Below are 55,622 nucleotides of genomic sequence, written 5' to 3' on the forward strand. Positions count from 1 at the left end.
TGGTCGTGGCCCTGTCGCGGCTGATCTTCGACCTGCGCAAGCCCGCGATGGGCGAGGTGGACGATTTCGGGAGGCGGCTGTGAGACGCAACCCCCGCGAGGCCGAGGAAAGCAACCGCCAGCTGAACCGGCGGACCCTGATGCTGGGCGGGGCGATGGGGGCCATGGTCGCGGTCCTGGGCGTCCGGATGCGCTATCTGCAGGTCGAGCAGGCCGACGAGTTCAAGCTTCTGGCCGAGGAGAACCGGATCTCGATCCGCCTGATCCCTCCGGACCGCGGGCTGATCCGCGACCGCAGCGGCAAGCTGATCGCCAACAACGAGCAGAACTACCGCGTCGTCATCACGCGCGAGGCGGCGGGCGATGCGGAACTGGTGCTGCGCCGCCTGGTCAGGGTCATCCCGATGACGCCCGAGGAAGTCGAACGCGCCATCGAGGAGGTCAAGTCGCTGAGCGCCTTCGTGCCGGTCACCGTGGCCGAGCGGCTGAGCTGGACCGATTTCTCGAAGGTCGCGCTGAACGCCCCGGCCCTGCCCGGCGTCACGCCCGAAGTGGGCCTGTCGCGTAAATATCCGCTGGATACCGATTTCGCCCATGTCGTCGGCTATGTCGGCCCGGTCAGCGAAAAGGACCTGGAGGGATTGCAGAGCCCCGATCCGCTGTTGCGCATTCCCAAGTTCCAGATCGGCAAGATCGGGGTAGAGAAGTGGATGGAGGACACGCTGCGCGGCCATGCCGGGACCAAGCGGATCGAGGTGAACTCGGCCGGGCGGGTCATGCGCGAGTTGGAGCGGCAGGAAGGTGACGCCGGCGCCGACATCCGGCTGACCATCGACGCGGGCGTGCAGAACTTTGCCCAGGCGCGGCTGGGCACGGAAAGTGCGGCGGTGGTGGTGATGGATGTCTCCAACGGCGACATCATCTGCTGCGCCTCGGCCCCGTCCTTCGACCCGAACCTCTTCGTGCGCGGGATCAGCCATACCGACTACAAGGTGCTGATGGAGAACGACCATCGGCCGCTGGCGAACAAGACCGTCTCGGGGGCCTATCCCCCCGGCTCGACCTTCAAGATGGTCACGGCGCTGGCGGCGCTGGAGGCCGGGGTGATCACGCCGGAAACCAGGGTGCGCTGTCCGGGCTACATCGAATATGGCGGGCGGCGGTTCCACTGCTGGAAGCGCGGCGGGCATGGCTCGGTCGGGCTGGTGCGCTCCCTGTCGGAAAGCTGCGACGTCTATTACTACGACATCGCGCAGAAGGTGGGCATCGACAAGATCGCCGAGATGGGCCGCAGGCTGGGCCTCGGGCAACGCTTCGACATGCCGATGTCGGCGATCACCGAAGGCATCATGCCGGACAAGCAGTGGAAGCTGGAGAAGCACAAGCAGGACTGGCGGATCGGCGACACGATCAACGCCTCGATCGGCCAGGGCTATGTGCTGACCTCGCCGCTCCAGCTGGCGGTGATGACCGCCCGCATCGCCAGCGGCCGCGCGGTGGCCCCGCGCCTGGTGCGGATGGTCCGCGACCAGGAGCTGCCGGTCCCCGAAGCTCCGCCCCTGGAGATCCCGCCCGAATTCCTCGCCGCCGTGCGGGGCGGCATGAACGAGGTGGTGAACGGCGACCACGGCACCGGCAAGTCCAGCCGCGTCGTGGATCCGACCATGATCTTCGCCGGCAAGTCCGGCACCAGCCAGGTGCGCAACATCTCGAAGGCAGAGCGCGAGGCCGGGGTGATCTCGAACGACGACCTGCCGTGGAACCGCCGCGACCATGCCCTGTTCGTGGGCTTCGCCCCCTTTGACGCGCCGCGCTATGCCGTGGCCGTGGTGGTGGAACACGGCGGGGGGGGCGGGGCGGTGGCAGGCCCCATCGCCCGCGACGTGATCCTGCGCGCCATGTCCGACGGCCTGCCCTCGCTTGAAGCCTATCCCTCCAGCCAGCGCGGGCGGATCGAGAGCATGCTGAAGGAACTGCCGCTGCGCGACCCCGAGACCGGGATCGTGCCGACAAAGACCGAGACGTGACGGGGGCGCCATGAGTTTCCTGGAATACCGCGTCAAGCAGGCACCCACGGGGCTGCGCAAGGTCCTCTATCTGAACTGGCCGCTGGTGGTGCTGGTGACGGCCGTCGCGGCGGTCGGCTTCCTGATGCTTTATTCCATCGCGGGCGGCAGCCTGGAGCCCTGGGCGCTGCGCCAGATGCAGGTCTTCGGCCTGGGCATGGGGCTGATGTTCGGCATCGCGCTGGTGCCGATCTGGTTCTGGCGCAGCATGGCGGGGGTGGCCTATCTCATCGCCTTCCTGCTGCTTCTGGTGGTGGAGTTCTTCGGCACGGTCGGCATGGGGGCGCAGCGCTGGATCGACCTCGGGTTCATCCGGCTGCAACCGTCCGAGATGATGAAGTTCACCCTGGTGATGATGCTGGCGGCCTATTACGACTGGCTGGATCCCAAGCGCGTCTCGCGGCCGCTCTACGTGCTGATCCCGGTGCTGCTGACCGTTGCGCCGACGGTGCTGGTGCTGTTGCAGCCGAACCTCGGCACCTCGCTGATGCTGTTGCTGGCCGGGGGCGCGGTGATGTTCGCGGCCGGGGTCTCGCTGTGGTATTTCGGCGCGGTGATCGGCGTGGCGGTGGGGGCGGTCGTCGGCGTCTTCACCCTGCGCGGCACGCCCTGGCAGTTCCTGCACGACTACCAGTACAAGCGGATCGACACCTTCCTCGATCCGACGGCCGATCCGCTGGGGGCGGGCTACAACATCATCCAGGCGCAGATCGCGCTGGGGTCCGGCGGCTGGGGCGGCAAGGGCTACATGCAGGGCACGCAGTCGCGGCTGAACTTCCTGCCCGAGAAGCACACCGACTTCATCTTCACCACCCTGGCCGAGGAATTCGGCTTTGTCGGGGCCTTCTCGCTGCTGGTGCTTTACGCGCTGATCATCGGCTTCTGCCTCGTCGCGGCGCTGCGCAACCGGGACCGTTTCTCGGCGCTCTTGATCCTGGGGGTGGCGGCGAACTTCTTCTTCTACATCGCGGTCAACCTGTCGATGGTGATGGGGATGGCCCCGGTGGTCGGGGTGCCGCTGCCGCTGCTCAGCTATGGCGGCTCGGCGATGCTGGTGCTGCTGGTGGGCTTCGGCCTGGTGCAGAGCGCCCATGTCCACCGGCCGCGCTAGATGCTCCGCTTCCACCCCCGCCACGGCCGTTTCATCGCCGCCTTCGCGATCGGCGCGCTCTTGGCGCTGATCGCCTGGGTGCAGCAGATGTCGCCGGTGCTGGCGCTTCTGTCCGGGGTCAACGCGTTCTTCGTGCTTTACCTGGGCCTGATGGCCCTGCGCATCCCCGCCCTGACCCCGGCCGAGCTTCGGCGCCATTCGGCGGCAGCGGATGAGGGGGTGGCGCTGATCCTGGCGCTGGCGCTTCTGGCGGTGGTCACCAGTCTCACCGCGATCTTCCTGGTGCTGAACGCCCCCGACAGCGGCGAACGCGCCAGGGTTGCGGCGCTGGTCGGCGTGCCGCTGGGCTGGGCCGCGGTGCATGTGCTGGCCGGGCTGCATTACGCGCATCTGCATTACCGGGGCAGCCAGCCCGGCATGGTCTTTCCCGGCAAGGGAGAGCCCGACGGCTGGGATTTCCTTTACGCCAGCTTCACCATCGGCATGACGGCGCAGGTCTCGGACGTGCAGGTCGAGACGCGGGCGATGCGGATGGCGGTGCTGGTCCATTCCATCGCCTCGTTCTTCTACAACACCGGCATCCTGGCCCTGGCGGTCAATGCGGCGGTCCTGGCCGGAAGCCCTTAACAAGCGTGGCCGCCTGGGCGATAACCGCCGGGTTTGTCCCTTGCCCGAAGGCCCGCCCATGCTGACCGTCCTTTTCGCTGCCCCCTCGCTCTGGCCGGAATACCAGGAGCCCCTGCCCCGCGCGCTGGCCGAGGCCGGGATCGACGCCCGGCTGGTGACCAAGGCCGCGCCCGAGGCGGTGGACTACATCGTCTATGCCCCCTCCTCGCCCTTGCAGGACTTCACCCCCTATACCCGCACCAAGGCGGTGCTGAACCTCTGGGCCGGGGTGGAACGGATCGTGGGCAACCCGACCCTGACCCAGCCCCTGTGCCGGATGGTCGATCCCGGCCTGACCGAGGGGATGGTGGAATGGGTCACAGGCCATACGCTGCGGCATCACCTGGGGATGGACCGGCATATCGTGAACCCCGGCCATGTCTGGGATCCGGCCTGCCCGCCCTTGGCGCGGGAGCGGGGGGTGACGATCCTGGGCATGGGCGCCCTCGGCGCAGCCTGCGCGGCGGCGCTGCGGGCGCTGAACTTCCCGGTCACGGGCTGGAGCCGGACGGCAAAGCCCGGCTGCCTGCATGGCGAGGAAGGCTTGCGCGAGGCGCTGGCCCGGGCCGAAATCCTGGTCACGTTGCTGCCGAAGACGCCCGAGACCGAGAACCTGCTGAATGGCCGGACCCTGGCCATGCTGCCCCGGGGAGCGGTTATCCTGAACCCCGGCCGGGGCGCGTTGATCGACGACGCGGCGCTGATCGCCGCGCTTGACGCGGGACAGGTCGGCCATGCCACGCTGGACGTCTTCCGCATCGAGCCCCTGCCCCAGGACCATCCGTTCTGGAGCCATCCGGGCGTAACCGTCACCCCGCATATCGCCGCCGACACCCGCGCCTCCACGGCCGCGCATGTCATCGCCGAGAACATCCGCCGCGGCGAGGCGGGCGAGCCCTTCCTGCACCTCGTGGACCGCACGCGCGGTTACTGACCCGAAACAGGTCGCGGACGGGACAGCGGCACGGCGCGGCGCATGCCAGCACTGGCGAAACGGGAGGGTGCCGGGATGCGCTACGGACATGCGGTCGGTCTGGTGCTGCTTGCGGGGATCGTCTGGTCCCTGATGGGCCTGGTGCAGCGGCAGATCGAGACGCCTTCGACCTGGGCGATCCTGTTCTGGCGCTCGGCCGGGGCGGTCCCGGTGCTGATGGCCTGGATTGCCTGGAGGGCCAGGGGCAATCCCTGGCCGGTCATCCGCGGGATCGGGGGCGCGGGCCTGTCGGGCGGGCTGGCGCTGGTCGTGGCCTTTGCCGGGTCGGTCTATGCCATCCAGTCCACGACCGTCGCCAATGCGGTCTTCCTTTATTCCGGGTCGCCGATCATCGCCGCGCTGCTGGGCTGGCTGATCCTGCGGGAACAGGTCCGGCCGACGACCTGGGCCGCGATCCTGGTTGCGGTCTGCGGCATGTACATCATGGTGCGCGAGGGCCTTTCGCTGGGCGCCATGGACGGCAACATCGGTGCGCTTTTCGGGGCGGCCGGCTTTGGCGCCTTCACCGTGGCGCTGCGCCGGGGGCGGCTGGGGGATTCCTCGCCGATCGTTCTGGTCGCGGCCCTTCTGTCCATGGCGGCGAGTTTCGCCGTGCTGCGCTGGCAGGGGCTTGCGGTGATCCTCCCCCTGCCGGACATCGCCTGGGGCCTCACCATGGGGGCGCTTTGCCTTGCGACCGGAATGATCCTGTTCACCCTCGGCTCGCGCCTGCTGCCCGCGGCCGAGGCCACGCTTCTGTCCTTTACCGAGATCCTCCTGGCCCCGGTCTGGGTCTTCCTGTTCCTGGGAGAGACCGCCAGCCCCGCAACTTTCATCGGCGGCGGGGTCCTTCTGGCGGCAGTGGCGGTGAATGCGGTGCTGGGCACGCGGTCACAGAACAGCAGAGGGACTTGCGAAAGCGCCCTGACCTGTGAATGAATGATCAAATTCACGGGGCCGATTGCCCCGTGCAGGGAGATCATCGGATGCGGGTTGAACCGCAAGACACGGAATGCGGCCCCTGCTGGCCGCGTAAGCCGGAGTTCGGCGGCGCGCGCGGACAGCGAACGCCCGCCACCGGGGGAATTCCGTCCCCTGCGACCTGACATCCGACATAACGAGAGAGGCACCATGCCCGGAAATCTGACCCTCGATGAGCTGAAGGCCGCCGTCTCGCGCGGCGAGATCGACACCGTCCTTGTCGCCGGCATCGACATGCAGGGCCGCCTGATGGGAAAGCGCTTCCATGCGCAGTTCTTCGTCGACGGCGGCCATGAGGAAACCCATTGCTGCAACTATCTGCTGACCGTGGACATGGAGATGACCACGGTGCAGGGCTACAAGTCGACCAGCTGGGAAGCCGGCTATGGCGATTACGTCCTGAAACCCGACCTGCGCACCCTGCGCCGCGTCCCCTGGCTGCCTGCGACCGCGCTGGTGCTGTGCGACACCCAGGACCACGCCACCCATGCCGACGTGCCGATCGCCCCGCGCTCGATCCTGAAGCGGCAGGTCGAACGCGCCCGCGCCATGGGGTTCGAGCCGATGATGGCGACCGAGCTGGAGTTCTACCTGTTCGAGAACTCTTACGAGAACCTGCGCGACGGCGGGCTTTCGGCGCTGAAGCCGGTCTCGGGCTATAACGAGGATTACCACATCTTCCAGACCACCAAGGAAGAAGACGTGATGCGCGCCGTGAGGAACGGGCTTTTCGGGGCGGGGATTCCGGTCGAGAACTCCAAGGGCGAGGCCGAGGCGGGGCAGGAAGAGGTGAACTACCGCTATTCCGACGCGCTGGACACCGCCGACAACCATGTGATCACCAAGAACGCGATCAAGGAGATCGCCTGGGCCAAGGGCAAGTCGGTGACCTTCATGGCCAAGTACGACCACCGCCGGGCCGGCTCGTCCAGCCATGTGCACCAGTCGCTGTGGTCGCTGGACGGCAAGGCCAGCTTTGCCGATCCGAAGGACGGACATGGCATGTCGCAGGTGATGAAGCATTTCCTTGCCGGGCAGCTGCACCATGCCCGCGACCTGACCGTGTTCCTGGCGCCCTATGTCAACAGCTACAAGCGCTTCACCGTGGGCATGTTCGCCCCCACCAAGGCGGTGTGGAGCGCCGACAACCGCACCGCGGGCTTCCGGGTCTGCGGCGTGCATACCAAGGGCGTCCGGGTGGAATGCCGGATCCCCGGCAGCGACGTGAACCCCTATCTCGCCTGCGCCGCGCTTCTGGCGGCGGGACTGGACGGGATCGAGAAGAAGATGGAACTGGAGCCGGAGCTGAAGGGCGACATGTATGCCGCCAAGGGCATCCGCGAGATCCCGAAGAACCTGCGCGATGCGGCAGAGCTGCTCCTGGGCTCGAAGATGCTGCGCGAGGCTTTTGGGGATGACGTGGTCGAGCACTACCACCACGCCGCCCAGTGGGAGCTTGCCGAGACCGACCGCGTCGTGACCGATTTCGAACGCGAGCGGCTGCTGGAAAGGGCGTGATCCGGCGCGAATGTTGGTCGGGGCCTGCCCCGACTCTGGCACTGACTGTCGGGGCAGGCCCCGACCTACGAGGACAACATGAAACCGATCCAACTCATCTCCCCCGTCGATGGCCGGGTCTACGCCGAGCGGATGCCGCTCTCCCCCGAGGCCGCCGATGCCGTGGTCGCCCGTGCCCGTGCGGCGCAGAAACCCTGGGCCGCACGGGCGCTGGAAGACCGCATCGCGCTGGTCCAGGCGGGCGTCGCCAGGCTGAACGCCATGTCCGAGGTGGTGGTCGAGGAGATCGCCTGGCAGATGGGCCGCCCCACCCGCTATGGCGGCGAATTCGGCGGCGTCAACGCGCGCACCGACTACATGGCCTCGATCGCCGCCAGGACCCTTGCGCCGGAAATGATCGAGGACAGCGACAAGTTCCGCCGCTATCTCGCGCGGGAACCTGTGGGCGTGGTCTTCATCATCGCGCCCTGGAACTACCCCTACCTGACCACGATCAACACCCTCGTCCCCGCGCTGATCGCCGGGAACACGGTGGTGCTGAAACACGCCTCGCAGACCCTGCTGGTGGGCGAGCGGCTGGCCGAGGCCTTCCATGCCGCCGGGGTGCCGGAGGACGTGTTCCAGAACGTCGTCCTCGACCATGCCACCACCGAACGGCTGATCGGGAGCCGCAGCTTCGGCTTCGTCAACTTCACCGGCTCGGTCGGCGGCGGGCAGGCCATCGAGCGCGCGGCGGCGGGCACCTTCACGCCGCTGGGGCTGGAACTCGGCGGCAAGGACCCGGGCTACGTGCGAGAGGATGCCAACCTGGACCTCGCGGTGGACGTGCTGATGGACGGCGCGATGTACAACGCCGGGCAATGCTGCTGCGGGATCGAGCGGATCTATGTCCATGAATCCCTCTTCGACAGCTTCGTCGAGAAATCCGTCGCCTGGGTCGGCCAGCTGAAGCTGGGCAACCCCTTCGACGCCTCGACCACCCTTGGCCCGATGGCGCACAAGCGCTTCGCCCAGACGGTGCGCGACCAGACCGCCGAGGCCATCGCCAAGGGCGCGAAGCCGCTCCTCGACCCATCGAGGTTCGCCGATGACGGCGGCGCCTATCTGGCCCCGCAGATTCTGGTCAACGTGGATCACTCCATGCGGGTGATGAAGGAGGAAAGCTTCGGCCCCGTGGTCGGTATCATGCCGGTCAAGAACGACGCCGAAGCCCTGGCCCTGATGAACGACTCCCCCTACGGCCTGACCGCTTCGATCTGGACGCAGGACTACGAGACCGCCGCCGCGCTCGGTGCGCAGGTGGAGACCGGGACCGTGTTCATGAACCGGGCCGACTACCTCGACCCTGCCCTCACCTGGACGGGCGTCAAGGACACCGGGCGCGGCACCTCGCTGTCCTATCTCGGGTTCCATTCGGTTACCCGGCCGAAATCCTATCACCTCAAGAAAGCCTGACATCATGACCCACAACGTTCCCAACCGGAACTGGTCCTATCCGACCGCGATCAAGTTCGGCGTCGGCCGGATCGCGGAACTCGCCGACCATGCGAAAAGCGTCGGGCTGACGAAGCCCCTCCTCGTCACCGACAAGGCGCTGGCCAGCCTGCCGATCACCAAGGCCGCGCTCGACGTGCTGGAGACCGCCGGGCTGGGCAGCGCGATCTTCTCCGAGGTGGACCCGAACCCGAACGAGATCAACATGGCCGCCGGGATCGAGGTCTACAAGGCGGGCGGCCATGACGGGGTGATCTGCTTCGGCGGCGGCTCGGCGCTCGACCTCGGCAAGATGATCGCGCTGATGGCCGATCAGCCGAAGAAGCTGAAGGTCTGGCAGCTGGAAGACGTGGACGACTGGTGGACCCGCGCCGATGCCGCGAAGATCGCACCGATCATCGCGGTGCCGACCACCGCCGGGACGGGCTCGGAAGTGGGCCGGGCGGGGGTGCTGACCAACTCCGAGACGCACAAGAAGAAGATCATCTTCCACCCGAAGCTGATGCCCGCCGTCACCATCTGCGACCCGGCCCTGACCGTGGGGATGCCGAAGTTCATCACCGCCGGCACCGGCATGGACGCACTGGCGCATTGCCTGGAGGCCTTCTGCAGCCCCTTCTACCACCCGATGAGCCAGGGCATCGCGGTCGAGGGGATGCGGCTGGTGTTCGAGAACCTGCCCAAGGTCTATGCCGATCCGAACGACCTCGACGCCCGCGCGCATATGATGTCGGCGGCGGCGATGGGCGCGGTCGCGTTCCAGAAGGGCCTGGGGGCGATCCATTCGCTCAGCCATCCGATCGGGGCGGTCTACAACACCCACCACGGCACCACGAATGCCGTGGTGATGCCGATGGTGCTGGACTTCAACCGCAAGGCGGTGAAGGACAAGCTCGCCTCGGCGGCGGCCTATTGCGGGATCAAGGGCGGCTACAAGGGCTTCTACCAGCGCATCCTGGACCTGCGGGCCACGCTGGACATCCCGGAGAACCTGACGAAGCTGGGGGTGAAGGATCCCGACCTCGACATGCTGACCGGGATGGCGCTGGAGGATCCGTCCTGCGGCGGCAATCCGGTGAAGATGACGAAGCGGAACACGCGGGCGCTCTACGAGGCCTGCCTGTAGCGTGGGCAACATTGCCCACCCTACGGGGAGCTGACGATGCGCGAGCAAACCGAGATCGCCGTGATCGGCGCGGGCGTGGTGGGGCTTGCCATCGCGCTGGAACTGGTCGACCAGGGCCGCGAGGTGGTGCTGGTCGACCCCGGCCAGCCCGGCATGGGCGCAAGCCATGGCAATGCCGGGACGGTGGCGGGCTATGCCACCAGCCCGGTCGGCACGCCGGATGTGCTGCGGTCACTGCCCTCGCTCATGTTCAGCCGGACCTCGCCCTTGGCGATCCGGCACCGGGCGCTGCCCAGCCTGATGCCCTGGCTTCTGCGCTTTCTGTGGCAATCGCTGCCGGCGGCGGCGGCGCGGAACTCCCGCGCGATCGCGGCGCTGCTGACCGGGGCGGCCGAGGGCTGGGACGATCTGGCGCTGCGGGTGCAGGGGGCGGGGATCCTGCAGCGGCGGGGCTGCCTGTACCTGTACGACACGCCCCAGGCGCGGATCGCGGCCGAGGCCGAGCTTTCCCGCCGCCGCGCACTGGGGGTGGAGGTCGAGCTCATCGGTCCCGAGCGGCTGGCCGAGCTGGAGCCCGGCCTGCCGCCTCTGGGCGGTGCGGCGCTGTTCCCCGGCGCGACCTTCCTGGACGATCCGGGCCGGATGATGGGGCTCATCGCGCGCGAGGTGCTGGCGCGGGCGCGGCATCTGCAGCGGCGGGCCGAGCGGCTGACCCGTGGCCCGGACGGGGTGGTGATCGAGGGGCCGGGCCTGCATCTGCACGCCCGCCGCGTGGTCATCGCGGCCGGGGCCCATTCCCGCGCGCTGGCGGCGCAGGCCGGCGACCGGGTGCCGCTGGACACCGAGCGGGGCTATCATGTCGAATGGGACATGGCCGAGCCGCTTCTGTCGCGCCCCAGCTGCCCGACCTCGCGCGGCTTCTACTTCTGCCCGATGGAGGGCCGGCTGCGGGTGGCCGGGACGGTCGAGCTTGGCGGGCTGACCCTGCCGCCCTCGCCGCACCGGGTGCGGAAGCTGGTCGAAGGGGCGCGGGCCTATTTCCCGCAACTTGGCGAGCCGGACCGCGACTGGATGGGCTTCCGCCCCTCGCTGCCCGACAGCCTGCCGGTGATCGGCCCGTCACAGGGCGGGGCCGAGGTGATCCTGGCCTTCGGCCACGGCCATCTCGGTGTGACCATGGCCCCGATGACCGCGCGGATCGTTGCGGCGCTGGTGGCGGACGCGCCGCCGCCGCTGGACATCGCGTCCTATCGGCCCGGACGGTTCTGACGGGAGTATGGCCGATGGCCATGCAAAAGGGGTGGTCCTTGCGGGCCACCCCAGAGCCGACAGATTTTCAGGCGATCATTTGGGAGGGGTGCTGCTACCGCCTTCGTCATCGTCGCCGCCGCAAAGCGCGACGCAAAGGATGATCGGGATCAGCAGCAGCGGCAGGACGCCGACCGAGGAGGCGGGCTTTTCGGCCACGACTTCGGCCTCTTCCTCGATCAGGACGGGGCCGCCGGCGAAGGCGGTGGTGGTGGAAAGCGCCACGGCAGCGGCAAGGGTCGTCGCAAGCAGTTTATTCATTGCACATGTCCTGGTTATTGAACTCCCGCGCTTCGCGGCGGGCGGTTCACTGTGCCACAGGAAAGCAACGGATGCGACCGGAATGACGCATGGAAAAGGGCAGCCGTTTCCGGCTACCCCGGATGGCGGATGTGCCGTGGGTCAGTCCTGGGGCTCATCATCGTCGCCGCCGCAAAGCGCGACGCAGAGGATAATCGGAATCAGCAGAAGCGGCAGGATGCCGGCCGAGGAGGCGGGCTTTTCGGCGACGACTTCGGCTTCTTCCTCGATCACCACCGGGCCGCCGGCGAAGGCGGTGGTGGCCGACAGGGCCATCGTGGAGACCAGGGCCGATGCGATCAGCTTGTTCATGTCTTGTCCCTAAGGTTATTGGCTTGGCAACGTAGGGAAAAGATAGATCTGCCGCGTCGAAGGCTCAACAGATCGGCGCGGGGTGCAGGAATTTGCCACGCACCTGCGGCAGGAATGCTGCGGAAATGAAAAGGGGCAGCCCTTTCGGGCCGCCCCTGGATCGCCGATTGGCGGAAATTCAGGTGGGGCGTTGTTCATCATCATCGCCGCCGCAAAGCGCGACGCAGAGGATGATCGGGATCAGCAGAAGCGGCAGGATGCCGGCCGAGGAGGCGGGCTTTTCGGCCACGACTTCGGCTTCTTCTTCGATGACGACCGGGCCGCCGGCATAGGCGGTCGAGGCGCTGATCGCGACGGACGCGGCCAGCGAGGCAGCGAGGATCTTCTTCATGGTCAACTCCATTCGAGGGACGGGTGCGGACCTTCGCCCGCTCCAACTGGGCAAACCATAGATAGCTTGCCCCGCACACTCAAACCTTCGATGGCAAGAGAATCGCACCTGTTGCAATTGCGCAATAGGACATCCCGGAAACGGAAACGGGCCAGTCTTGCGACTGGCCCGGAAACCTGGCGTCGGGGCCTGCGGGGCCCGCGCCGTGGTCGATCACTCGTCGTTGTCGTCGTCGCCGCCGCAGAGCGCGACGCAGAGGATGACCGGGATCAGCAGGAGCGGCAGGATGCCGGCCGAGGAGGCGGGCTTTTCGGCCACGACTTCGGCTTCTTCTTCGATGACGACCGGGCCGCCAGCCATGGCGGCCGAGGTGCCGAGGGTCAGGGCCATGACCGACGCGACGAGTTTCTTCATGATGGACTCCGAGAATGTTAGACGATCCCGTCAGAACGACAGGGCGCAAGGCGGAAGCTACTGACGGCTTCACGCTTCCTCAACGAATAAGCACGATTGCTTGATGCGGCGCCTTCAAGCGTTGCGCGAATAGCACAAATCCAGGGCCGGCTGGCGATCAGAACATGCCCGGCACGACCTGATCGGGCGGGCGGTGGCCGTCGGCGAAGGTCTTGATGTTGATGATCACCTTCTCGCCCATCTCGATTCGCCCCTCGATCGTGGCCGACCCCATATGCGGCAGCAGAACCACATTGGCCAGTTCGTGCAATCTGGGGTTGAGCTCGCTGCCCTGCTCATAGACGTCGAGGCCGGCGCCGGCCAACTCTCCGGCCCGCAGCGCGCGGGTCAGGGCGTTCTGGTCGATCACCTCGCCGCGCGAGGTGTTCACCACCACGGCCGAGGGCTTCATCAGCTTGAGCCGCCGCGCGTTCAGGAGGTGGAAGGTAGAGGGCGTGTGCGGGCAGTTGACCGAGACGATGTCCATCCGCGCCAGCATCTGGTCCAGGCTTTCCCACCAGGTCGCCTCAAGCTCGGCCTCGGTCTCGGGGCGGACGCGCTTGCGGTTGTGGTAATGCACCTGAAGCCCGAAGGCCCGCGCCCGCCGCGCCACCGCCTGGCCGATCCGGCCCATACCAAGGATGCCAAGCCTGCGTCCGCCCAGCCGCCCGCCGAGATTCGCCATCGGCGACCAGCCTGGCCAGTTGCCGGACTGCATCACCTTCAGACCCTCGGGGATGCGGCGGGTCACGGCGAGAATCAGCGCCATGACCATGTCTGCCGTATCCTCGGTCGTGACGCCGGGCGTGTTCGAGACCAGGATGCCGCGCTGGCGGGCGGTGGCCACGTCGACATGGTCGAAGCCTGCGCCGTAATTGGCGATCAGCTTCAGCTTCTCGCCCGCCTGGCCCAGCAGGCCCGCGTCGATCGTGTCGGTGATCGTGGGCACCAGCACATCGGCCTGGCGCATGGCGGCGGCAAGCTCCTCGCGCGACATCGGCGTGTCGGGGTCGCGCAGGGTGACGTCGAACAACTCCTTCATCCGGGTCTCGACGACCTCGGGCAGGCGCCGCGTGACCACGACCGACAGACGCTTTACTGGCATGAAACCTTCCCCCTGCCCTTCCAAATTCCTGGCACTTGCGGCAAGGTTACGGCAAGGGGCGCAATGCACAAGCCCCACGGAAGGGCGCACCCCGTCGCTGGCGGGATCGGGCAGCAAGGCGGACGGGCATGAAACGGTTCCTGGGAAGCATCGCGATCCTTGTCGCTGCCGCGACTCTGCCGCTTGCCGCGCAGGAGACCGACCTGCCGCAGCCTGAGAAACCGCCGGAAGAACAATGCAGGCCCGATATCGGCTGCGTGACCAACCTGCCCCTGCCGCGCTACGTCTCGCTGAAAGGGTCCGAGGGCAACGCCCGGCGCGGGCCGGGGCTGACGCATCGGGTGGACTGGGTGTTCACCCGGGCCGGGATGCCGCTGAAGATCACCGCCGAGTATGAGAACTGGCGCCGGGTCGAGGATTTCGAGGGCGCGGGCGGCTGGGTGCATTACTCGCTTCTGTCGGGGGTGCGCACGGTCATGGTGACGCTGGACATGGCCGAATTCCACGACGATCCCGACGATGGCTCGCCAGTGATCGCGCAGGCCGAGGTCGGGGTGATCGGCCGGGTGCAGGAATGCCTGCCCGAGTGGTGCCGCATCACGCTGGACGGCGCGCGGGGCTGGGTCCGCAAAGCCGCGATCTGGGGGGTGAAGCCCGATGAAACCATCGACTGAGCCGTCCGGGCTGGGACTTGCGCTGTCGGCGGGCCTCGCCTCGGTCCTGGTGGCGGGACTTCTGGTCGCGCTGAAGCTTTGGGCCATGGCCGAGACCGGGGCGCTTTCGATTGCGGCCTCGCTGGCCGATTCCGCGCTGGACCTGATGATGTCGCTCGGGGCGGCGGCGGCCATCGTCTATGCCGCCCGGCCCGCGGACGAGGATCACGCCTTCGGCCATTCCAGCGCCGAGGACCTGACCGCGCTGGCGCAGGCGGTGTTCATCCTGATCTCGGCCGGGGTGATCGGCTGGGCGGCGGCGGGGCGGCTCCTGTCGCCGACGCCGCCCGAGTTGACCAGCCACGGGCGCGGCGTGGTGGTCATGGGCCTGTCGATCCTGCTGACCCTGGGCCTGGTCTGGTGGCAGGGCCGGGTGGCGAAGGCCACGGGCAGCAAGGTGGTGGCGGCGGACCGGCTGCATTATCTGGGCGACCTTCTGCCCAGCCTGGGCGCGATCGGGGCGCTCTGGGTCTCGTCGCGCTGGGGGATCGGCTATATCGATTCGGTGGTGGCGCTGGGGGCGGCGGGGGTGCTGGTCTTCGGCGCGCTGAAGATCGGCAAGGACGCCTGGGACGCGCTGATGGACCGCGCCGCCGACCCCGAGGTCCTGGAGGGGATCGGCCGGATCGCGCAGGCCTGGCCCGGGGTGCGGGGCTATCACGACCTCAAGACGCGTCGGGCCGGCAGTCGCGTCTTCGTCAACCTGCATATCGAGCTGGATGGCGAACAGTCCCTGCGCGAAGCGCATGACATCGGCGCCGGCCTGCGCCGGGCGATTCTGACGGCCTATCCGCAGGCGGATGTGATGATCCACAAGGACGTCCACGATCCGGCCGGTAGAAGCTGAATTGTTGCGGACTTGACTTCGCTGCGCCGCAAGCCGATTGTCCATGTGTATAACAACCCGGTCGCCATGCAACCCGTCCGCCGCCTCTATCGCCGCGAAAGCGAGGAAAACCGTCGGTCTGCGCTGATCTCGGCCACGCAGGAGCTGGTGGCCGAAGGCGGGCCGGGGGCCGCGACCGTGCGCGCCATCGCGGCACGCGCCGGGGTCACGCCGGGGCTGATCCGGCATTACTTCCAGTCCAAGGACGAACTGACCCGCGCCGCCTACCGCTCGCTGATGGACGGGATGACGGCCAAGGGTTCGGACGCGTTGGAGGGGGTGGGCGCCCTGCCCGAGGAGCGTCTTGCCGCCTTCGTCTCGGCCTCGCTGCGCCCGCCGGTGCTGGATTCGGGCTCGGTCGTGCTTTGGGCAGGCTACATGCACAAGGTCCGCAGCGACCCCGAGCTTCTGGCAGCGCACGAGGCGGGTTATCTCGCCTATCGCGACATGCTGCAGGCGCTGATCGAGGCCCTTCCGCGTGAGACCCGGCCCGGCCAGAGCCGTTCCGAGGCCATCGCCTGCAACGCGCTGATCGACGGGCTCTGGATCGAGGGCTCGCTCCTGCGCGACAGCTTTTCACCGGGCGAGGTCGTGACCATCGGCCTTCGGTCGGTCGGCGCCATCCTTGGCACCGACCTGATCGCCCATTCCTCCATGCTGCCTGATCCGGGAAAGACCATCTGATGCGCTACGCTTCCGTCACCGACCGACTCGCCGGACTTGGCGGCGCGAAATGGGCGATCCATGCCCGCGCCCGCGACCTGAAATCGGCCGGGGAGCAGATCATCGAACTGACCATCGGCGAGCCTGACGTCGAGACGCCCGAGCCGATGCTGGAGGCCGCCGCGCGCTCGATGCGAGCGGGACGCACCGGCTATTCCAACGGCCGGGGCGAGCCTGGGCTGGTCGCGGCGCTGGCCGCCCGCTACACCGCGCGGCGCGGGCGCGGGATCGGACGCGATCAGGTGATGTGCCTGCCGGGCACGCAGACCACGCTTTACGCCATCCTGCGCACCCTGGTCGAAGCCGGGGACGAGGTGCTGCTGGGCGATCCGATGTATGCCACCTATGAGGGGCTGATCGCCCAGACCGGGGCGACCGTGGTGCCGGTGCCGCTGCGGCCCGAACACGGCTTCCGGATGCAGGCCGCCGACGTGGCCGCGCGGATCACGCCGCGCACGCGCGTCCTGTTCCTGAACACCCCGCACAACCCGACCGGCGCCGTGCTCCGGCCCGCGGACATCCGCGCCCTGGGCGAGGTGGCAAAGGCGCATGACCTCTGGATCGTCTCGGACGAGGTCTATGAGGATCTGGTCTTCCCCGGCGTCCCCTTCACCTCGCCGCTGGACTTCGCCGACCTGGCCGACCGGGTGGTCGTCGCCTCGTCGCTCTCGAAATCACACGCCGCTCCGGGCTTCCGGTCCGGCTGGTGCGTCGGCCCGGCCGAGTTCTGCGAGCGTCTCTTGCCGCTTTCAGAAACCATGCTTTTCGGCAGCCAGCCCTTCATCGCCGACATGACCCAGCTTGCAGTTTCCGAACCTTCCCCCGTGGCGGCCGGGATGGCGGAACGCTTCGCCCGCCGCGCCGCGCTGATCGAGCGTCAGCTCACCGGGGTGAACGGGCTTTACGTCCACCGGCCCGAGGCGGGGATGTTCGCGCTGGTCGATGTCCGCGCCACCGGCCTTTCGGGCGAGGAGTTCGCGCTGGGGCTTCTGGACCGGCGCAAGGTCGCGGTGATGCCGGGCGAAAGCTTCGGCGCGGGGCTTTCGGGCTGGCTGCGGCTCAGCCTGACCCAGCCGGACGAAAGGGTGGTCGAGGCCACCGACCGCATCGCCGCCCATGCGGCCAGCCTGCTGGAGGGCGTGGCATGACCACCGTCGGCATCCGTCTGGTCGAGGGGCTGGTCGCCCGGGGCATCGACACCGTCTTCGGCATCCCCGGCGTCCATACGATCGAGCTTTACCGCGGCCTCGCCGCCGCCGAGGGCAAGATCCGCCATGTCACCGCCCGCCACGAACAGGGCGCGGGCTTCATGGCCGACGGCTTTGCCCGGGTCGCGGGCCGCCCGGCCGCCGCCTTCGTGATCACCGGGCCGGGGCTGACCAACACGCTGACCGCCATGGCGCAGGCCAAGTCGGATTCGGTGCCGATGCTGGTCGTCTCAGGCCTTGGGCGCAGCGACACGCTGGGCAAGGGGCTGGGGCGGCTGCACGAACTGCCGGACCAGGGCGCGATGATCGCCACGCTCTGCCATACCGAGACGGTGACCGACCCCCGGAAGCTGGGCGAGGTGCTGGACCGCGCCTTTGCCGCGATGACGGCGGGGCGGCCGGGGCCCGCGCATATCCAGATCTCGACCAACATGATGGGCCAGCCCTGCCCCGCGCTGCCGCCGCCGGTGGTGGCCAGCGCGGCCGTGCCGCTGCCGATGGGCCGGATGCGCAGCATCGCCACCGCATTGAACAATGCCGAGCGGGTGGTGATCCTGGCCGGAGGCGGCACCCGCGGCGCGCATGAGGAGTTGCGCAAGCTGGCCGAGATGCTGGACGCCCCCGTGATCCTGACCGCGAATGCGCGCGGCGCGATGCATGGCCACCGGCTCTGCGTCCCGGCCTCGCCCAGCCTGGCGGCCGTGCGCAAGCTGATCGCGGAGGCCGACCAGGTGCTGGCGGTCGGGACCGAGTTGGGGCCGACCGATTACGACGTCTATGCCAAGGGCGGCGTGCCGGACCTGTCGGGGATGATCCGCATCGACATCTGCGCCGACCAGCTGGGCCGCCATCCGGCGAAGATGCCGATCAAGGCCGATGCCGGGCCGATGATGGCCGGGCTGATGTCGATGCTCCTGCCCGCCAACCGCGAGGGCGCGCGCCGCGCCGCCGCCACGCGCGAGGCTGCGCTGGCCGAGATGCCGGCGATCTACGCGCCGCTGCCGGACCATCTGGAAATGGTCGAGGCGATCCGCGAGGCGATGCCCGGCACGATCATCGTCGGCGACAGCACCCAGCCGGTCTATGCCGCGAACCTCTACTACGACCACGACCGCCCGCGCGGCTGGTTCAACGCCGCGACCGGCTATGGTGCGCTGGGCTTCGCCCCCGGCGCGGCGGTGGGGGCGGCGCTGGCCTCTCCCGGCACTCCGGTCGTCTGCCTGATCGGCGACGGCGGCCTCCAGTTCAGCCCCGGAGAGCTGCGCACCGCCGTCGACGAGAAGCTGCCGATCACCTATATCGTCTGGAACAACGCCGGCTTCCGCGAGATCGCCGAGACGATGCGACAGTACAAGACGCCGGTCCTGGGCTGCGACCCCTCGCCCCTGGACATGGAGCATTTCGCCATGGCCTGCGACATGCTGTTCGCCGCGGTGCCGCAGGACCCGGAGGTCCTGGCCGAAATGCTGGCCACGCCGCATGACGGGCCGCGCCTTCTGGAAATTCAGGTCCGCTGACGCGCCAGGATCGGGGCGAGGAGGAAGACCGCCCCGACCAGGAAGGCGGCCCAGAGGAAGGCCATGCGCAGGCCGAAGGTTCCGGCGATCAGGCCCAGCAGCGGCGGGCCGACGAAATAGCCGAAATAGCCCAGAAGCGTCGCCCGGGCCACGGCGCGGGCGCGGGTGCCGGGCGGGCTGTGCTGGCCGACGAGCGAAAAGGCGGTGGGCGCCAGCACCGATGCGCCGATCCCCATGACGAAGAACCCGAGATAGGCCCCGATCGGCCCTGCGGCCTGCGCGGCGATCCCCGCCCCCAGCGCCGCAACCACCGCGCCGCCTTTCAAGAGCCGGAAGGGATTCACCCGCCCCGCCAGCCATTGCCCGCCCAGCCGGGCAAAGCCCATGGTCAGCGCCAGCATCGCCGGGCCGAAGGCGCCTTCCTCGGGGCTGCCGCCCAGCGTCTTCTCGATATGCAGCGCCGACCAGTTCTCGGCCGCGTTCTCGGTCATGAAGGCGATCAGCACGATGCCGCCGCCGATCACCGGCACCAGGCCCAAAGGCAGCGCGTTGCCGTCCTTCGGGCGCTGCAACCCCTCGATCCTCCCGTCGCGCTCCAGCGTCAGCAGGGCGCAGAGCAGGCCGAGAAGGCCCATCAGCCCCAGCACCCAGGCCGGCGCCCAGCCCGCGCCGCGCATCACCCCGGTCAGGATCGCGCCCCCGGCATAGCCGAAGGAATAGGCCGCATGGGCAAGGTTCATCAGATGCATGCCCCGCGCCGTCTCCATCGCGGCGACGCGGGCGTTCATCAAGACATCGGTCAGACCCGTCCCCGCCCCGGCGCAGGCCATGGCGAGGGGGAACAGCCAGACCGCGCCCACCTGCCCCGGCAGCATGAAGCCCAGCGCCATCAGCGCGGTGGCCAGGGGCAGCGCCGCCCGGCCCAGCGCCGCGCCGAAGGCCGGGGCCAGCAGCATCGCGCTGATCGCAGCAAGGGGCGTGAAGAACAGCAAGAGACCCAGCCCGGCCTCGTCCACCCCGAGCATCGCCTTCAGGTCCGGCAGGTCGGCCGCGAACGAGCCCCAGAGCAGGCCCATCGCCCCGAAGGCCGCGATCGCGGGCCTGGAATAGGCAAGGGTGGCAAGGGCAGGCATGCGCGGCTCCATCGGCGGAAACCGAGAGGTATCCCGCCGCCCCCGCAACCTCCACCCCTTCCGCGACGCGCCCCGGCGCCGAAAGCGACACGGAACAAGCCCCTTTCCTTCCCGCCGATTCCCCGTTATGGACCCCCGGTCGCGCCATGCACCCTTGGAGGATGGCGGACCTTACATATGGAGAGACCCAATGGCACGCGAGATCGTCGATCTTAACGCCGAGGTACGGACGGGGACAGGCAAGGGGGCCGCCCGTCAAGCCCGTCGCGAGGGCAAGGTACCCGGCATCGTCTACGGCGACGGGCAAGAGCCCACGCCGATCAAGATGAACTACAACTACCTCCTGACCAGGCTGCGGCAGGGCCGGTTCCTGCAGACGCTGTTCAACCTGAAGGTCGAAGGCCAGCCCGACGTCCATGTCATCTGCCGGGCCGTGCAGCGCGACGTGGTCAAGGACCTGCCGACGCATGTCGACTTCATGCGCATCCATGATGAAAGCCGGATCAAGCTGTTCATCCATGTGACCTTCGTGAACCACGAAGCCAGCCCCGGCCTCAAGCGCGGCGGCACGCTGACCGTGGTCCGCCCCGAGGTGGAACTGGAAGTCACCGCGGGCGACATCCCGGATCACATCACGGTCGACCTGACCGGCAAGAAGATCGGCGACGTCATCCACATCGACGACGTCCAGCTGCCGGCCGGCGCCAAGCCGACCATCGCGCGGAACTTCGTGATCGCCAACGTCGCCGCGCCGTCGGGCCTGGTGGCGGAAGAGGCCGCCGAAGCCGAAGCCTGAGGCTGACGGCGCAGCAACGACCTTTGCGGGGGGCCTCTGGCCCCCCGTTCGCTTTTCTGCCGTTGCCTCCGCACCCCGCCGCCGCGCGCTGCCCAGAGGCGTGGTTAAGCCTTCCTTGCTACCCAGCCTCGCCATGGGCGAAGCGGCCCGGGCCTGCCCCTCCCCGCTTTGCCATGGCGTTCAAGCTGGCAAGGGAGTTTTCAGATGAACAAGGCAATCACCGACGGGCTGGTCCTGATGCCGCCGCCGTTCTCGGCCGGGCTGAACCTCTGGTCGCGCGGCGACGGGACGCCGGGCTCGGCCGCGTGGCAGGGCCAGCCGAACGCGGCGCTGGTCTCGAACGACCAGGATTTCGCCGGCTGCCTGGAGCTGCAGAAGCTCGAGGCGACGCAGAAGCTGCGCAGCTTCGCGCAGACGCCGATCCAGCCCGGCCTCTACCTGCGGGTGACGGCGCGGGTGAAGGCGGTCTCGGGCAACCTTCCGGCCGTCCGCATCGCCGCCTGGGCGGGGGATGTGGCGGGCCAGAACCTTGCCGCGCTGGCCCAGACCGGCCCCAGCGTGCCGCTGACCGCCTATGGCGAGGTGGTGACGGTCAGCGCAATCATCTCTCCGGCCGCGCGGACCGGGGTCGACATGGCCTGGACCACCGAGGCGGTCTATGCCCACATCGGCCTCGACCTGACCGGCGCGAACGGCGGGGTGGTCCGCATCGACGATCTGGTGGTCGAGGATGTGACCGGCCTCTTCATCCGCAAGCTGATGGACTGGGTCGACGTGCGCGACTACGGCGCGCTGGGCAACGGCGCGACCAATGACGCGGCCGCCTTCCTCGCCGCCGACGCCGATGCGCAGGGCCGCGCGATCCTGGTGCCCTCGGGCCTGTTCCGGCTGAACTCCGACGTCACGATCAACAGCCGCATCCGCTTCGAGGGCACGGTCTCGATGCCCGCGAACCGCCGGCTGATCCTGACGCGCAACTTCGACCTCGACACCTACGGCCAGGCCTTCGGCACCGAGATCGAGGGCTTCCGCCGTGCGCTGCAGGCGCTGTTCTACTTCACCGACCATGTGACGCTGGACCTCTCCGGCCGCCGGGTGGAACTGACCGAGCCGATCGACGTGGCCGCCGTCGCGGGGCTGACGACCTTCAACAACCGCCGCGTGCTGCGCAACGGGCAGTTGGTGGCGGTGGCGGGGCCGGCCTGGACGACCGAGGATTTCACCTCGACCGCCACCTATGCGCCCGCCAACAACCTGACCCTGACCGGCGTCGCCAATGTGGCGAACATCCCGGTCGGTTCGCTGGTGATCGGCACCGGCGTCGGACGCGAGGTCTATGTCCGCGCCAGGAACGTGGCGGCGGGGACGATCACCCTCAGCCAGCCGCTCTGGGGCGCGACGGGGACGCGGCCCTATACCTTCCGCCGCTTCAAGTACATGCTGGACTTCTCGGGCTTCGACCTCCTGTCCCGCTTCGAGCTGGAGGACATCGAGTTCAACTGCCAGGGCCTTTGCTCCGGCGTGCTGCTGGCCAACTCCGGCTCGACCGCACGCTTCCTGTCCTGCACGCTGAACCGGCCGCTCGACCGGGGGATCAGTTCTCCGGGCCTGGGCTGCCAGGGCATGTTCGTGGACATGTGCCAGTTCCTGTCGAACGAAAGCGCGCTGCCGGCGCAGAGCCGCACCTCGATCGCGCTGAACGTGAACGCCAATGACGTGAAGCTGCGCAACAACCGCGTCGTCCGCTTCGCCCATTTCGCCATCGTCAACGGCACCGGCCACCTGGTCCACGCCAACCACTTCTTCCAGGGCGACGACGAGCCGGCGGGCATCCGCCGCGCGGGGCTGGTCTTCACCCAGACCAACGTCTCGACCGTGGTGACGGGCAACTACATCGACAACTGCTTCATCGAATGGGGCAACGAGCATGATTCCGAGCCGCAGTGGAACGGCGAGTTCTCCTTCGGCGGGCTGAACATCGTCGGCAACGTCTTCATCGCCTCGTCCACGACCTCGGCCTTCCGCTGGGTGGTGATCAAGCCCTATGGGACGGGGCATTACCTGAACGGCTTCTCGCTGGTCTCGAACAGCTTCCGCGTCTTCAACGCCACCATTGACCGGGTCGAGATGCTGGACACCAGCCTCGCCACCCTGGACTTCATGCAGTCGCGCAATGTCCGGGTCGAGGGGAACAGCTTCAACAACGTGGCCCAGGGTATCCAGAACCCCCTGATCGTCAGCCACAGCCAGAATACCGTGGCCGATACCTGGACCATCGATTCGGACGGCTTCGTGCCCTTCGGCGGCCGGATCCGCATGGTCGAGGCGGTGCAGCCCGAGGGGACGATCCTGAACGGCGCGAATGCGGCGCGCTATGTCTTCCCCAATGCCCTGCCCGGCACCGGCGCGCAGGGCAACCAGGCGCAACTGCGCTGGGGCGAGGCGATGAAGGGCAAGGCGGTGGTGAAGATGCGGATGGACCTGCCGTCCTGATCGAACCTTTTTCGTCCCGAATAGCGACCAGACGGGCGCAGACTTGAAGAAATCGGACAGGCGGGCCTTCGGGTCCGCCTGTTTTCACAGATCCTGCGGCGTCAGGTGGAAGGCCCTGCCGAAGCCTGCATTCAGCAGCGCCGTCAGCGGCGTCAGCCGCACGAAGGCGAAGTCCGGCAGGTCGATATAGACCTGCGCCTTGGGGTTCCGCTCCAGCCAGCGGGCGCGGATCCCCAGCCGGGCGGGATCCTCGGGCGCGACGAAACCGGCGCAGGCGCGGATCATCAGGCGCGGATGGGTCATCGGATCGCCCTTCGCGCCGACCTCGCCCAGCATCAGCGCGCAATCCGGGTTCTCGCGCAGCGCCCGGAAATGCGGCGCCAGGCCCGAGACCAGCGTCAGAAGCCCCGCCTCGGGGTCGCGGGCAAAGGCGACCCGGCTGATCCCCGGCGTGCCGGTCTCCGGATCGGTCCAGGCCAGCGCGGCATGGCCCAGCGCCATGAGGCCACGGGCCAGGGTGCGGGCCTCGTCATCGGCGGGGCGGACGGGATCGGACATCATCGCTCCTTGACACTGGCGCGGCAGAGGCATTGTCTGGCGACATTCGTTCCGCGATGCCAGCAATTTCTGGCGCTTCCCTCCTGGAAGACGAACATGCCCCACACCGTCAAGGGCCAGGGCGGCCCGACCGAATACCTGCCCAAGCTCCTCACCGTCTGGCGCGAAGGCTATCGCCTGTCCGACCTGCGCGCCGATGCGCTGGCGGGCCTCACCGTCGCCATCGTCGCGCTGCCGCTCTCGATGGCCATCGCCATCGCCAGCGGCGTCGGGCCCGAGCGCGGGCTTTTCACCGCCATCGTCGGCGGTTTCCTCGTCTCGGCGCTTGGCGGCTCGCGCTACCAGATCGGCGGGCCGGCGGGGGCCTTCATCGTCCTGGTCGCGGCCTGCGTGATCGAGACCGGGCTTCAGGGCCTGGTCCTGGCCACCTTCCTCTCCGGCTTCATGCTGATCGCGGGCGGGGCGCTGCGGCTGGGGACCTATATCCGCTACATCCCCTATCCCGTCACCGTGGGCTTCACCGCCGGCATCGCCGTGATCATCTTCGCCAGCCAGCTGCGCGAGATGTTCGGCCTGACCCTGCCGGGCGCCGAGCCGGGCGAGATCCTGGCCAAGGTCGAGGCGCTCTGGGCCGCGCGGGGCACCGTCACTTGGGCCGCCGTCGCGGTGGCCGCGCTGACGGCAGCGGTGATCCTGGGGCTGCGGCGGCTGCGGCCGCACTGGCCCGGCATGCTGATCGCGGTGGCCGTCGCCTCGACCGCCGCGGCGCTGCTCTCCCTGCCGGTCGAGACCATCGGCACCCGCTTCGGCGCGCTGCCGAGGGTGCTGCCGGTCCCCGCCCTGCCCGACCTCTCGCTGGCCGCGATCCAGGCCGCCCTGCCCTGGGCCGCCAGCTTCGCCCTGCTCGGCGCGATCGAATCGCTCCTCTCCGCCGTCGTCGCCGACGGGATGAGCGGCGCGCGCCACCGCTCCAACGCCGAGCTGGTGGCGCAGGGGATGGCCAATGTCGGCTCGGCCCTCTTCGGCGGGTTCTGCGTCACCGGGACCATCGCCCGCACCGCGACCAATGTGCGGGCAGGCAGCCGGGGGCCGGTGTCGGGGATGCTGCATTCGCTGTTCCTCCTCCTGTTCCTGCTGGTCGCCGCGCCGCTTGCCGCCTATATCCCGCTGGCGGCCCTGGCCGGGGTGCTGGCCGTCGTTGCCTGGGGCATGGCCGAGCGGCACGAATTCGTCGCCCTCGTCCGCGCCACGCGGGGGGATGCGCTGGTGGTGCTGGCGACCTTCCTCCTGGTGGTCTTCCGCGACCTGACCGAGGGGATCCTGGTCGGCTTCTCGCTGGCCGGGCTGGTCTTCATCAAGCGCATGTCCGAAACGGCGGGGATGCGTCCCCTGGCCGATACGACGCCGGACGCCCAGCGTGCCGACCGCATCGTCTACCATCTGGAAGGCCCCTATTTCTTCGGCGCCGCGGCGCAGCTCGGCGGCGTGCTCGAGCGGATCGCCGAGGCCCCCCGTGCCCTGGTCCTGGACATGTCGGCCGTGCCGCTGATGGACAGTTCCGGCGCGCGCGGCGTCTTGCAACTGGCGGCGCGGGCACGGCGGCGGGGCGGGCAGATCTACCTGATCGGCCTGCGCCCCGCCCTGCGCCGGGTGCTGGAATCGCAGGGCGCGCACGAGCCCGAGGTGCATTTCCTGCCCGACCTCGCCGCCGTGGACGCGCGCCTCGCGCAGGGCGAATCGGTCTGAGCCACCCTTTTCCCCATGCGGAGCAGCCCCCCGGTCGCGCCCGCGACAGGTCACGCCTGCGTGAGTCCAGTGTCTTGAAAATGCTGCATTTCCGGCCCGGACTTTTCACCGCTTTTCTTGCTTGACGACATTTTCGTCAAGCAATTTACAGTTTTATTCATGAAAATTAGGGGTTTACGCGACATTTAACACAGTGGTAACTTTATTGCGGAGAGAGGTTGTCCCGCAGCGCGGGACGACAGGTTCGCGGGGTCCATCGCCGGGCCCTGTCGGTAGGAGGACCGCGATGACCGATCAATCAGCCCTGAAATCCGTTTACCCCGCCTCGGCCGAGTTTGTCGCAAAGGCGCATGTGGACGCCGCCGGCTACGAGGCGCGCTATGCCGCCTCGGTCAAGGACCCGGTGGCGTTCTGGGGCGAGGAGGCGCAGCGGATCGACTGGATCAAGCCCTTCACCAGGGTGAAGGACACCTCCTTCGCGCCGGGCAACATCTCGATCAAATGGTTCGAGGACGGGCTCCTGAACGTCAGCGCGAACTGCATCGACCGGCACATGCTGACCCGCGCCAACCAGACCGCGATCATCTGGGAACCCGATGACCCGAAGGAACCGGCGCAGCACATCACCTATGCGCAACTGCTGGAGAACACCTGCCGCGTCGCCAACGTGCTCAAGGCGCATGGCGTGACCAAGGGCGACCGCGTCGTCCTCTACATGCCGATGATCCCCGAGGCGGCCTATGCGATGCTGGCCTGCACCCGGATCGGCGCGATCCATTCCGTCGTCTTCGGCGGCTTTTCGCCCGACGCGTTGGCCAACCGCGTGAACGACTGCGAGGCGAAGCTGGTCATCACCGCCGACTGGGCCCCGCGCGGCGGCAAGAAGACCGGCCTCAAGGACAACACCGACAAGGCAATGCTGCATTGCTCGGACAAGGTGAAGGTGCTGGTCACCAAGCGGACCGGCGACCAGACCTCCTGGGTGGAAGGCCGCGACTTCGACCTGAACGCCGAGATGGCGGCGGCCAGGCCCTATTGCCCCTATGTCGAGGTCGGCGCCGAGGACCCGATGTTCATCCTCTACACCAGCGGTTCGACCGGCAAGCCGAAGGGCGTGGTGCACACGACCGGCGGCTATCTGGTCTTCGCCAGCCTGACGCATCAGGTGACCTTCGACTACCATGACGGCGATGTCTTCTGGTGCACCGCGGACGTGGGCTGGGTCACCGGCCACAGCTACATCGTCTACGGCCCGCTGGCGAACGGCGCGACCACGGTGATGTTCGAGGGCGTGCCCACCTGGCCCGACGCCGGCCGCTTCTGGGAAGTCTGCGCCAAGCACAAGGTCAACCAGTTCTACACCGCCCCGACCGCGATCCGCAGCCTCATGGGCCTCGGCGCGGAATGGGTGGAAAAGCACGACCTTTCCAGCCTCAAGCTCCTGGGTTCCGTCGGCGAGCCGATCAACCCCGAGGCCTGGTCCTGGTACAACACCCATGTCGGCAAGGGGAAATGCCCGATCGTCGACACCTTCTGGCAGACCGAGACCGGCGGCCACATCATCACCCCGATCCCCGGCGCGATCCCGCAGAAGCCCGGCTCGGCCACCAAGCCCTTCTTCGGCATCAGGCCCGAGGTGCTGGACGCCGCCACCGGCCAGGTCCAGACCGGGACCGAGGCCGAGGGCGTCCTCTGCCTGTCCGACAGCTGGCCGGGCCAGATGCGCACGCTCTGGGGCGACCACCAGCGTTTCGAAGAGGCCTATTTCAGCCAGTACAAGGGCTATTACTTCACCGGCGACGGCTGCCGCCGCGATGCCGACGGCTATTACTGGATCACCGGCCGCGTCGATGACGTGATCAACGTCTCGGGCCACCGGATGGGCACGGCCGAGGTCGAATCCGCCCTCGTCGCACATGACGCGGTGGCCGAGGCCGCCGTGGTGGGCTACCCGCATGACATCAAGGGCCAGGGCATCTATGCCTATGTCACCCTGATGAAGGGGGTGGAGCCTTCGGACGACCTGCGCAAGAAGCTGGAGGCCTGGGTCCGCCACGAGATCGGCCCGATCGCCAAGCCCGACCTGATCCAGTGGGCCCCCGGCCTGCCCAAGACCCGCTCGGGCAAGATCATGCGCCGCATCCTGCGCAAGATCGCCGAGAACGACTTCGGCTCGCTGGGCGACACCTCGACCCTGGCCGATCCGGCGGTGGTCGACGACCTGATCGCCAACCGCATGAACCGGGGCTGACGCATGGCCCCCGTTCTCATTCTTCTCGGCCCGCCCGGCGCGGGCAAGGGCACCCAGGCGCGGATGCTGGAAGAGGATTTCGGCCTCGTCCAGCTCTCCACCGGCGACCTCCTGCGCGCCGCCGTCGCCGCGGGGACCGAGGCCGGAAAGCGCGCCAAGGCGGTGATGGAGGCCGGGCAGCTGGTCTCGGACGACATCGTGCTGGCGATCCTCAGGGACCGGATGGCCCAGCCCGACGTGGCCAAGGGCATCATCCTGGACGGCTTTCCGCGCACCGCCGGCCAGGCCGCCGCGTTGGACGCGCTTCTGGCCGAGGCGGGGCAGAAGGTGACCGCCGCCATCAGCCTCGAGGTCGACGACGAGGCGATGGTCGCCCGCGTCGCCGGCCGCTACACCTGCGGCGATTGCGGCGAAGGCTATCACGACCAGTTCAAGCAGCCCGCGACCGCGGGGGTCTGCGACAAATGCGGCGGCACCGGCTTCAAGCGCCGGGCCGACGACAATGCGGTGACCGTGCGCGAGAGGCTCTCGGCCTATCACGCCCAGACCGCGCCGCTGATCGCGCATTACGACCGGCTCTCGGTGCTCGAGAAGGTGCCGGCCATGGGCTCGATCGACGGAATCCGCGCCACGCTGGCCGACATCGTCGGGCGCGTCGCGGCATGAGACCCGGGTTCCCGCCCTGACCCGGAGGAGGGGCGGACGGGGACCGGAAGGGAGGGGGAAGGCAGGCTGCGCCAGGCCCCTTCGGGACGACCATCCCCGGCGGGATGGATGACAGCACGGGGCCTGCCAAAACGGGCGGGCACATGGCCAAGGACAACAGGGATCGCCTGGACCATCGGTTCAGGCCACAAGGAGGTAATGCATGACGACGACCACCACAAATGTGCGCGACCGCTCGCGCCCGATGACCGGGGAGGAGAAGAAGGTCATTCTCGCCTCCTCGGCCGGGACCATCTTCGAATGGTATGACTTCTATCTCTACGGCTCGCTGGCCGCCGTGATCGGCGCCCAGTTCTTCACGCCCTTCCCGGAAGCCACGCGCAACGTCTTTGCGCTCCTGGCCTTCGCCGCCGGATTCATCGTGCGGCCCTTCGGCGCGCTGGTGTTCGGCTCGCTCGGCGACCTGATCGGCCGGAAGTACACCTTCCTGATGACGATCATGATCATGGGCCTGTCGACCTTCTTCGTCGGCATGCTGCCCAGCTACTACTCCTGGGGCGTCGCCGCGCCGATCATCCTGATCACGCTGCGGATGCTGCAGGGCCTCGCCCTCGGCGGGGAATACGGCGGTGCGGCGGTCTATGTGGCCGAACACGCCCCCGCCAACCAGCGCGGCTATTTCACCGCCTTCATCCAGACCACCGCCACGCTGGGCCTGCTTCTGTCGCTCATCGTGATCATCTCGGTGCAGGGCTACGTCAACGGCAACTACCCCGACCAGCCGGTGCTTGACGCTGCCGGAGTCGCGGTGATGAACGCCGACGGCACGCCCGCGATGATGAAGGCCTTCAACTCCTGGGGCTGGCGGATTCCCTTCCTCGGCTCGATCCTGCTGCTGGCGATCTCGCTTTATATCCGCCTGCAGATGAACGAATCCCCCGCCTTCAAGAAAATGAAGGAAGAGGGCGCCCAGTCCAAGGCGCCGCTGCGCGAGGCCTTCGGCAACTGGAAGAACGGCAAGATCGCCCTGATCGCGCTTCTGGGCCTGACCGCCGGGCAGGCCGTGGTCTGGTACTCGGGCCAGTTCTACGCGCTGTTCTTCATGCAGAACATCGTCAAGATCGACAGCTTCTCGGCGAACGTCTTCGTCGCCTGGTCGCTGGTGCTGGGAACGGGCGGCTTCCTGTTCTTCGGCGCGCTCTCGGACCGCATCGGCCGCAAGCCGATCATCCTCGCCGGCTGCCTGATCGCCGCCGTCACCTACTTCCCGGTGTTCAAGTTCCTGACCGAGACCGCCAACCCGGTGCTCTCGCACGCCCAGGACACCCCGATCACCGTGACCGCCGACCCGGCCGACTGCTCGTTCCAGTTCAACCCGGTCGGCACCGCGAAGTTCACCAACTCCTGCGACATCATGAAGGCCGGCCTGACCGCGCGTTCCGCCAACTCGAACACCGAGGACGCGCCTGCCGGCACGATCGCCTCGGTCAAGGTCGGCGAGACCGTGATCCAGGGCTATGACGGCAAGGCCGAGAATGCCGCGGACGAGAAGAAGCGTTTCGACACCGAGCTGAACGCGGCCCTGACCGCGGCCGGCTATCCGATCAACCCGTCCGAGAACACCTCGCTGGCCAAGGCCGAGCACTTCCTGGACATCTTCACCGCACAGAAGCTCACGATCGTCGCGATCCTGACCTATCTGATCATCCTGGTGACGATGGTCTACGGCCCGATCGCGGCCATGCTGGTCGAGCTGTTCCCGACCCGGATCCGCTACTCCGGCCTGTCGCTGCCCTATCACATCGGCAACGGCTGGTTCGGCGGCCTCCTGCCCGCGACCGCCTTCGCGATCTCGGCCCAGACCGGCAACATCTACGCGGGCCTGTGGTATGCGATCGTGATCGCCCTGATGACGGTGGTGATCGGCGCGCTCTTCGTGCCGGGCGGCACCCACAAGAAGGACATCTTCGCCGACGACGGGCGTTGATCCGGAAAGGGCCGGGGCGGTCTCCGCCCCGGCCCGATCCCTGCGGCGGAAGCGCCCGCATCCGTTGCATGCCTCCCGACAAGTGCCGTGCCCCGCGGCGCTTTTCCGAAGGCAGGGACTATCCCCGCAGCCGCCGCACCAAAGCCGCGAGGGCCAGAACGATGCCCAGGATGATCAGGTTGGACAGGATCCCCGCCAGCACCGCCTGCGTCAGGTCGGCCCCGCCGCCGATTCCGGTCGAGGGCAGGATCACCGCCACGAAGACCACCCCCGCCGCCAGCGGCAAGAGCGTCCCGGTCGCCGCCCGCGTGCGGTACATCGTGACCACCAGGGCCACGATCAGACCGATGCGGAACGGATCGGCAAGCTGCGACTGGATGAGTTCGACCATTCTGGCATCTCCCTTTGCGCATCCATCCCCGATCCCCCGCCGCCGCGCAAGCCCCCCGGCACGGCAAGGCGGCGCCCCATGACGATCCCGCATCCCGCCCGCATCCTCGTGGTCGAGGACGAGGACAACATCGCCACCGCGCTGGAATATCTCATCACCCGCGAGGGCTACCGCCACGACCGGGTCGCCAGCGGCGCCGAGGCCCTGCCCCGGATCCGCGACACCCGGCCGAATCTCGTCCTGCTCGACGTGATGCTGCCCGAGGTCTCGGGCTACGAGATCTGCGAAAGCATCCGCACCGATCCCGCGCTGTCGGGGATCAAGGTGCTGATGATGACCGCGCGCGGCTCGGCGGTGGAACGGCGCAAGGGCCTGGCGCTCGGGGCCGACGGCTTCATCACCAAACCCTTCGAGCTGAAGGACCTCCGCGCCGAAGTCCGCCGCCTGCTCGCGCCCTGAGCCCCTCCTCGTTCGACTTCGTCTCCTCGTCGGAGAGCCCGCGCGAGGAGTGACGAAGTCATCGACGAGCCGGTGCCGCGAAGGGATCGGCCGGATAGACGACCCCCACCAGATACAGCCCCTGCGGCGGCGCCACCGGCCCGCAGGCCGCCCGGTCCCGCGCCGCCAGCGCCGCGCGCACGTCTCCGGCCTCCCAGGACCCCGCGCCCACCCGCTCCAGCGTGCCCACGATCGAGCGGACCTGGTTGTGCAGGAAGGACCGCGCCGCCAGGTCGAAGCGGTATTCGATCCCGCCGGGATAGCCGAGTTCCGAAATCTCGATCCGGTCCAGCGTCTTCACCGGGCTTTTCGACTGGCAGAGGGTGGAGCGGAAGGTGGTGAAGTCGTGATGCCCGACCAGCTCCGCCGCGCCGGCCCGCATCGCCGCCAGATCCAGCCGGTTCAGCACCTGCCAGACCAGCCCCCGGTCATGCGTGACCGGCGCGCGCCTGGCGACCAGCCGGAAGGCATAGCACCGCCCCAGCGCGGAAAAGCGGGCGTGGAAGTCCGCCTCCACCCGGGCACAGGCGGTGATCGCCACCGGATCGGGCCGCAGATGCGCGTTCAGCGCCTCGGACAGCCGGAACGGATCCCAGCCCCGCGCCAGATCGACATGCGCCACCTGCGCCGTGGCATGGACCCCCGCATCGGTCCGCCCCGCCGCGGCGATCACATGCGGCCCCGGCTCCAGCCTGCCCAAGGCGCGCTCGACGGCCGCCTGCACCGAGGGCAGCCCGCCCGCCTGACGCTGCCAGCCCGCAAACGGGCCGCCGTGATACTCGATCTGAAGCGCATAGCGGGGCATGGCCCCTCCCTATACCGGAGCAGCACCCGGCTCAATCCGCAAGGCACAAACGTAAGGTGGGCGATCCGCCCACCCTATCCGCCCCCTACCATTCCGCCGCGCCGCCCCCTATCTTTCCCCTTGAGAACCAGCGGGAGCGGGCCTTGGCATTTTCGGGACTGACCGACGGCATCGCCCGCAGGATCGAGGGCGCAGGCTCCACCCTGTCCGGGACCTTCCTCGACACCACCCTCCGCCTCGGCGTTACCGGCCTCTCCCGCGCGGGCAAGACCGTCTTCATCACCGCGCTGGTCGCCAACCTGCTGAACCGGGGCCGGATGCCGCAACTCAAGGCCCAGGCCCAGGGCCGGATCCAGGCCGTCCACCTGCAGCCCCAGCCCGATCTCACCCTCCCCCGCTTCGACTACGAGACCCACCTCGCCGCCCTGACCGGCGACAACCCGCGCTGGCCCGCCTCCACCCGCGCGATCTCCGAGCTTCGTCTCTCCTTCCGCGTCCAGCCGTCCGGCCTCCTCGCCTCCTGGCGCCGCCCCCACAGGCTGCATCTCGACATCGTCGACTATCCCGGCGAATGGCTCCTCGACCTCGCCCTGCTCGAGCAGAGCTACGGCGACTGGTCCGAATCCACCCTCGCCCGGCTGGAAAGACGCCCCGAGGCCGCCGCCTTCCTCGCCCTCGCCCGGGCCGAGGACGGGGCGCTCCCCCTGGACGAGACCCGCGCCCGCGAGGCGGCCGAGGCCTTCACCGCCTGCCTTGCCGCCGCCCGCGACGCCGGCCAGAGCGACCTCACCCCCGGTCGCTTCCTGCTGCCCGGCGACCTTGCCGGCTCTCCGGTCCTGACCTTCGCCCCCTTGCCGAAACCCGCCCTCACCCCGCGCGCAAGCCTCTGGCGCGAGATGGAGCGGCGCTACGACGCCTATAAATCGAAGGTCGTCCGCCCCTTCTTCCGCGACCATTTCGCCAAGGTCGACCGCCAGATCGTCCTCGTCGATGTCCTCGGCGCGATCCACCAGGGCCCGCGCGCGGTCGAGGACCTGCGCCGCAGCATGGCCGGCGTCCTCTCCGCCTTCCGCCCCGGCCGCAACTCCTGGCTCGCCTCCCTCCTCGGCGCCCGGCGGGTGGAGCGTATCCTCTTCGCCGCCACCAAGGCCGACCACCTGCACCACGAACAGCACCCCGCCCTGACCGCGATCACCGCCGCCCTCCTGGCCGAGGCCAAGTCGCGCGCCGATTTCTCCGGCGCCCGGACCGAGGCGATGTCGCTCGCCTCGCTCCGCGCCACGGTCGAGGAGACGGTCACCCGCGACGGCGCCACCGTCCCCGCCGTGCGCGGCACGCTTCTGGCCACGGCCAGGCCCGCGCTGATGTACCCCGGCGCGCTGCCCTCCGACCCCGCCCGCCTCCTCTCCCCCGCGCGCGAGGGGGCCGAGGCCTGGCTGGACGCCGACTATCACCTGATGTCCTTCGCCCCCGCCCGGCTGACCCTGAAACCCGGCGAGGGCCCGCCGCATATCCGCCTGGACCGCGCGGTGGAATTCCTGATCGGAGACCAGCTGTGAGCCGCCCGCCGAAGCCCTTCCTGCAGGAACTGGACGAGGCCGCCGATCCTTCCTCCGCCCCCCCGGTGCCCGACGCCGCGCCCGGGGGCCAGGCCATGCAGGCCGTAGCCCGGCTCTCGCAAGGTCGCGGCTCGCCCGCCCTGCGCTTCGCGCTCTGGGCCTTCGGCGCGCTCTTCTCCTTCGCGCTCTCCATCGCCGCCTGGGACTTCGTGACCGGCCTGCTGGCGCGGAACCTGATCCTGGGCTGGACGGCCCTTGTCCTCACCGCGCTGGCCGTCGCCGCCGCCCTGATCCTCGCCGCGAAGGAATGGGCCGCCTTCCTGCGGCTGAAACGCCTCGACGGGCTCCGCACCCAGGCCGAGGCCGCAGGCGCCGCTGCCGACGTGAAGGCCGCGCGCCGCGTGCTCTCCGCCCTGGGCGCGCTTTACGCCACCCGCCCCGACACCGCCTGGGGCCGCGCCCGCCTCGCCGAGCGCGCGCCGGACCTGATGGACGCCGACGCCCTCCTCGCGCTGGCCGAACGCGAGCTTCTGGCCACCCTCGACGCCGAGGCCCGGCTGGTGATCGAGGCGGCAGCACGCCAGGTCGCCACCGTCACTGCCCTCGTCCCCCTCGCGCTCGCCGACGTGGCGATGGCGCTTTTCGCCAACCTGCGGATGATCCGCCGCATCGCCGAGATCTACGGCGGCCGCTCCGGCAGCCTCGGCAGCCTGCGCCTCCTGCGCCGCGTCTTCGCCTCGCTCCTCGCCGCCGGGGCGCTGGCGCTGACCGACGACATGATCGGCTCGGTGGCGGGCGGCGGGGCGCTGTCGAAACTCTCGCGCCGCTTCGGCGAGGGCGTGGTGAACGGCGCCCTCACCGCCCGCGTCGGCCTCGCCGCGATGGAGCTCTGCCGCCCCCTGCCCTTCGCCGCACTCGACCGGCCGGCGGTGTCGTCGCTGGTCCGCCGCGCCCTGACGGGACTGGTGCCGGGCAGGGAGGCTGCTCCTCGTTGACGTCGTCACTCCTCGCAGGCGGCGCACCTTCCGACGAGAAGACGAAGTCGCACGAGGAGGTGCGGCAAGCGGCCCGCCGGACCAGGCTCAGCGGAACTTGTCCAGAAGCCTCTGCATCGGGCTGCGCGCATCCTCCACCGGGGCAGCCGCCGGCGCGGGAGCCTCTCCCTTCTCCTTCGTGGTCGAGGACCGGGGCGGCGCCGTCCGCAGCGAGACCGCATTCATGAACCTCTGCCCGTCGCCCGCGGCCAGCGCCTCGGCCCCGTCCGAGATGCCGCGCAAAAGGTCCTCCAGCCAGCCCGCATCCGCCTTGGCGAAATCATGCAGCACATAGGCCGCCACGGCATCCTTGTGCCCCGGATGCCCGATCCCCAGCCGCACCCGCTGGTAGGCCTCGCCCAGATGACCATGGATCGAGCGCAGCCCGTTGTGCCCGGCATGTCCCCCGCCCTGCTTCAGCCGCAGCTTGCCGGGCGCCAGGTCCAGCTCGTCATGGAACACCGTGACCTCGGACAGGGGCAGCTTCCAGAAGGCCACCGCCGCCTGCACCGACTGGCCCGACAGGTTCATGAAGGTCTCGGGCTTCAGGAGGGCGACCTTCTCGCCACCCAGCCGCCCCTCCGCGACCAGCCCCTGGAACGCCTTGCGCCAGGGCGTGAACCCATGGTCGGCGGCGATCCGGTCCAGCGCCATGAAGCCGATGTTGTGCCGGTTCCCGGCATATTTCGCCCCCGGATTGCCGAGGCCCACGAATAGCTTCACCCGATCGCCTCCGCCATCGCCCGGCGCCCGGTATAGACCGGCGGCCCTGTCGCCTCAACCGCACCACCCGCGCGAGCCCGAAATCCGAACGGATTTCGACCCGGTTTCCGAACGGAAACCGGGTCGCGCGGGATGTCAGGCCAGTTCGCCCGAAAGCGCCCGCTCGATCAGCGCCACGCTCTCCTCGACGCCATAAAGTGCTACGAACCCGCCGAAGCGCGGCCCGTCCGAGGCCCCCAGCAGCACCTCGTAAAGCGCCTTGAACCAGTCCCTAAGCGGCTCGAACCCGTGCTCCTTGCCCACGGCGAAGACCATCGACTGCAGGGCCTCGTCGTCCAGCCCCCCGTCCCAGACCTTCAGCCGCGCCACCAGATCCTCCATCGCCGCCCGCTCGCGGTCGTCCGGCAGCCGGAACACCCGCGTCGGCGCGATCCGGTCCGCGAAATAGCGCACCGCGAAGCCCGCCGCCGCGTCCAGGTCCGGGTTCTTCTCCGGGCTCGCCTCCGGGGCATAGCGACGGATGAATTTCCACAGCGCCCCCGCATCCTTGGCGCCGGCCACCGAGGCCAGGTTCAACAGCATCCCGAAGCTGACAACCATCCGGCTCTCCGGCGGCTTGCCGTTGTGGATATGCCAGACCGGGTTGTTCACCTGCCCCGCCACATCCTGCTCCGGGAAGGCACGCAGCTGCTGGTGATACTCGTCCACCGCCCGCGGGATCACGTCGAAATGCATCCGCTTCGCCGTCTTCGGCTTCTGGTACATGAAATACGAAAGGCTCTCCGTCGCCGCATAGGTCAGCCATTCGTCGATGGTCAGCCCGTTCCCCTTCGACTTCGAGATCTTCTGCCCCTGGTCGTCCAGGAACAGCTCATAGGTGAAGTGGTTCGGCTTCCGCCCGCCCAGAACCTCGCAGATCCCGTCATAGATCGGCGTATTGGTCGAGTGATCCTTCCCGTACATCTCGAAGTCCACGTCCAGCGCCGCCCAGCGCGCCCCGAAATCCGGCTTCCACTGCAGCTTCACATGGCCGCCCGTGACCGGCAGCGTCCACTCGCGGCCCTGCTCGTCGTCGAAGGTGATCGTCGCGTCCCTGGCGTTCACCTCCTTCATCGGCACATAGAGCACCCGCCCCGTCTCCGGATGGATCGGCAGGAAGCACGAGTAAGTCTGCTGCCGCTCCTCGCGCAAGCTGGCCAGCATGATTCCCATGATCGCGTCATAGCGCTCCGCCGCCAGCCGCAGCGTGTCGTCGAACCGGCCGCTCTTGTAGAACTCGGTCGCGCTGATGAACTCGTACTCGAAGCCGAACGTGTCCAGGAACCGCCGCAGCATCGCATTGTTGTGGTGGCCGAAGCTCTCGAACTCGCCATAGGGATCGGGGACCGAGGTCAGCGGCTTCTGCATGTGCTGGCGCAGCATCTCCTGCTGCGGCACGTTCTCCGGCACCTTCCGCATCCCGTCCACGTCGTCGGAAAAGCAGATCAGCCGCGTCGGAATGTCGCTGATGATCTCGAAGGCCCGCCGGATCATCGTCGTCCGCGCCACTTCCCCGAAGGTGCCGATATGCGGCAGGCCCGAGGGCCCGTAGCCCGTCTCGAACAGCACATAGCCCTTGGCCGGGTCCTTGCCGCCATAGCGTTTCAGCACCGCGCGGGCCTCTTCAAAGGGCCAGGCCTTCGAATTCATCGCCGCATCGCGCAGGGAGCTCATGTCCATTCTCCTGAAACGCCGGGCCATCCCCGACCGCCCGTCCTCTATTGCCCACCCCGCCCCGCGTCAATAATCTGCCGGCAACGCAGACAGGAGCCGCCGATGTCCGACACTTCCCCCATGTCCCCGCAGGATGCCCTCGTGGCCGTCATGGTGGCCTGCTCGGCCTCGGACCAGAACATGCGCACGGCCGAGCTGGTGGCGATCACCCGCATGGTCAACCACATGCCCGCCTTCGCCACCTACGACCCCGACCGCATCCGCCGCGTCAGCCGCGTCGTCTTCGACCTGTTCGAAGAGGAAGACGGCCTCGACGCCCTCTTCGGCCTGATCCGCGAGGCCCTGCCCGAGCGCCTCTACGAGACCGCCTATGCGCTCGCCTGCGACGTGGTCACCGCCGACGGGAGGCACTCCCAGGTCGAGCTCCGCATGCTGGAGGAGGTCCGGGAGGAGCTGAAGATCGACCGGTTGCACGCGGCGGCCATCGAGTGGGGCGCGCGGGTGCGGCATATGGTGGTGTGAGGGCGATCAAAGCTACCCCATTTCCATCCGACCTCAGTCAGTACGAACACACCTGACGCGCATGTCCCCGGCGGCATAGGCGCTAAGAATATCTCCCGCAGCTTCGTCGAAGTGCACTGCCCAACGGTGGGCTGGCGACATGAGCGACGATGTCCAGAAATAGGATCCAATCATGTCAGCGCGTTCAGCAAGGCCCGCTATCTTGAAGACGGCATATAGTTCGTCTCTTGCAGGAAGATACCAATCGTCATGATCATGTGCAATTAACTGCTCGCAGTGCATGGCGGCTTGATACTCATCGTAGCCTCCATTATTCTCCCGCAGCTTTGCATTCAGGTCTAGAAACAGACCAACGTTGGATTTCCCATTTGCACAGCTTTCACCTGTTGCTTTCTCATCCTCGCAAAGAGGAATGGGCGCGCTGTAGTCCCTAGGCCCCCATGTCGATCCCATGCTTGTATCGTATCCTTCTCCATCACTTGCAGCAAGGTACATCGGACGCCCATCGCCTGGTGATGCACCGACAAAGATGGAACCATCTGGACAGACGTCGCCGACAGCGCTACAGGCTGCGTTCGCATTCTCCGCTTGTGCAATCTGAGAGAAGTGGAGGAATGCGATCGATCCAACAGCCAAACAAGCGACGCAAACCGACACCGAATTGTTGTAGCGGGCAATAGACGCCATTTCTCGCCTCCTTCTATTGTGCTCCAATTTGACCTTTCCGAAAACGCGTAGATCAAGGCGGATAATCCTCAACCAGCATGCAGAAAGCTAGTGCATTGACAGGATCAAGCTCCATAGACCTCTCAGCGATGCATTTGCATGCCTTCTCTTCGCCCAATCGCGCTACAAACTCCTGCGAGGCATACATTCGTTTGCAGTTGTCAACATAGGACTCATACATTGCATCCGGATTCTCACACTCATACTCGCCAGCAATGACAGCATCGTTTAGCAAAGTGTAGATGTGTTTCTCGCGATTATTTTCCCATGCCGCGGCGACTTTGCGAGCAACGCAGTCGCATTTGAGCCTCGTTGCTGTCCGGGTGCTTCCCATGCAAAGCTGCAGCGCCCTCGCCTCGGCTTCCGGGCCAGTAGCAAAGCGCCCTTCCGGCAGCGGCACGGCTTTGGATTCGGTATCCGCCAATGGCTTCTTCGCATCCCCGCGCGCGGCCGGAACGGCACCGTAGTCATAAATCTTTTCAGAAAAGTCGTGGTTATATAGTGCGAACTCCACGAATTTGAGCGAGGCTGTGCGAAACTCTGGGTCGATCTTCAGAACGTCGACCACAGCAACGGCCTGCAACGTTCTTGCCTCCGCCGGGCTTGATGAACGCGCTTTCAGTCTCGCGTAAAGTGCATCAGCCTCGGAGCGAGACATAGACCAATACCTGTCCGTTTTCCTTAAAGGTTCGTCCGATTTGGGATGCAGAAAATCAGTGTAATGGGTTGGAGCAAGATAGTTCGGGCCACGCGGAATGGTGAGAGCCCCTCGTTTCTCGTCGTAAAGACCAAGTGGAGCCTGATCTGCAATCATGATCCGGAAAGGCGCTTTCGGGGCCAGTTCGAGCATTGCAGCCGAGCAGACGTTCAAGAACGTCTTTTCGCTTGCCTCCACTTCCTCCTGCGTGGCTCCATCAAAGCCCTTAGAGGAAAAGAAGTACTCAAAAGCGCTTGTTCTCGGTCGCAGAATATCTAACGCCAAGGCCTTCGTGTAACTCACGTGGTTACTTAGACGGGGCTCATCAACCATAGACGGGGATGCCGCGAAGGCGGCTAGACGCATGAAGACTTTTGCGTTCGGACTTGCCTCGCCGATAACCAAAATTCCATCAACATAGGTAGTCTTCAGGCTCTGTCGAATTTCCTGCGCCGTTGGGCAGTTCTGGGCCAGAACTTCAGCGGGAAATATTAGCGCGAAGGTGCCGAGAACAATCGAAGCGAAAACACCAGACAATGAGATGTGGAGCTTCATGGAATCACCCTGCTAGGAGTGTCTGAAGACACTATGATCGGTGGGAACTGTCATGTCATCCGGCTTTTTGCGTGAACTCTGGGCGCATGGGCCGCTTTACTACGGAGGAGTTCGGAAAAGCTAAACAAACCCCTAACGCCCACAAAAATCCCCCAATAAAATCAATCCCTTGAAATCGCGCCACGCGTGGCGCTCCTGCGGACTCCCTTGCGGCCCCCGGCCTCACCCATAGGCCCCCGCCCAGCGGCTGATCAGCTGCCCCTGCAGCCGCCGCGCCCGGCGGGTCCAGGACTTGCCTCCCTCCGGCTCCTCCCGCAGCGAGACCGGCACCGCATCCCGCCGCGCCGGGTCGCCCGAGAAGATCGCGAAGACCAGTTCCCTGCCCAGGGGCGGCACCACATGCCCGGCCAGCCCCGAGACGAAGTTCAGCGTCCCCGACTTCGCCAGCACCTTCACCGGGTGCTTCTCGATCAGCTTCCCCTGGTCGTCCTTCATCCCCACGTCGCGCAGGATCGGCTTCAGCCCCCGCCCTTCCCGCTCCGCCTGGACCAGCACCCGCGCCATCCCGCCCGCCGTCACCCGGCTGGTCCCGCCGAGGCCCGAGTGGTCGCGCAGGTCGAACTCCACCCCGAAACTCGCCCGAACCCAATCCGACATCGCCCGCGCCGACCCCTCCAGGTCCCGCACCCCCGAGGCGGTCAGCCCCACGCATTCCGCCGTCAGGTTGGTCGAATAGCGCAGCATCTCGCGGAGGACCTCGGGCAGGGGCGCGCTTTCCACCCGGCCGATCTCCTGCCCCGGCGGCAGCATCCCGACCCGCTCGCCCGGCTCCAGCCGGATCCCCTGCGCTCGGGCCAGCGTGCGGAACACCTCGGCCACGTAGCGGCCCGGCTCGCGCACCGGCAGCCAGCGGCTCCCCCCCTTGCCCAGCGCGCCGGAGGCCACGGTCCATTCCTCGACCTGCCCCCGGTCATAGGTGAACAAGGGCGCCTCGCGCGAACGGATGCCGACGCGGACCATGCCGACCTCGGGCCGGAACCGCTCGCCCCGCGCGTCGACCGCGACCTGCCAGTCGCCGCCGGCCCGCTTCCACTCGAAATGCACCCGGTTGAAGTTCAGGCACAGCCCCGAGACCGCGGCGTTGTAGCCGACATGCTCGGGCTGGTCCGCCGCGATCCCCTCGACCCCGGGCAGCGCGCCCTCCCACCAGAGGAACCGCCCCGTCGCCCCTTTCAGCCCCGAGGCCGCCAGCCGCGCCACCAGGTCGCCCAGCTGGTCGGTCTGCAGCGTCGGATCGCCGCCCCCCGCCAGCACCAGATCGCCCTGGACCATCCCGCCCGTGACCGGCCCCGTCGCCAGCACCCGCGTGGCGAAGCGGTGGTCCTTCCCCAGCCGGTCCAGCGCGTAAAGCGCGGTCACCGCCTTGGCGACGCTGGCGGGCGGCAGCGGCAGGTCGGGCTGCCGCGACTCGAGCACCGCGCCGGTCCTGGCATCGGCCACCACCCAGGCGACCTCGCCGCCAAGCTTGGCCGCCGCGACCAGCGCCGAGGCATCCCCCAGCGGGACCGGCGCCGGATGCCCGCCGCGCGGAACCGGACGCGGAGAGCTGGTCAGCCCCTCGCCCAGCGCAGGCAGGGCCACCCCCGCCAGGAACCCGCCCAGAACCATCCGCCGCGTGATCACGCCATCGCCCTCCAGCTTTCCCCGGTGATACCCCCTCGCCGGGCGATTCCACCAGTGCCGAGCGTCGGACCGCCCTATCCGCCGCGTCCCCAGCCGCCCCTGGCCCGGATCTCGGTCGAGGAGGCGTCGTTCATCGGCAGGTTCACGAAGGCCCAGACCGGGGGCTTGCGGCCCCGCAGCGTCTCGCCCCGCTGCGTGCGGTGTACCCGGAAGGCGCGGGCCGCCACGCTCAGCCGCGCGGCGACGCCCGAGCCCGGCCGCGCCAGCACCCCCACCGGGACCGAGCGCAGGATGTCGCGCCAGCGGTCCCAGCGGTGGAACTGCACCAGGTTGTCCGCCCCCATCAGCCAGACGAAGGTGACGCCGGGATAAAGCGCGCGCAGCCGGTCCAGCGTGTCGGCCGTGGTCCGGGTGCCAAGCCCTGCCTCCAGCGCGGTGATCTTCACCCTGGGATGCCGCATCAGCGCCCGCGCCCGGGCCAGCCGGTCGGCCAGCGGCGCGGGCTGGCGCGCCTTCAGCGGGTTGCCGGGCGTGACCAGCCACCAGATCTGGTCGAGGGCCATCCGCTTCAGGGCCTCGCGGGTGATATGGACATGCCCCTCATGCGCCGGATCGAATGATCCGCCCAGAAGCCCGATCACCATTCCCCGGCGCGCCACCGGAAACCCTTGCCGCATAAGACCATCCCTGTCCCTCGGCCGCCACTTGACCGCAAAGCCCCGGGCTTGACAATGGCGCGATGCCCCCGCGTAGGGTGGGCAATATTGCCCACCCTACTCCCCCGCGGAATCCAGATGTCTCGCCCGCCGCCCTCCGCCGAGGTCACGATCACCCTGGCCGATCCCGCCGGGCCCGCGGCACAGCACTGCCTCTCCGCCTATTTCCGCGAGCTCGACCGCCGCTTCCCCGGCGGCTTCGACCCCGGCCCGCCCGCCGATCCCGCCCGTTACCGCACGCCGCTCGGCGCCTTCCTGACCGCCAGCCGCGACGGCCGCCCCATCGGCTGCGTCGCGCTTTCCATCCCCGATGCCGAAGTCAAGCGCCTCTGGATCGCGCCCGCGGCCCGGGGTCAGGGCATTGCCCGCCGCCTGATGGCCGCCGTCGAGGACCAGGCCCGCGCCATGGGCCTTGCCCGTCTTCGCCTTGACACCAATGCCAGCCTGACCGAGGCGCTGGCCCTGTACCGCAGCCTGGGCTGGAGCGAAATCCCGAGCTACAACGACAATCCCCATGCCCAGGCCTGGTTCGCCAAGGAGCTCTGACCCCAGCCGTCCAGCCGTTGCAGCCCAGCGCCTTCGTCGCTACATAGGCGCCAACCCCCCGAATGCCCTTATGGAGCCCGACCCATGGCCAGCTATCAATACGTCTATCACATGGAGAACGTCTCCAAGACCTACCCCGGCGGCAAGACCTGCTTCGAGAACATTCACCTGAACTTCCTGCCCGGCGTGAAGATCGGCGTCGTCGGCGTCAACGGCGCGGGGAAATCCACGCTGCTGAAGATCATGGCCGGGATGGACAAGGACTTCAAAGGCGAGGCCTGGGCGGCCAAAGGGGCCAAGGTCGGCTATCTGGCGCAGGAGCCCTATCTGGACCCCAAGCTGACGGCGAAGGAAAACGTCATGCTGGGCGTCGCCGAGCAGCAGGCGATCCTCGACCGCTACAATGAACTGGCGATGAACTACTCGGACGAGACGGCGGACGAGATGGCTGCCCTGCAGGACCAGATCGACGCGGGCAACCTGTGGGAGTTGGAAGCCACCGTCGGCGTCGCGATGGATGCGCTGCGCTGCCCGCCCGACGATGCCGACGTGACCACGCTTTCGGGCGGGGAACGCCGCCGCGTGGCGCTCTGCAAGCTGCTGCTCGAAAAGCCCGACATGCTGCTGCTGGACGAGCCGACCAACCACCTCGACGCCGAGTCCATCGCCTGGCTGCAAAAGCACCTGATCGACTACAAGGGCACGATCCTGATCGTCACCCACGACCGCTATTTCCTCGACGACATCACCGGCTGGATCCTGGAGTTGGACCGCGGCCGCGGCATTCCCTACGAGGGCAACTATTCCGCCTGGCTCGACCAGAAGGCCAAGCGCATGGCGCAGGAAGCGCGCGAGGACAAGTCCAAGCAGAAGGCGCTGGAAAAGGAGTTGGAGTGGATCCGCTCCGGCGCCAAGGCGCGCCAGGCCAAGGGCAAGGCGCGCCTCACCCGCTACAACGAGATGGCGAGCCAGACCGTCACCGAACGCGCCACCACCGCGCAGATCATCATCCCGAACGGCGAGCGTCTGGGCAACAAGGTGATCGAGGTCGAAGGCCTGAAGAAGCATATGGGCGACAAGCTTCTGATCGAGGACCTGTCCTTCACCGTCCCGCCGGGCGCCATCGTCGGCGTGATCGGCCCGAACGGGGCGGGCAAGTCCACCCTCTTCCGCATGATCACCGGGCAGGAGCCGCCGGATGAGGGCACGATCAAGCTGGGCGAGACGGTGAAGCTGGCCTATGTCGACCAGTCGCGCGACGCTTTGGACCCGAACAAGAACGTCTGGGAGGAAATCTCCGGCGGGGCCGAGGTGATCCATCTGGGCGACATGCAGATGAACAGCCGCGTCTATACCGGGGCCTTCAACTTCAAGGGCACCGACCAGCAGAAGAAGGTCGGGCTCCTGTCGGGGGGCGAGCGCAACCGCGTCCACATGGCGAAGCTGCTGAAATCGGGCGGCAACGTGCTGCTCCTCGACGAGCCGACCAACGACCTCGACGTGGAGACGCTGCAAGCCCTGGAAGCCGCCATCGAGGATTTCGCCGGCTGCGCGATCATCATCAGCCACGACCGCTTCTTCCTCGACCGGCTCTGCACCCATATCCTCGCCTTCGAGGGCGACGCCCATGTCGAATGGTTCGAGGGCAACTTCGAGGCCTATGAACAGGACAAGGTCCGCCGCCTCGGCCCCGACGCGCTGGAGCCGAAGCGGGTGAAGTACAAGCGGTTCGCCCGGTGACGGCGACCGCGATCATTCGGGTGGCCGCGCTTGTTCTGGGCGCGGCCTCGCCTGTGGCCGCGCAAGATGCCGAAACGATCGGCCTGCTTCAGGACGTGGCCACGCTCAACGCCCGCTGCCGTGGCGGATCGGGCGACGACAGCGAAACCTGGATGGCCTGCGGCGCGCGCGATTACGTCGGCTTCCTCCTGTTCCAGCGCGGCTATTGCCTTGGAAAGGAAGGCCAGGCCGGGTTCGAGATGGAGTGGCACCCCTGCGGCCCCGGCTCGCTCGCGGCCCCGAGGCCCGAGTTCGCGCGGCCCTAGCCTTCCCGTCACCCCGGCGCCTTCCCGGAACCGCAAGCCACCGCTCGCGTTTCCTTGCCAGCGGAGCCATTCCGGCCCCTTTCACGAAAGGCGCTTCCCATGACCCTTGGCACGATCCTCCTCATCATCCTGATCCTGATCCTGATCGGCGCGCTGCCGACCTGGGGCTATTCCAGCTCCTGGGGCTACGGGCCCTCGGGCGTGGTCGGGCTGATCGTCGTGGTCCTTCTGATCCTTGTCCTGATGGGGCGCATCTAGGCCCGTAGGGTGGGCAATCCGCCCACCTCCCCGCGCGTCCCGCACCTCCCACCAAGCGAAGGAGTCACCCAATGAAAGGCGCACTTGCCTGGCTGATCGGCATCCCGATCCCGATCATCATCATCCTCTACCTGCTCGACGTCTTCTGACGCCCTGCCCTGGGCGGCACGCCGCTGCCCGGGGCTACTCCAGCAACCCCAGCACCTCGTCGGCCAGCTTGCCGACCTCGCCTGCGGCCAGGCCGCGGACCTCGCAGGCCCCCAGCCCCTGGCCCAGCGTCTCGGCATAGACGACGCGCTGGCCAAGGCTCGCCCCTGCCACGCCGCCGACCTCGGCCGCCGCGGTCGCGACCTCGTCGCCCAGCCGCGTTCCCGCCTTGACCCGGTTCAGCACGATCACCGCCCGCCGCCCCTCGCGGCCGATCAGGTCGAAGACCCCGTCCGTCGCCCAGAGATCCACCATCGAGGCCGCGACCGGCACCAGCACCAGGTCCGCCTCGCGCAGCGCCGGGCGCAGGTCGGCGTCCACCTTGGGCGGCGTGTCCACGATCACCACATCGGCCTGCTTGCGCAGCTTCTCGCATTCATAGCCCACGCCCCAGGCCGAGGCGGTCGAGAAGTCCATCCCCGCCTCGCCCAGCCTCTCGCGCCGCGCCATGAACCAGCGGCCAAGACTGCCCTGGGGATCGGTGTCCAGCAGCGCCACCCGCAGCCCCCGGCGCCGGAACTCGACCGCCAGGTTGACGGCCAGCGTCGTCTTGCCGCTGCCCCCCTTCTGCTGCGCCACGGTCACGACCTTGCCCATCGCGAATCCCCCTCTTGCCGCAGCGCAGCATAGCGCAAATCCGGGCCCGGCACAGGCCCCTGTAACCCCCCGCGCCGGCAAGGCTTGGATTCCCGCAGCTTTTGTGCGATCCTGCAAAAAGCGACGTTATCTTCTCGACCACTGTCTCCGACTTTCGGCCACAGCAATCGACCTAAAGCTGACGGGGCCGGGCCGCCGCACTTCCGCGGGCGGCACAACGACAGGAGACTTCACGATGGCCAAGGGCACCGTGAAATGGTTCAATGAGACCAAAGGCTACGGCTTCATCGCCCCGGAAGGCGGCAAGAAGGACGTGTTCGTCCACATCACCGCGCTGGAGCGTGCGGGCCTGCGCAGCCTGAAGGACGGCCAGCCGGTCACCTTCGACATCGAAGCCGGCCGCGACGGGCGCGAATCCGCCACCAACCTCGCGCTCGCCTGAGCATTTCCCGGCCGGGGGCGGTCCGCCGCCCCCGGCCTTCTACATCAGCGTCATCGCCACGCGATCGCGCAGGACGTGGTCGTAGCCACGGCGAAAGCCCGCCTCGGACACCGGATCCGGCAGACAGACCGCCGTCCGCCGCCCCATCGGATAGGCCGGCACGTCGAAATCCCGGCTGACCAGCATCACCCTCATCCGCGCCTCGGCCGCCACCAGCGCCGAAACCGCGCGGTGGGCGCCGGCCATCCCGCCGAAGGCGTCGCAATCCATCACGAAAAGATCAAAGCCCAGCGGGTCGTCCACGACCGCCGCAAGGGCAAGGTCCAACTCGCCCTCGATCTCGACCAGGCTGCCATAGCTTGCCAGACGCTGCGCGCTCTCTCCCTCGGGCCGGTCGGTCAGCAGCATGACCCGAGCCCCTGCGGCCTGTGGAAAGGCCCCTTGTCCTTCGATCCCCGGAAACGTCTGCACCGCGCACCTCCATTACCCTGGGCCTGCGTAATCTGGCATTGCAGCCAGCATTTGCCGTAAACAAGGAAACTTACAGGTAAAAATCAGATACAGCGCCACATTCCAGCACAGGTTGCCGGGCCAGCGGGGACGTCCCCGTCACGGTTGCACGAATTCGGTTTCCGGGAGTTGTTAACGGCTCATCCTCTCCTGTTAACCTATTCCATCTCGGAATGCAGCCCTCGATGGGCCAAACTGGGTGCGAATCACCAGGAGATGATCGCGATGAACCAGCATGCGAACCTTGCCCATTGGGACCTGCGCCAGGACCTTGCCGCCGCCTTCCGCTGGACGGCGCGGCTGAACCTGCACGAGGCGGTGGCCAATCATTTCTCGCTGGCGGTCAACCCCGAGGGCACGCGCTTCCTGATCAACCCGAACGGACGGCACTTCAGCCGGATCACCGCCTCCTCGCTGGTCGAGATCGACGCCAACGACCCTGCCACCATGTCGCGCCCCGATGCGCCCGATCCCACCGCCTGGGGCCTGCATGGCAGCATCCACCGCGCCTGCCCGCATGCCGCCTGCGTCATGCATATCCACTCGATCCATGCCACGGTCCTGGCCAGCCTCGCCGACTCGCGCCTGCCGGCCATCGACCAGAACACCGCCATGTTCCACAACCGCCATGTGGTCGACGACCATTACGGCGGCATGGCCTTCGAGGAAGAAGGCGCACGCTGTGCCCAGCTTCTGGCCGATCCCAAGATCACCACCATGGTGATGGGCAACCACGGCGTCCTGGTGATCGGCCGCACCGTGGCCGAGACCTTCAACCGCCTCTACTATTTCGAGCGTGCGGCCGAGACCTATATCCGCGCCCTGCAGACCGGCCGCCCGCTCCGCACCCTGCCCGAGGCGATCGCCGAAAAGACCGCGCAGGAATGGGAGGCCTACCCCGGTTTCGCCGAGTCCCACCTGCGCGAGCTGCGCGCCATCCTGGACGCCGAGGATCCCGGCTACGCCGGATGACGGATATGGGCATCCCGGGTCGGTGAAGGACCAGACCCGAACCCCGCCGCGGGGCAGGAAGGCCGCAAGCAAGCGAAGGGCGCGCCGATGGCCGAGAAGCCGAACCTCCTGATCCTCATGGTCGACCAGCTGAACGGGACGCTGTTCCCCGACGGCCCGGCCGGTTTCCTGCACGCCCCGAACCTGCGGCGGCTGGCCTCCCGTTCGGCGCGCTTCGCCAATTGCTACACCGCCTCGCCGCTCTGCGCCCCGGCGCGGGCCAGCTTCATGTCGGGCCAGTTGCCCAGCCGCACCCGCGTCTACGACAACGCGGCCGAATTCGCCTCGGACATCCCGACCTATGCCCACCACCTGCGCCGGGCGGGCTATCAGACCGCGCTTTCCGGCAAGATGCATTTCGTCGGCCCCGACCAGTTGCACGGCTTTGAACAGCGCCTGACCACCGACATCTACCCCGCCGATTTCGGCTGGACCCCCGACTACCGCAAACCGGGCGAGCGGATCGACTGGTGGTACCACAACCTCGGCTCGGTTACCGGGGCGGGCGTGGCCGAGATCACCAACCAGTACGAATACGACGACGACGTCGCCTTCCAGGCGGTGCAAAAGCTCTACGACCTCTCGCGCGGGCAGGATCCCCGCCCCTGGTGCCTGACCGTCAGCTTCACCCATCCGCACGACCCCTTCGTCGCGCGGCGCAGATACTGGGACCTCTACGAGGGCGCGCCGGAATGCGAGCCGCCCGAGGGGCTGGCCTACGAGGGCATGGACCCCCACTCCCGGCGCCTGATGGACGCCTGCGACTGGAAGGGGCTGGAGATCACCCCGGACCACATCCGCCGCGCCAGACGGGCCTATTTCGCCAACATCAGCTATATCGACGACAAGATCGGCGAGATCCTGGCGGTGTTGGAAGCGACGCGGCAGGAAGCCGATGTCGTCTTCGTCTCCGACCATGGCGAGATGCTGGGAGAGAAGGGCCTGTGGTTCAAGATGAACTTCTTCGAAGGCTCGGCCCGCGTCCCGCTGATGATCGCCGCGCCGGACATGCCCGCCGGACTGGTGGAAACCCCGGTCTCCTCGATCGACCTCGCGCCGACGCTGGCCGCGCTGGCCGGCATCTCGATGGAGGAGGTCGCCCCCTGGACCGAGGGCGTGAACCTCCTCCCCGTCGCCCATGGCGCAAGCCGCGGCCCGGTCGCGATGGAATACGCGGCCGAGGGGACCATCACCCCGATGGTCGCCCTGCGCGACGGCGCCTGGAAATACATCCGCTGCCCGGCCGATCCCGAATTGCTCTTCGACGTGGCCAACGACCCGGGCGAGACGACCAACCTCGCGGAAGACCCCCGCGCGGCCCAGATCCTCGCCCATTTCCGTGCCCTCGCCAACGCCCGCTGGGACCTCGACGCCTACGACGCCCAGGTCCGCGAAAGCCAGGCCCGCCGCTGGGTGGTCTACGAGGCGCTTAGGAACGGCGCCTATTTCCCCTGGGACCACCAGCCGCTCCGCGCCGCCTCGGAACGCTACATGCGCAACCACATGGACCTGAACGTGCTGGAGGAGAGCAAGCGGTTTCCGCGGGGGGAATGACGGTGTTTCGCGTGGGCAGATTGCCCACCCTACGAAACCGGCGCGCCTTGTAGGGTGGGCAATCTGCCCACGCGCGACCCTCGCTCACACCGCGTCGCGCAACACCGCCTCCGCGCCCTTCCAGCCCATCAGCATCGCCGGCGCGTTGGTGTTCCCCGCGATGATGTTCGGAAAGGCGCTCGCGTCGATCACCCGCAGCCCGCCCATCCCATGCACCCGAAGCCCCGCGTCTACCACGGAAGCCGAGGCATCCCGCCCCATCCGGCAGGTGCAGCTCGGATGGTAGACCGTCCCCGACCGCTTCCGGAAATCGGCGATGAGCGCCTCGTCCGTCACCACCTCCGGTCCCGGCCGCAGCTCCTCCCTGATCAGCCGCGCCATCGCCGGTTGCGCGGCGATGCGGCGCAGGAACTTCACCGCCGCCAGCATCTCCTCGACGTCATTGTCGGTCGAGAACGCATTGGCAGCGATCGCCGGATGATCCTCTGCCCGCGCCGTCCGCAGCCGGATCTGCCCCCGGCTGGTCGGGCGGCAGTTCGACAGGCCGATCGACATCCCCGACCAGGGGTCCGGCGTCAGCAGGGGCCGCTCGCCCTCGCGCGGGATCAGCGTCGAGAAGGCCTGGAAATAAAGCTGCATGTTCGGCCGGTCGAGGTCGGCCCGCGTGCGGAAGAACCCGCCGCCGTGGTTGATCGATTTCGCCAGCGGTCCCCCGCCGCCGATGAAATACTGCAACCCCGCGCGCAGCTTGCCCCACCAGGGCCGCAGTTCGTCATTGTAGGTCGGCACCGTCATCGACCAGGTGTAGTTGATCCCCTGATGGTCGCTCAGATGGTCGCCCACGTTCGGATTGTCCCGGACCACCGGGATCCCCAACCCCTGCAACAGGGCCCCCGGCCCGATCCCGCTGAGCTGCAGAAGCTGCGGCGAGTTGACGGCACCCGCCGCCAGGATCACCTCGCCCCTCGCCCGCAGGATGCGCGTCTCGCCGCCCCGGCGATACTCCACCCCGACCGCCCGGCCGCCCTCGACCAGGACCCGCGTCGCCAGCGCCCCCGTGATCACCGCGAGGTTCGCACGCTTCATCGCCGGCCGCAGGAAGGCCCGCGCCGCCGAGTTGCGCCGCGCGTTCCTGATCGTCATCTGGTAGACGCCCGCCCCCTCCTGCGCCGCGCCGTTGAAATCCGGGTTTTCCGCCAGGCCCGCCTGGCCGCAAGCATCGACGTAACTCCGGACCAGCGGATGCAACCCCGAGCGGTTGGCCGAGATGAAGAGCGGCCCTCCCGTCCCGCGCCAGTCATCCCCGCCCGCCTCGTTGTCCTCCATCGCCCGATAGGCCGCCAGGCAGTCCTCCCAGCCCCAGCCGGGGTTCTCGCGGCCCCAGTCCGCATAATCGGCCCGGTGCCCCCGGATCCAGACCATCGCATTGATGCTTGAGGATCCGCCCAGGATCTTCCCCCGCGGCCAATGGTCCCGCGCGCCGGCCAGCCCCGGATCGGGCTCGGTCCTGTACAGCCAGTTCACCGCCGGATCGTAGAAGAGCTTGCCGTAGCCCAAGGGCAGCTGGACATAGAACCGCCGGTCCGTGCCCCCCGCCTCCAGCAGCGCGACCCGATGCTTGCCCGAGGCGGTCAGCCGTTCGGCCAGCACGCAGCCCGCCGACCCTGCGCCCACGATGATGTAATCGCTCTCGTCCATCCGCGCGCCCCCGTCTTCGTCCGCGACCCTAGCGGCGGGGAGACCCCGGAACCGTCCGGTTTGCGACAGCGAATGTCGCGCCCGGCATGGCTCCTCGTTCGACTTCGTCTCCTCCTCGCCCCGCCGCGAGGAGTGACGAAGTCATCGACGAGCCTTTACCCTTCGACCGCGAAACTCGGCGCGCAGTCCACCGGAAAGTTCACCGAGCGGGCGATGAAGCAGACCTCGTGGATCCGGTGGTGGATCGCCTCGGCCGCCGCGAGGTCCGTTCCCGGCTTCACCACCACATGCGGCCGCAGCACCGCCTTCACGAACCGCCCCGCCCCGCCGCGCCCAACCTCGCCCACCCCCAGCGGACTGTCGGAATACCCCGTCACCACGATCCCCGCATCCGAGGCATAATGCAGATACCACAGCATGTGGCAGGCCGAGAGCGCCGAGAGGAGCAGGTCCTCCGGGTTCATCTTTCCCGGATCGCCGCCAAGGAGCGGGTCGTTCGAGCAATGCACGGGGGCCTTCCCCGGCACCGCGATGTCCCAGGTCCGGTCATAGGCCCGGTAATGCGCCGTCCCCTCGCCCCGGTTGCCGGTCCAGAGGATGCGGGTGGTGTAGTCGTGGTTGGGCATGGGGGCCTCGTTGGCGGCTTTCGCAGGGTGCGCTGTAGCGCACCCTACCTCCCCTTCCAGACCGGGTCCCGCTTTTCCGCAAAGGCCCGCGCGCCCTCCAGCTGATCCTCGCTGGAATAAAGCCGGTCCACCGTCGGCAGCAGCCGCTTCGAGACCCGGTTCAGCGCGTCCTGGAAGCGCATGTTCTCCGCCTCGCGCACCACTTCCTTGATCGCGGCATAGACCAGCGGCGGGCCGCTTTCCAAGAGCCGGGCCAGGTCCCAGGCCTTGGCCAGCAGTTCCTCCGGCGCGCAGATCTCCTTGACCAGCCCCCAGCGGAACGCTTCCTCGGCGTCGAACCAGCGGCCCGTCAGCAGCAGGTCCATCGCCACATGATAGGGGATCCGCTTCGGCAGCTTGATGCTGGCGGCATCGGCGACCGTCCCCGACCGGATCTCTGGCAAGGCAAAGGTCGCATTCGTCGAACACAGGATCAGGTCCGCCGACAACGCCAGCTCCAGCCCGCCGCCGCAGCAGATGCCCTGCACCGCCGCGATCACCGGCTTGTTGAGGTTCGGCAGTTCCTGCAAGCCGCCGAAGCCCCCCACCCCGTAGTCGCCGTCCACCGCATCGCCCTCGGCCGCCGCCTTCAAGTCCCAGCCGGGGCAGAAGAACTTCTCGCCCGCCGCGCGCAGGATGCAGACCCGCAGGCTGTCGTCGTCGCGGAAGTCGCGGAACACCAGCCCCATCACCCGGCTGGTCTTCAGGCTGATCGCATTCGCCTTGGGCGCGTCCAGCGTGACCTCCAGAATCGCCCCCTCGCGCCGGGTCTTCACCGGCCCCTCGACCCGCATCTCCATCTCGGCCATCATGTCCTCCTGACCAGTGCATCAACCGCCACGGCGCCGCTTTCCCGCACCATGACCGGGTTGATCTCGATTTCCTCGAGGCTCTCGTCCGCCAGCATCAGCGCGCCCAGCCTGACCGCCATCGCCGCCACGGCCCCCATGTCCGCCTTCGGCCGCCCCCGATAGCCGTCGAGCAGCGGCCAGAGCCGCAGGCCCTTCGCCGCTTCCAGCACCTCCGCTTCCGTCACCGGCAGCACCAGCGTCACCGTATCGGCCAGCACCTCGGCCGTGACCCCGCCCATGCCCAGCGTCAGCGTCACGCCATAGACCGGGTCGCGGCGCAGGCCCAGGAGCACCTCGGCCACCGCGCCCGTCACCATCTCCTCGACCAGATAGCCCTGGGCCCCCGGCATCTCCGCCTGCCCCTCCAGCGAGGCCAGCCCGAGCCGCACCGCCCCGGCCTCGGTCTTGTGCGCGAATCCCAGCCCTTTCAACGCGTAGGGTGCGCCAAAGCGCACCTTCCCGGCGACCTCCGCCAGCGTCGCCCCGGACACGGACCCCGGCACCGCCACCCCCGCCCCGGCCAGAAGCGCCTTCCCCTCGGCCTCCGACAGCATCCGCGTCTCGCGCGGGGGCAGCGCCGGAACCGGCCGCCAGCCCGCCACGCCCGCCGGGGTCTGTGCCGCCTTCAGCGCCGCCAGCGCCGTCTCCAGTCCCAAGAGGGCGCAGACGCCCTCCGCCATCATCGCCTGGACCCGCGCCTCGCCGAAGTTCTCGGCCATCGAGGCGACCGGAAAGGCCGGCCGCCCCACCGCCTTCTGCGCCTCCACGATCGCCCGGAAGGCCGGATCATAGCCCGAAGGATCGCAGCGGTCGGCGCGGGGCGAGTCGATGATGTAGATCCCCGCGTCATAGGCCTCCAGCATGGCCGAGAACACCTCGGTCGTCTTCGGCCCGTCGCCCCAGATGAAGGTGTGGTAATCCAGCGGGTTGGAGATCGTGGGAATCTCGCCCAGCACGGCGAAGAGGCGATCGTGCGTCGCCTGCGGCACCGGCGGGAACCCGATCCCGAAGGGTTCCGCCAGGTCCGCCACCAGCCCCGCCTCGCCCCCCGAACAGGAGAGCGAACAGAGCCGCCGCCCGATCTGCGGCCCGTGGACATGGAAGATCTTCAGCGTCTCGACCAGTTCGGACGGAGTGTTCACCTCCGCCACCCCCACCTGCCGCAGGAAGGCGCTGGAGGCCGCCCCCCCGCCCGCCAGCGACGCCGTATGCGAGGCCGCCGCCGTGCGCGACAGCTCCGTCTTCCCCGACTTGATCGCGACCATCCCCTTGCCCATCGCCCGCGCCTTCCCGGCCAGGGCGGCGAAGGCCGGGGCATCGTCGATCCCCTCGATGTAAAGCCCCACCGCCGTCACCCGCGGATCGTCCAGCAGCGCCCCGGTCAGCCCGGCCAGGCCCACCACCGCGGCATTGCCCAGGCAGGCGACATAGGCCACCGGCAGCCCCCGCTGCTGCATCCCGAGGTTGATCACGATGTTCGAGGACTGGCTGACCAGCGCCACGCCCTTGTCCACCCGCACCCCGCCATGCTGGTCCGGCCAGAGGAGCGCGCCATCCAGGTAATTGATCACCCCATAGCAGTTCGGCCCGAGGATCGGCATCTCCCCCGCTGCCGTGACCAGCTGGTCCTGCAACCCGGCCTCGCCCGCCTCCTCCCAGCCGGAAGCAAAGCATATCGCGCCCCCCGCCCCCATCGCGGCAAGCTCGGCCACCACGTCGATGGTGGCAAAGCGGTTCACGCCGATGAAAGTCGCATCCGGCGGCTCGGGCAGGTCGGCGAGGCTGGCATAGGCCTTCATCCCCCCGATCTCGGCCTTGGTCGGATGCACCGGCCAGACCGAGCCGTCGAAGCCCATCTTCCGGCATTGCTCGATCACGTTCAGCGCCCAGCCGGCGCCCAGGACGGCGATGTGGCGCGGGCGGAGGAGACGGTCGAGGCGGCTCATGCCCGGCCTCCTGCTGCTGCATCGGCCGCCGGGGGCGCTTCGCCCCCCGGACCCCCCGAGGATATTTGAGAACAGAAGAAAGCCGGAAGAGAAGAAGCAACGCCTCGCCCGGACCTGCCGGACGAGGCGCCTTCTCCCGTTACGGTCATCGGCGTCCCCGCCTGTACCGTGATCCCAGCTTGACGATTCGGAGTTAACATTTCGTTGCTTCTTCTGTTCTCAAATATCCTCGGGGGGTCCGGGGGTGTGAAACCCCCGGCGGTCGGCCCGAGGTGGCTCATTCCGGTGGCTTGCGGTCCGCGTGGCCAAGGTCCCGCTCGGGCCAGGCATGGTCGCGCAGGCGTTGTTTCAGGACCTTCGCCTCGGGGAAGCCGCCGTCGGCCTTCCGCTCCCAGAGCTGCACGCCGTCCGCGGTGATCAGGAACACCCCGCCGGTTCCCGGTATCAGCGTGACCGAACCGATGTCCTCGCCAAAGCTCGACAGCAGTTCCTGCGCCAGCCAGGCGGCGCGCAGCATCCAGTTGCACTGGGTGCAATAGGTGATCGTGACGGCGGGGCGCATCAGCCGCCCACGGCCCGAAGGAGTTCGCGGCTGATGATGTGGCGCTGGATTTCGCTGGTGCCCTCCCAGATCCGTTCCACGCGGCTGTCGCGCCAGATGCGTTCCAGCGGCAACTCGTCCATCAGCCCCATGCCGCCATGGATCTGGATCGCCTCGTCGGCCACCATCGCCAGGACCTCGGTCGCCTTCAGCTTGGCCATCGACATGTCGGCCTCGGTCACCGTGCCCTGGTCGTATTTCCAGGCCGCCTCGCGGGTGAGGAGTTCCGCTGCCTTCAGCTCCATCGCCATGTCGGCCAGCTTGAAGCTGATGCCCTGGAACTTGCCGATCTGTTGGCCGAACTGCTTGCGCTCCGCCGCATACTTGATCGCATGGCCAAGCGCGCGTTCGGCCCGGCCGAGACAGGTGGAGGCGACTTGCAGCCGGGTCGCGCCGAGCCAGGAATTCGCCACCTCGAAGCCCTTGTGGACCTCGCCCAGCACGTTCGCCGCCGGAACCCGGCAGTCGTCGAATTCCAGCACCGAATTGGTGTAGCCGCGGTGGCTGACGTTGCGGTAGCCCTCGCGCACGGTGAAGCCGGGGGTGCCCTTGTCGACGAAGAAGGCGGTGATCAGCTTCTTCGGGCCGC

Annotated in this window: 55 protein-coding genes (2 of these 55 only partly in view); 32 read left to right on the top strand and 23 right to left on the bottom strand. The window is 68.1% G+C overall.

What is annotated here, in order from left to right; genetic code table 11:
- From I7S92_RS13335 to I7S92_RS13380, 10 genes are all read left to right on the top strand, one after another.
- A protein-coding gene (locus I7S92_RS13335) for a rod shape-determining protein MreD (RefSeq protein WP_197645126.1) crosses the window boundary here: on the top strand, positions 1 to 83 show its end. Its footprint begins 457 nt before the window's first position; 83 of the gene's 540 nt are visible here — the last part of the coding sequence; its start codon lies beyond the left edge, outside the window; its stop codon occupies positions 81 to 83.
- Positions 80 to 2,026, top strand: coding sequence for a penicillin-binding protein 2 (gene mrdA, locus I7S92_RS13340; RefSeq protein ID WP_197645128.1), 1,947 nt, complete (start codon positions 80 to 82; stop codon positions 2,024 to 2,026). The genes I7S92_RS13335 and mrdA overlap by 4 nt, the downstream gene beginning before the upstream one ends.
- Before the next feature lie 10 nt (positions 2,027 to 2,036).
- Entirely contained in the window at positions 2,037 to 3,176 is a 1,140-nt protein-coding gene (gene rodA / locus I7S92_RS13345) for a rod shape-determining protein RodA (protein ID WP_197645130.1), read from the top strand.
- A complete protein-coding gene (locus I7S92_RS13350; protein ID WP_197645132.1) occupies positions 3,177 to 3,803 on the top strand; it encodes a DUF1345 domain-containing protein in 627 nt (208 codons plus the stop codon).
- A gap of 58 nt (positions 3,804 to 3,861) precedes the next feature.
- Positions 3,862 to 4,776, top strand: a complete 915-nt coding sequence (locus I7S92_RS13355; RefSeq protein ID WP_197645134.1) for an NAD(P)-dependent oxidoreductase — start codon at positions 3,862 to 3,864, stop codon at positions 4,774 to 4,776.
- 75 nt (positions 4,777 to 4,851) lie between these two features.
- A complete protein-coding gene (locus I7S92_RS13360; protein ID WP_197645136.1) occupies positions 4,852 to 5,754 on the top strand; it encodes a DMT family transporter in 903 nt (300 codons plus the stop codon).
- A gap of 192 nt (positions 5,755 to 5,946) precedes the next feature.
- A complete protein-coding gene (locus I7S92_RS13365) occupies positions 5,947 to 7,314 on the top strand; it encodes a glutamine synthetase family protein (RefSeq protein ID WP_197645138.1) in 1,368 nt (455 codons plus the stop codon).
- Positions 7,315 to 7,392: 78 nt separating this feature from the next.
- Complete coding sequence (locus tag I7S92_RS13370; protein ID WP_197645140.1) at positions 7,393 to 8,769, top strand: aldehyde dehydrogenase family protein; 1,377 nt, start codon at positions 7,393 to 7,395, stop codon at positions 8,767 to 8,769.
- Positions 8,770 to 8,773: 4 nt separating this feature from the next.
- On the top strand, positions 8,774 to 9,934 hold the full coding sequence (locus tag I7S92_RS13375; protein WP_197645142.1) for an iron-containing alcohol dehydrogenase: 1,161 nt from the start codon (positions 8,774 to 8,776) through the stop codon (positions 9,932 to 9,934).
- A gap of 36 nt (positions 9,935 to 9,970) precedes the next feature.
- A complete protein-coding gene (locus tag I7S92_RS13380) occupies positions 9,971 to 11,203 on the top strand; it encodes an NAD(P)/FAD-dependent oxidoreductase (protein ID WP_197645144.1) in 1,233 nt (410 codons plus the stop codon).
- Positions 11,204 to 11,278: 75 nt separating this feature from the next.
- Here I7S92_RS13380 and I7S92_RS13385 read toward each other — a convergent pair whose 3' ends face one another.
- From I7S92_RS13385 to I7S92_RS13405, 5 genes are all read right to left on the bottom strand, one after another.
- Positions 11,279 to 11,503, bottom strand: a complete 225-nt coding sequence (locus I7S92_RS13385; protein ID WP_197645146.1) for a hypothetical protein — start codon at positions 11,501 to 11,503, stop codon at positions 11,279 to 11,281.
- A 141-nt stretch (positions 11,504 to 11,644) separates the two neighbouring features.
- Complete coding sequence (locus I7S92_RS13390) at positions 11,645 to 11,854, bottom strand: hypothetical protein (RefSeq protein ID WP_197645148.1); 210 nt, start codon at positions 11,852 to 11,854, stop codon at positions 11,645 to 11,647.
- A gap of 178 nt (positions 11,855 to 12,032) precedes the next feature.
- Entirely contained in the window at positions 12,033 to 12,245 is a 213-nt protein-coding gene (locus tag I7S92_RS13395) for a hypothetical protein (RefSeq protein WP_197645150.1), read from the bottom strand.
- Positions 12,246 to 12,458: 213 nt separating this feature from the next.
- Positions 12,459 to 12,659, bottom strand: a complete 201-nt coding sequence (locus I7S92_RS13400) for a hypothetical protein (RefSeq protein WP_197645152.1) — start codon at positions 12,657 to 12,659, stop codon at positions 12,459 to 12,461.
- Between the two features lie 157 nt (positions 12,660 to 12,816).
- Entirely contained in the window at positions 12,817 to 13,803 is a 987-nt protein-coding gene (locus I7S92_RS13405; protein WP_197645154.1) for a 2-hydroxyacid dehydrogenase, read from the bottom strand.
- Positions 13,804 to 13,931: 128 nt separating this feature from the next.
- On the opposite strand from I7S92_RS13405, the gene I7S92_RS13410 reads away from it, so the two are divergent.
- The 5 genes from I7S92_RS13410 (at position 13,932) to I7S92_RS13430 (ending at position 18,850) form a co-directional block, all read left to right on the top strand.
- Positions 13,932 to 14,477, top strand: a complete 546-nt coding sequence (locus tag I7S92_RS13410) for an SH3 domain-containing protein (RefSeq protein ID WP_197645156.1) — start codon at positions 13,932 to 13,934, stop codon at positions 14,475 to 14,477.
- The gene (locus tag I7S92_RS13415; protein ID WP_197645158.1) at positions 14,461 to 15,363 is read left to right on the top strand and encodes a cation diffusion facilitator family transporter; all 903 of its coding nucleotides are present in this window, start codon (positions 14,461 to 14,463) and stop codon (positions 15,361 to 15,363) included. Before I7S92_RS13410 ends, I7S92_RS13415 begins: the two co-directional genes overlap by 17 nt.
- Before the next feature lie 66 nt (positions 15,364 to 15,429).
- On the top strand, positions 15,430 to 16,086 hold the full coding sequence (locus tag I7S92_RS13420) for a TetR/AcrR family transcriptional regulator (RefSeq protein WP_197645160.1): 657 nt from the start codon (positions 15,430 to 15,432) through the stop codon (positions 16,084 to 16,086).
- Entirely contained in the window at positions 16,086 to 17,273 is a 1,188-nt protein-coding gene (locus tag I7S92_RS13425; RefSeq protein WP_197645162.1) for a pyridoxal phosphate-dependent aminotransferase, read from the top strand. The genes I7S92_RS13420 and I7S92_RS13425 overlap by 1 nt, the downstream gene beginning before the upstream one ends.
- Complete coding sequence (locus tag I7S92_RS13430) at positions 17,270 to 18,850, top strand: 5-guanidino-2-oxopentanoate decarboxylase (RefSeq protein WP_197645164.1); 1,581 nt, start codon at positions 17,270 to 17,272, stop codon at positions 18,848 to 18,850. Before I7S92_RS13425 ends, I7S92_RS13430 begins: the two co-directional genes overlap by 4 nt.
- On the opposite strand, the gene I7S92_RS13435 is transcribed toward I7S92_RS13430, so the two are convergent.
- Complete coding sequence (locus I7S92_RS13435; protein WP_197645166.1) at positions 18,838 to 19,983, bottom strand: MFS transporter; 1,146 nt, start codon at positions 19,981 to 19,983, stop codon at positions 18,838 to 18,840. The two genes, I7S92_RS13430 and I7S92_RS13435, sit on opposite strands and share 13 nt — an antisense overlap.
- Positions 19,984 to 20,173: 190 nt before the next feature.
- On the opposite strand from I7S92_RS13435, the gene I7S92_RS13440 reads away from it, so the two are divergent.
- Positions 20,174 to 20,779, top strand: a complete 606-nt coding sequence (locus tag I7S92_RS13440; RefSeq protein WP_197645168.1) for a 50S ribosomal protein L25/general stress protein Ctc — start codon at positions 20,174 to 20,176, stop codon at positions 20,777 to 20,779.
- Between the two features lie 204 nt (positions 20,780 to 20,983).
- Positions 20,984 to 23,272 carry a glycosyl hydrolase family 28-related protein gene (locus tag I7S92_RS13445; RefSeq protein ID WP_197645170.1) on the top strand — a complete coding sequence of 763 codons (2,289 nt, stop codon included), beginning with the start codon at positions 20,984 to 20,986 and terminating at the stop codon, positions 23,270 to 23,272.
- Between the two features lie 84 nt (positions 23,273 to 23,356).
- Here I7S92_RS13445 and I7S92_RS13450 read toward each other — a convergent pair whose 3' ends face one another.
- Entirely contained in the window at positions 23,357 to 23,863 is a 507-nt protein-coding gene (locus I7S92_RS13450) for a HugZ family pyridoxamine 5'-phosphate oxidase (protein WP_386003460.1), read from the bottom strand.
- A gap of 63 nt (positions 23,864 to 23,926) precedes the next feature.
- Here I7S92_RS13450 and I7S92_RS13455 point away from each other — a divergent pair, with 63 nt between their 5' ends.
- From I7S92_RS13455 to I7S92_RS13470, 4 genes are all read left to right on the top strand, one after another.
- On the top strand, positions 23,927 to 25,576 hold the full coding sequence (locus I7S92_RS13455) for a SulP family inorganic anion transporter (RefSeq protein ID WP_197645174.1): 1,650 nt from the start codon (positions 23,927 to 23,929) through the stop codon (positions 25,574 to 25,576).
- A gap of 286 nt (positions 25,577 to 25,862) precedes the next feature.
- A complete protein-coding gene (acs, locus tag I7S92_RS13460; RefSeq protein ID WP_197645176.1) occupies positions 25,863 to 27,827 on the top strand; it encodes an acetate--CoA ligase in 1,965 nt (654 codons plus the stop codon).
- Between the two features lie 3 nt (positions 27,828 to 27,830).
- A complete protein-coding gene (locus tag I7S92_RS13465; protein WP_197645178.1) occupies positions 27,831 to 28,493 on the top strand; it encodes an adenylate kinase in 663 nt (220 codons plus the stop codon).
- A 202-nt stretch (positions 28,494 to 28,695) separates the two neighbouring features.
- Positions 28,696 to 30,480: an MFS transporter gene (locus I7S92_RS13470; protein WP_197645180.1), complete on the top strand. Its 1,785-nt coding sequence runs from the start codon at positions 28,696 to 28,698 to the stop codon at positions 30,478 to 30,480.
- Between the two features lie 118 nt (positions 30,481 to 30,598).
- Here I7S92_RS13470 and I7S92_RS13475 read toward each other — a convergent pair whose 3' ends face one another.
- Entirely contained in the window at positions 30,599 to 30,871 is a 273-nt protein-coding gene (locus tag I7S92_RS13475) for a hypothetical protein (protein WP_197645182.1), read from the bottom strand.
- Between the two features lie 78 nt (positions 30,872 to 30,949).
- On the opposite strand from I7S92_RS13475, the gene I7S92_RS13480 reads away from it, so the two are divergent.
- The gene (locus I7S92_RS13480; protein WP_197645184.1) at positions 30,950 to 31,330 is read left to right on the top strand and encodes a response regulator transcription factor; all 381 of its coding nucleotides are present in this window, start codon (positions 30,950 to 30,952) and stop codon (positions 31,328 to 31,330) included.
- A gap of 58 nt (positions 31,331 to 31,388) precedes the next feature.
- On the opposite strand, the gene truA is transcribed toward I7S92_RS13480, so the two are convergent.
- On the bottom strand, positions 31,389 to 32,174 hold the full coding sequence (truA, locus tag I7S92_RS13485) for a tRNA pseudouridine(38-40) synthase TruA (RefSeq protein WP_197645186.1): 786 nt from the start codon (positions 32,172 to 32,174) through the stop codon (positions 31,389 to 31,391).
- A gap of 143 nt (positions 32,175 to 32,317) precedes the next feature.
- Between truA and I7S92_RS13490 the strand changes: the two genes are divergently transcribed.
- Together I7S92_RS13490 and I7S92_RS13495 are read left to right on the top strand one after the other, a co-directional pair.
- Complete coding sequence (locus I7S92_RS13490) at positions 32,318 to 33,733, top strand: YcjX family GTP-binding protein (protein WP_197645188.1); 1,416 nt, start codon at positions 32,318 to 32,320, stop codon at positions 33,731 to 33,733.
- The gene (locus I7S92_RS13495) at positions 33,730 to 34,728 is read left to right on the top strand and encodes a YcjF family protein (protein ID WP_197645190.1); all 999 of its coding nucleotides are present in this window, start codon (positions 33,730 to 33,732) and stop codon (positions 34,726 to 34,728) included. Before I7S92_RS13490 ends, I7S92_RS13495 begins: the two co-directional genes overlap by 4 nt.
- An 87-nt stretch (positions 34,729 to 34,815) precedes the next feature.
- Here the strand turns inward: I7S92_RS13495 and pth are convergent, their stop codons facing one another.
- Both pth and I7S92_RS13505 read right to left on the bottom strand, forming a co-directional pair.
- A complete protein-coding gene (pth, locus tag I7S92_RS13500; protein ID WP_197645192.1) occupies positions 34,816 to 35,490 on the bottom strand; it encodes an aminoacyl-tRNA hydrolase in 675 nt (224 codons plus the stop codon).
- A gap of 135 nt (positions 35,491 to 35,625) precedes the next feature.
- On the bottom strand, positions 35,626 to 37,203 hold the full coding sequence (locus tag I7S92_RS13505; RefSeq protein WP_197645194.1) for a lysine--tRNA ligase: 1,578 nt from the start codon (positions 37,201 to 37,203) through the stop codon (positions 35,626 to 35,628).
- A gap of 102 nt (positions 37,204 to 37,305) precedes the next feature.
- Between I7S92_RS13505 and I7S92_RS13510 the strand changes: the two genes are divergently transcribed.
- Entirely contained in the window at positions 37,306 to 37,725 is a 420-nt protein-coding gene (locus I7S92_RS13510) for a tellurite resistance TerB family protein (protein ID WP_197645196.1), read from the top strand.
- 33 nt (positions 37,726 to 37,758) lie between these two features.
- On the opposite strand, the gene I7S92_RS13515 is transcribed toward I7S92_RS13510, so the two are convergent.
- The 4 genes from I7S92_RS13515 to I7S92_RS13530 all read right to left on the bottom strand — a co-directional run bounded on the left by I7S92_RS13515 (position 37,759) and on the right by I7S92_RS13530 (position 42,063).
- Entirely contained in the window at positions 37,759 to 38,412 is a 654-nt protein-coding gene (locus tag I7S92_RS13515) for an Lcl domain-containing protein (RefSeq protein WP_197645198.1), read from the bottom strand.
- A gap of 52 nt (positions 38,413 to 38,464) precedes the next feature.
- On the bottom strand, positions 38,465 to 39,703 hold the full coding sequence (locus I7S92_RS13520; protein WP_197645200.1) for a hypothetical protein: 1,239 nt from the start codon (positions 39,701 to 39,703) through the stop codon (positions 38,465 to 38,467).
- A 222-nt stretch (positions 39,704 to 39,925) separates the two neighbouring features.
- Positions 39,926 to 41,386 (bottom strand): D-alanyl-D-alanine carboxypeptidase/D-alanyl-D-alanine endopeptidase, encoded by a 1,461-nt coding sequence (dacB, locus tag I7S92_RS13525; RefSeq protein ID WP_354001333.1) that lies wholly within the window; start codon positions 41,384 to 41,386, stop codon positions 39,926 to 39,928.
- Between the two features lie 74 nt (positions 41,387 to 41,460).
- Entirely contained in the window at positions 41,461 to 42,063 is a 603-nt protein-coding gene (locus I7S92_RS13530; RefSeq protein WP_197645202.1) for a nicotinate-nucleotide adenylyltransferase, read from the bottom strand.
- Between the two features lie 117 nt (positions 42,064 to 42,180).
- Here I7S92_RS13530 and I7S92_RS13535 point away from each other — a divergent pair, with 117 nt between their 5' ends.
- From I7S92_RS13535 to I7S92_RS13550, 4 genes are all read left to right on the top strand, one after another.
- On the top strand, positions 42,181 to 42,648 hold the full coding sequence (locus I7S92_RS13535) for a GNAT family N-acetyltransferase (protein ID WP_197645204.1): 468 nt from the start codon (positions 42,181 to 42,183) through the stop codon (positions 42,646 to 42,648).
- 84 nt (positions 42,649 to 42,732) lie between these two features.
- Positions 42,733 to 44,388, top strand: a complete 1,656-nt coding sequence (gene ettA / locus I7S92_RS13540; RefSeq protein ID WP_197645206.1) for an energy-dependent translational throttle protein EttA — start codon at positions 42,733 to 42,735, stop codon at positions 44,386 to 44,388.
- A complete protein-coding gene (locus I7S92_RS13545; protein ID WP_197645208.1) occupies positions 44,385 to 44,693 on the top strand; it encodes a hypothetical protein in 309 nt (102 codons plus the stop codon). The genes ettA and I7S92_RS13545 overlap by 4 nt, the downstream gene beginning before the upstream one ends.
- Positions 44,694 to 44,792: 99 nt before the next feature.
- Positions 44,793 to 44,951: a DUF3309 family protein gene (locus I7S92_RS13550; RefSeq protein WP_197645210.1), complete on the top strand. Its 159-nt coding sequence runs from the start codon at positions 44,793 to 44,795 to the stop codon at positions 44,949 to 44,951.
- A 183-nt stretch (positions 44,952 to 45,134) separates the two neighbouring features.
- Here the strand turns inward: I7S92_RS13550 and parA are convergent, their stop codons facing one another.
- Positions 45,135 to 45,755 carry a ParA family partition ATPase gene (parA, locus tag I7S92_RS13555; RefSeq protein ID WP_197645212.1) on the bottom strand — a complete coding sequence of 207 codons (621 nt, stop codon included), beginning with the start codon at positions 45,753 to 45,755 and terminating at the stop codon, positions 45,135 to 45,137.
- A 235-nt stretch (positions 45,756 to 45,990) separates the two neighbouring features.
- On the opposite strand from parA, the gene I7S92_RS13560 reads away from it, so the two are divergent.
- Positions 45,991 to 46,197 carry a cold-shock protein gene (locus tag I7S92_RS13560; protein WP_103258321.1) on the top strand — a complete coding sequence of 69 codons (207 nt, stop codon included), beginning with the start codon at positions 45,991 to 45,993 and terminating at the stop codon, positions 46,195 to 46,197.
- Positions 46,198 to 46,236: 39 nt separating this feature from the next.
- Here I7S92_RS13560 and I7S92_RS13565 read toward each other — a convergent pair whose 3' ends face one another.
- The gene (locus I7S92_RS13565) at positions 46,237 to 46,605 is read right to left on the bottom strand and encodes a hypothetical protein (RefSeq protein WP_197645214.1); all 369 of its coding nucleotides are present in this window, start codon (positions 46,603 to 46,605) and stop codon (positions 46,237 to 46,239) included.
- A 327-nt stretch (positions 46,606 to 46,932) separates the two neighbouring features.
- Here I7S92_RS13565 and I7S92_RS13570 point away from each other — a divergent pair, with 327 nt between their 5' ends.
- Positions 46,933 to 47,679, top strand: coding sequence for a class II aldolase and adducin N-terminal domain-containing protein (locus I7S92_RS13570; RefSeq protein WP_197645216.1), 747 nt, complete (start codon positions 46,933 to 46,935; stop codon positions 47,677 to 47,679).
- Between the two features lie 87 nt (positions 47,680 to 47,766).
- Positions 47,767 to 49,272, top strand: coding sequence for a choline-sulfatase (gene betC / locus I7S92_RS13575; protein ID WP_197645218.1), 1,506 nt, complete (start codon positions 47,767 to 47,769; stop codon positions 49,270 to 49,272).
- Between the two features lie 84 nt (positions 49,273 to 49,356).
- Here betC and I7S92_RS13580 read toward each other — a convergent pair whose 3' ends face one another.
- The 6 genes from I7S92_RS13580 to I7S92_RS13605 all read right to left on the bottom strand — a co-directional run.
- Positions 49,357 to 50,970, bottom strand: coding sequence for a GMC family oxidoreductase (locus I7S92_RS13580; protein ID WP_197645220.1), 1,614 nt, complete (start codon positions 50,968 to 50,970; stop codon positions 49,357 to 49,359).
- Positions 50,971 to 51,125: 155 nt separating this feature from the next.
- A complete protein-coding gene (locus I7S92_RS13585) occupies positions 51,126 to 51,596 on the bottom strand; it encodes an OsmC family protein (protein ID WP_197645222.1) in 471 nt (156 codons plus the stop codon).
- Between the two features lie 44 nt (positions 51,597 to 51,640).
- Positions 51,641 to 52,435, bottom strand: coding sequence for a carnitinyl-CoA dehydratase (locus tag I7S92_RS13590; RefSeq protein WP_386003985.1), 795 nt, complete (start codon positions 52,433 to 52,435; stop codon positions 51,641 to 51,643).
- 8 nt (positions 52,436 to 52,443) lie between these two features.
- Positions 52,444 to 54,432, bottom strand: coding sequence for an acetate--CoA ligase family protein (locus I7S92_RS13595; RefSeq protein ID WP_197645226.1), 1,989 nt, complete (start codon positions 54,430 to 54,432; stop codon positions 52,444 to 52,446).
- Positions 54,433 to 54,709: 277 nt separating this feature from the next.
- Complete coding sequence (locus I7S92_RS13600) at positions 54,710 to 54,994, bottom strand: Rdx family protein (protein ID WP_197645228.1); 285 nt, start codon at positions 54,992 to 54,994, stop codon at positions 54,710 to 54,712.
- Positions 54,994 to 55,622 carry the 3' portion of an acyl-CoA dehydrogenase family protein gene (locus I7S92_RS13605; RefSeq protein ID WP_197645230.1) on the bottom strand. It continues 535 nt past the right edge of the window, so the window shows 629 of its 1,164 coding nt (coding positions 536-1,164); its start codon lies off the right edge, out of view; the stop codon is at positions 54,994 to 54,996. Before I7S92_RS13605 ends, I7S92_RS13600 begins: the two co-directional genes overlap by 1 nt.

Origin of the sequence: Tabrizicola soli (assembly GCF_015999335.1) — a bacterium.
Classification (GTDB): domain Bacteria; phylum Pseudomonadota; class Alphaproteobacteria; order Rhodobacterales; family Rhodobacteraceae; genus Tabrizicola; species Tabrizicola soli.

Bases quoted from the DNA above. Each gene is read 5' to 3' on its own strand.
- rodA (WP_197645130.1), top strand. From the start codon at position 2,037: ATGAGTTTCCTGGAATACCGCGTCAAGCAGGCACCCACGGGGCTGCGC.
- I7S92_RS13350 (WP_197645132.1), top strand. From the start codon at position 3,177: ATGCTCCGCTTCCACCCCCGCCACGGCCGTTTCATCGCCGCCTTCGCG.
- I7S92_RS13355 (WP_197645134.1), top strand. From the start codon at position 3,862: ATGCTGACCGTCCTTTTCGCTGCCCCCTCGCTCTGGCCGGAATACCAG.
- I7S92_RS13360 (WP_197645136.1), top strand. From the start codon at position 4,852: ATGCGCTACGGACATGCGGTCGGTCTGGTGCTGCTTGCGGGGATCGTC.
- I7S92_RS13365 (WP_197645138.1), top strand. From the start codon at position 5,947: ATGCCCGGAAATCTGACCCTCGATGAGCTGAAGGCCGCCGTCTCGCGC.
- I7S92_RS13370 (WP_197645140.1), top strand. From the start codon at position 7,393: ATGAAACCGATCCAACTCATCTCCCCCGTCGATGGCCGGGTCTACGCC.
- I7S92_RS13375 (WP_197645142.1), top strand. From the start codon at position 8,774: ATGACCCACAACGTTCCCAACCGGAACTGGTCCTATCCGACCGCGATC.
- I7S92_RS13380 (WP_197645144.1), top strand. From the start codon at position 9,971: ATGCGCGAGCAAACCGAGATCGCCGTGATCGGCGCGGGCGTGGTGGGG.
- I7S92_RS13385 (WP_197645146.1), bottom strand. From the start codon at position 11,503: ATGAATAAACTGCTTGCGACGACCCTTGCCGCTGCCGTGGCGCTTTCC.
- I7S92_RS13390 (WP_197645148.1), bottom strand. From the start codon at position 11,854: ATGAACAAGCTGATCGCATCGGCCCTGGTCTCCACGATGGCCCTGTCG.
- I7S92_RS13395 (WP_197645150.1), bottom strand. From the start codon at position 12,245: ATGAAGAAGATCCTCGCTGCCTCGCTGGCCGCGTCCGTCGCGATCAGC.
- I7S92_RS13400 (WP_197645152.1), bottom strand. From the start codon at position 12,659: ATGAAGAAACTCGTCGCGTCGGTCATGGCCCTGACCCTCGGCACCTCG.
- I7S92_RS13405 (WP_197645154.1), bottom strand. From the start codon at position 13,803: ATGCCAGTAAAGCGTCTGTCGGTCGTGGTCACGCGGCGCCTGCCCGAG.
- I7S92_RS13410 (WP_197645156.1), top strand. From the start codon at position 13,932: ATGAAACGGTTCCTGGGAAGCATCGCGATCCTTGTCGCTGCCGCGACT.
- I7S92_RS13415 (WP_197645158.1), top strand. From the start codon at position 14,461: ATGAAACCATCGACTGAGCCGTCCGGGCTGGGACTTGCGCTGTCGGCG.
- I7S92_RS13420 (WP_197645160.1), top strand. From the start codon at position 15,430: ATGCAACCCGTCCGCCGCCTCTATCGCCGCGAAAGCGAGGAAAACCGT.
- I7S92_RS13425 (WP_197645162.1), top strand. From the start codon at position 16,086: ATGCGCTACGCTTCCGTCACCGACCGACTCGCCGGACTTGGCGGCGCG.
- I7S92_RS13430 (WP_197645164.1), top strand. From the start codon at position 17,270: ATGACCACCGTCGGCATCCGTCTGGTCGAGGGGCTGGTCGCCCGGGGC.
- I7S92_RS13435 (WP_197645166.1), bottom strand. From the start codon at position 19,983: ATGCCTGCCCTTGCCACCCTTGCCTATTCCAGGCCCGCGATCGCGGCC.
- I7S92_RS13440 (WP_197645168.1), top strand. From the start codon at position 20,174: ATGGCACGCGAGATCGTCGATCTTAACGCCGAGGTACGGACGGGGACA.
- I7S92_RS13445 (WP_197645170.1), top strand. From the start codon at position 20,984: ATGAACAAGGCAATCACCGACGGGCTGGTCCTGATGCCGCCGCCGTTC.
- I7S92_RS13450 (WP_386003460.1), bottom strand. From the start codon at position 23,863: ATGCCTCTGCCGCGCCAGTGTCAAGGAGCGATGATGTCCGATCCCGTC.
- I7S92_RS13455 (WP_197645174.1), top strand. From the start codon at position 23,927: ATGCCCCACACCGTCAAGGGCCAGGGCGGCCCGACCGAATACCTGCCC.
- acs (WP_197645176.1), top strand. From the start codon at position 25,863: ATGACCGATCAATCAGCCCTGAAATCCGTTTACCCCGCCTCGGCCGAG.
- I7S92_RS13465 (WP_197645178.1), top strand. From the start codon at position 27,831: ATGGCCCCCGTTCTCATTCTTCTCGGCCCGCCCGGCGCGGGCAAGGGC.
- I7S92_RS13470 (WP_197645180.1), top strand. From the start codon at position 28,696: ATGACGACGACCACCACAAATGTGCGCGACCGCTCGCGCCCGATGACC.
- I7S92_RS13475 (WP_197645182.1), bottom strand. From the start codon at position 30,871: ATGGTCGAACTCATCCAGTCGCAGCTTGCCGATCCGTTCCGCATCGGT.
- I7S92_RS13480 (WP_197645184.1), top strand. From the start codon at position 30,950: ATGACGATCCCGCATCCCGCCCGCATCCTCGTGGTCGAGGACGAGGAC.
- truA (WP_197645186.1), bottom strand. From the start codon at position 32,174: ATGCCCCGCTATGCGCTTCAGATCGAGTATCACGGCGGCCCGTTTGCG.
- I7S92_RS13505 (WP_197645194.1), bottom strand. From the start codon at position 37,203: ATGAGCTCCCTGCGCGATGCGGCGATGAATTCGAAGGCCTGGCCCTTT.
- I7S92_RS13510 (WP_197645196.1), top strand. From the start codon at position 37,306: ATGTCCGACACTTCCCCCATGTCCCCGCAGGATGCCCTCGTGGCCGTC.
- I7S92_RS13515 (WP_197645198.1), bottom strand. From the start codon at position 38,412: ATGGCGTCTATTGCCCGCTACAACAATTCGGTGTCGGTTTGCGTCGCT.
- I7S92_RS13520 (WP_197645200.1), bottom strand. From the start codon at position 39,703: ATGAAGCTCCACATCTCATTGTCTGGTGTTTTCGCTTCGATTGTTCTC.
- I7S92_RS13530 (WP_197645202.1), bottom strand. From the start codon at position 42,063: ATGCGGCAAGGGTTTCCGGTGGCGCGCCGGGGAATGGTGATCGGGCTT.
- I7S92_RS13535 (WP_197645204.1), top strand. From the start codon at position 42,181: ATGTCTCGCCCGCCGCCCTCCGCCGAGGTCACGATCACCCTGGCCGAT.
- ettA (WP_197645206.1), top strand. From the start codon at position 42,733: ATGGCCAGCTATCAATACGTCTATCACATGGAGAACGTCTCCAAGACC.
- I7S92_RS13550 (WP_197645210.1), top strand. From the start codon at position 44,793: ATGACCCTTGGCACGATCCTCCTCATCATCCTGATCCTGATCCTGATC.
- parA (WP_197645212.1), bottom strand. From the start codon at position 45,755: ATGGGCAAGGTCGTGACCGTGGCGCAGCAGAAGGGGGGCAGCGGCAAG.
- I7S92_RS13560 (WP_103258321.1), top strand. From the start codon at position 45,991: ATGGCCAAGGGCACCGTGAAATGGTTCAATGAGACCAAAGGCTACGGC.
- I7S92_RS13565 (WP_197645214.1), bottom strand. From the start codon at position 46,605: ATGCTGCTGACCGACCGGCCCGAGGGAGAGAGCGCGCAGCGTCTGGCA.
- I7S92_RS13570 (WP_197645216.1), top strand. From the start codon at position 46,933: ATGAACCAGCATGCGAACCTTGCCCATTGGGACCTGCGCCAGGACCTT.
- betC (WP_197645218.1), top strand. From the start codon at position 47,767: ATGGCCGAGAAGCCGAACCTCCTGATCCTCATGGTCGACCAGCTGAAC.
- I7S92_RS13580 (WP_197645220.1), bottom strand. From the start codon at position 50,970: ATGGACGAGAGCGATTACATCATCGTGGGCGCAGGGTCGGCGGGCTGC.
- I7S92_RS13585 (WP_197645222.1), bottom strand. From the start codon at position 51,596: ATGCCCAACCACGACTACACCACCCGCATCCTCTGGACCGGCAACCGG.
- I7S92_RS13590 (WP_386003985.1), bottom strand. From the start codon at position 52,435: ATGGAGATGCGGGTCGAGGGGCCGGTGAAGACCCGGCGCGAGGGGGCG.
- I7S92_RS13595 (WP_197645226.1), bottom strand. From the start codon at position 54,432: ATGAGCCGCCTCGACCGTCTCCTCCGCCCGCGCCACATCGCCGTCCTG.
- I7S92_RS13600 (WP_197645228.1), bottom strand. From the start codon at position 54,994: ATGCGCCCCGCCGTCACGATCACCTATTGCACCCAGTGCAACTGGATG.